At 58.5% G+C, this 44,134-nt stretch carries 41 protein-coding genes (1 of these 41 running past the window's edge); 11 read left to right on the top strand and 30 right to left on the bottom strand.

What is annotated here, in order from left to right; genetic code table 11:
* Positions 1-301 precede the first annotated feature (301 nt).
* Positions 302-865, bottom strand: coding sequence for a D-glycero-beta-D-manno-heptose 1,7-bisphosphate 7-phosphatase (gmhB, locus tag FOT55_RS07405; protein WP_025304009.1), 564 nt, complete (start codon positions 863-865; stop codon positions 302-304).
* A 188-nt stretch (positions 866-1,053) separates the two neighbouring features.
* Between gmhB and metN the strand changes: the two genes are divergently transcribed.
* The 6 genes from metN to proS all read left to right on the top strand — a co-directional run bounded on the left by metN (position 1,054) and on the right by proS (position 6,640).
* On the top strand, positions 1,054-2,085 hold the full coding sequence (gene metN / locus FOT55_RS07400) for a methionine ABC transporter ATP-binding protein MetN (protein WP_049203287.1): 1,032 nt from the start codon (positions 1,054-1,056) through the stop codon (positions 2,083-2,085).
* Complete coding sequence (locus FOT55_RS07395) at positions 2,078-2,731, top strand: methionine ABC transporter permease MetI (protein WP_004932010.1); 654 nt, start codon at positions 2,078-2,080, stop codon at positions 2,729-2,731. The genes metN and FOT55_RS07395 overlap by 8 nt, the downstream gene beginning before the upstream one ends.
* 39 nt (positions 2,732-2,770) lie before the next feature.
* Positions 2,771-3,586 (top strand): MetQ/NlpA family lipoprotein, encoded by an 816-nt coding sequence (locus FOT55_RS07390; protein ID WP_025304010.1) that lies wholly within the window; start codon positions 2,771-2,773, stop codon positions 3,584-3,586.
* A gap of 114 nt (positions 3,587-3,700) precedes the next feature.
* Positions 3,701-4,105, top strand: coding sequence for an Rcs stress response system protein RcsF (gene rcsF, locus FOT55_RS07385; RefSeq protein WP_025304011.1), 405 nt, complete (start codon positions 3,701-3,703; stop codon positions 4,103-4,105).
* Positions 4,102-4,809, top strand: a complete 708-nt coding sequence (gene tsaA, locus FOT55_RS07380) for a tRNA (N6-threonylcarbamoyladenosine(37)-N6)-methyltransferase TrmO (protein ID WP_147823299.1) — start codon at positions 4,102-4,104, stop codon at positions 4,807-4,809. The genes rcsF and tsaA overlap by 4 nt, the downstream gene beginning before the upstream one ends.
* 112 nt (positions 4,810-4,921) lie before the next feature.
* Entirely contained in the window at positions 4,922-6,640 is a 1,719-nt protein-coding gene (gene proS, locus FOT55_RS07375; RefSeq protein ID WP_089196204.1) for a proline--tRNA ligase, read from the top strand.
* Between the two features lie 60 nt (positions 6,641-6,700).
* Here the strand turns inward: proS and nlpE are convergent, their stop codons facing one another.
* The 3 genes from nlpE to FOT55_RS07360 are packed head-to-tail and all read right to left on the bottom strand — an operon-like array spanning position 6,701 to position 8,379.
* Positions 6,701-7,384 carry an envelope stress response activation lipoprotein NlpE gene (nlpE, locus tag FOT55_RS07370; protein ID WP_016929868.1) on the bottom strand — a complete coding sequence of 228 codons (684 nt, stop codon included), beginning with the start codon at positions 7,382-7,384 and terminating at the stop codon, positions 6,701-6,703.
* Between the two features lie 29 nt (positions 7,385-7,413).
* Positions 7,414-7,827 carry an alternative ribosome rescue aminoacyl-tRNA hydrolase ArfB gene (arfB, locus tag FOT55_RS07365; protein WP_004931997.1) on the bottom strand — a complete coding sequence of 138 codons (414 nt, stop codon included), beginning with the start codon at positions 7,825-7,827 and terminating at the stop codon, positions 7,414-7,416.
* Between the two features lie 3 nt (positions 7,828-7,830).
* Positions 7,831-8,379, bottom strand: a complete 549-nt coding sequence (locus tag FOT55_RS07360) for a YaeQ family protein (RefSeq protein ID WP_025304016.1) — start codon at positions 8,377-8,379, stop codon at positions 7,831-7,833.
* Between the two features lie 213 nt (positions 8,380-8,592).
* Here FOT55_RS07360 and FOT55_RS07355 point away from each other — a divergent pair, with 213 nt between their 5' ends.
* Both FOT55_RS07355 and rof read left to right on the top strand, forming a co-directional pair.
* The gene (locus FOT55_RS07355; protein WP_004931993.1) at positions 8,593-8,793 is read left to right on the top strand and encodes a YaeP family protein; all 201 of its coding nucleotides are present in this window, start codon (positions 8,593-8,595) and stop codon (positions 8,791-8,793) included.
* Complete coding sequence (rof, locus tag FOT55_RS07350; protein ID WP_004931991.1) at positions 8,780-9,043, top strand: Rho-binding antiterminator; 264 nt, start codon at positions 8,780-8,782, stop codon at positions 9,041-9,043. The genes FOT55_RS07355 and rof overlap by 14 nt, the downstream gene beginning before the upstream one ends.
* A 50-nt stretch (positions 9,044-9,093) precedes the next feature.
* Here rof and FOT55_RS07345 read toward each other — a convergent pair whose 3' ends face one another.
* The 8 genes from FOT55_RS07345 to FOT55_RS07310 all read right to left on the bottom strand — a co-directional run bounded on the left by FOT55_RS07345 (position 9,094) and on the right by FOT55_RS07310 (position 18,636).
* The gene (locus tag FOT55_RS07345) at positions 9,094-9,408 is read right to left on the bottom strand and encodes a c-type cytochrome (RefSeq protein ID WP_025304017.1); all 315 of its coding nucleotides are present in this window, start codon (positions 9,406-9,408) and stop codon (positions 9,094-9,096) included.
* Positions 9,408-10,739, bottom strand: a complete 1,332-nt coding sequence (gene tilS, locus FOT55_RS07340; RefSeq protein WP_147823298.1) for a tRNA lysidine(34) synthetase TilS — start codon at positions 10,737-10,739, stop codon at positions 9,408-9,410. Before tilS ends, FOT55_RS07345 begins: the two co-directional genes overlap by 1 nt.
* A gap of 56 nt (positions 10,740-10,795) precedes the next feature.
* Positions 10,796-12,241: a dipeptide permease DtpD gene (gene dtpD, locus FOT55_RS07335; protein ID WP_147823297.1), complete on the bottom strand. Its 1,446-nt coding sequence runs from the start codon at positions 12,239-12,241 to the stop codon at positions 10,796-10,798.
* Positions 12,242-12,309: 68 nt separating this feature from the next.
* Positions 12,310-14,448, bottom strand: a complete 2,139-nt coding sequence (gene cadA, locus FOT55_RS07330; RefSeq protein ID WP_147823296.1) for a lysine decarboxylase CadA — start codon at positions 14,446-14,448, stop codon at positions 12,310-12,312.
* A gap of 95 nt (positions 14,449-14,543) precedes the next feature.
* Positions 14,544-15,887 (bottom strand): cadaverine/lysine antiporter, encoded by a 1,344-nt coding sequence (cadB, locus tag FOT55_RS07325; protein ID WP_025304021.1) that lies wholly within the window; start codon positions 15,885-15,887, stop codon positions 14,544-14,546.
* A gap of 369 nt (positions 15,888-16,256) precedes the next feature.
* A complete protein-coding gene (gene cadC / locus FOT55_RS07320; protein WP_089181232.1) occupies positions 16,257-17,813 on the bottom strand; it encodes a lysine decarboxylation/transport transcriptional activator CadC in 1,557 nt (518 codons plus the stop codon).
* Between the two features lie 89 nt (positions 17,814-17,902).
* Positions 17,903-18,292, bottom strand: a complete 390-nt coding sequence (locus tag FOT55_RS07315) for a VOC family protein (protein ID WP_025304023.1) — start codon at positions 18,290-18,292, stop codon at positions 17,903-17,905.
* A 110-nt stretch (positions 18,293-18,402) separates the two neighbouring features.
* Complete coding sequence (locus FOT55_RS07310) at positions 18,403-18,636, bottom strand: glutaredoxin domain-containing protein (RefSeq protein ID WP_060435087.1); 234 nt, start codon at positions 18,634-18,636, stop codon at positions 18,403-18,405.
* A gap of 147 nt (positions 18,637-18,783) precedes the next feature.
* Here FOT55_RS07310 and FOT55_RS07305 point away from each other — a divergent pair, with 147 nt between their 5' ends.
* On the top strand, positions 18,784-19,329 hold the full coding sequence (locus FOT55_RS07305) for a MarR family winged helix-turn-helix transcriptional regulator (RefSeq protein ID WP_025304025.1): 546 nt from the start codon (positions 18,784-18,786) through the stop codon (positions 19,327-19,329).
* Between the two features lie 4 nt (positions 19,330-19,333).
* On the opposite strand, the gene FOT55_RS07300 is transcribed toward FOT55_RS07305, so the two are convergent.
* From FOT55_RS07300 to rpsB, 18 genes are all read right to left on the bottom strand, one after another.
* Positions 19,334-21,475 carry a lysine decarboxylase LdcC gene (locus FOT55_RS07300; protein ID WP_025304026.1) on the bottom strand — a complete coding sequence of 714 codons (2,142 nt, stop codon included), beginning with the start codon at positions 21,473-21,475 and terminating at the stop codon, positions 19,334-19,336.
* A gap of 111 nt (positions 21,476-21,586) precedes the next feature.
* Entirely contained in the window at positions 21,587-22,546 is a 960-nt protein-coding gene (gene accA, locus FOT55_RS07295) for an acetyl-CoA carboxylase carboxyl transferase subunit alpha (protein ID WP_019455765.1), read from the bottom strand.
* 12 nt (positions 22,547-22,558) lie between these two features.
* Positions 22,559-26,047, bottom strand: a complete 3,489-nt coding sequence (gene dnaE, locus FOT55_RS07290) for a DNA polymerase III subunit alpha (protein WP_147823295.1) — start codon at positions 26,045-26,047, stop codon at positions 22,559-22,561.
* Positions 26,048-26,125: 78 nt separating this feature from the next.
* Positions 26,126-26,719 carry a ribonuclease HII gene (gene rnhB / locus FOT55_RS07285; protein ID WP_025304028.1) on the bottom strand — a complete coding sequence of 198 codons (594 nt, stop codon included), beginning with the start codon at positions 26,717-26,719 and terminating at the stop codon, positions 26,126-26,128.
* Complete coding sequence (lpxB, locus tag FOT55_RS07280) at positions 26,716-27,864, bottom strand: lipid-A-disaccharide synthase (protein WP_004931967.1); 1,149 nt, start codon at positions 27,862-27,864, stop codon at positions 26,716-26,718. The genes rnhB and lpxB overlap by 4 nt, the downstream gene beginning before the upstream one ends.
* A gap of 3 nt (positions 27,865-27,867) precedes the next feature.
* Positions 27,868-28,656, bottom strand: a complete 789-nt coding sequence (lpxA, locus tag FOT55_RS07275) for an acyl-ACP--UDP-N-acetylglucosamine O-acyltransferase (protein WP_004931964.1) — start codon at positions 28,654-28,656, stop codon at positions 27,868-27,870.
* Positions 28,657-28,659: 3 nt separating this feature from the next.
* Positions 28,660-29,115, bottom strand: coding sequence for a 3-hydroxyacyl-ACP dehydratase FabZ (gene fabZ / locus FOT55_RS07270; protein WP_004931962.1), 456 nt, complete (start codon positions 29,113-29,115; stop codon positions 28,660-28,662).
* Between the two features lie 161 nt (positions 29,116-29,276).
* Complete coding sequence (lpxD, locus tag FOT55_RS07265) at positions 29,277-30,299, bottom strand: UDP-3-O-(3-hydroxymyristoyl)glucosamine N-acyltransferase (RefSeq protein ID WP_025304030.1); 1,023 nt, start codon at positions 30,297-30,299, stop codon at positions 29,277-29,279.
* Positions 30,300-30,302: 3 nt separating this feature from the next.
* A complete protein-coding gene (gene skp / locus FOT55_RS07260) occupies positions 30,303-30,800 on the bottom strand; it encodes a molecular chaperone Skp (protein WP_025304031.1) in 498 nt (165 codons plus the stop codon).
* 156 nt (positions 30,801-30,956) lie between these two features.
* The gene (gene bamA, locus FOT55_RS07255; protein ID WP_033639522.1) at positions 30,957-33,383 is read right to left on the bottom strand and encodes an outer membrane protein assembly factor BamA; all 2,427 of its coding nucleotides are present in this window, start codon (positions 33,381-33,383) and stop codon (positions 30,957-30,959) included.
* Between the two features lie 35 nt (positions 33,384-33,418).
* A complete protein-coding gene (gene rseP, locus FOT55_RS07250) occupies positions 33,419-34,774 on the bottom strand; it encodes a sigma E protease regulator RseP (RefSeq protein ID WP_025304033.1) in 1,356 nt (451 codons plus the stop codon).
* Between the two features lie 27 nt (positions 34,775-34,801).
* Positions 34,802-35,644 (bottom strand): phosphatidate cytidylyltransferase, encoded by an 843-nt coding sequence (gene cdsA / locus FOT55_RS07245; protein ID WP_043139905.1) that lies wholly within the window; start codon positions 35,642-35,644, stop codon positions 34,802-34,804.
* Positions 35,645-35,653: 9 nt separating this feature from the next.
* On the bottom strand, positions 35,654-36,412 hold the full coding sequence (gene ispU, locus FOT55_RS07240; RefSeq protein WP_025304035.1) for a (2E,6E)-farnesyl-diphosphate-specific ditrans,polycis-undecaprenyl-diphosphate synthase: 759 nt from the start codon (positions 36,410-36,412) through the stop codon (positions 35,654-35,656).
* A gap of 277 nt (positions 36,413-36,689) precedes the next feature.
* A complete protein-coding gene (gene ispC / locus FOT55_RS07235; RefSeq protein WP_049206171.1) occupies positions 36,690-37,886 on the bottom strand; it encodes a 1-deoxy-D-xylulose-5-phosphate reductoisomerase in 1,197 nt (398 codons plus the stop codon).
* 157 nt (positions 37,887-38,043) lie between these two features.
* Positions 38,044-38,601, bottom strand: coding sequence for a ribosome recycling factor (frr, locus tag FOT55_RS07230; RefSeq protein ID WP_004931943.1), 558 nt, complete (start codon positions 38,599-38,601; stop codon positions 38,044-38,046).
* Positions 38,602-38,720: 119 nt separating this feature from the next.
* The gene (pyrH, locus tag FOT55_RS07225) at positions 38,721-39,446 is read right to left on the bottom strand and encodes a UMP kinase (protein ID WP_004931940.1); all 726 of its coding nucleotides are present in this window, start codon (positions 39,444-39,446) and stop codon (positions 38,721-38,723) included.
* Between the two features lie 148 nt (positions 39,447-39,594).
* Positions 39,595-40,446: a translation elongation factor Ts gene (tsf, locus tag FOT55_RS07220; protein WP_025304037.1), complete on the bottom strand. Its 852-nt coding sequence runs from the start codon at positions 40,444-40,446 to the stop codon at positions 39,595-39,597.
* A 129-nt stretch (positions 40,447-40,575) separates the two neighbouring features.
* Positions 40,576-41,301 carry a 30S ribosomal protein S2 gene (gene rpsB, locus FOT55_RS07215; RefSeq protein WP_016929891.1) on the bottom strand — a complete coding sequence of 242 codons (726 nt, stop codon included), beginning with the start codon at positions 41,299-41,301 and terminating at the stop codon, positions 40,576-40,578.
* A 345-nt stretch (positions 41,302-41,646) separates the two neighbouring features.
* Between rpsB and map the strand changes: the two genes are divergently transcribed.
* A complete protein-coding gene (map, locus tag FOT55_RS07210; RefSeq protein WP_004931936.1) occupies positions 41,647-42,441 on the top strand; it encodes a type I methionyl aminopeptidase in 795 nt (264 codons plus the stop codon).
* A 73-nt stretch (positions 42,442-42,514) separates the two neighbouring features.
* A protein-coding gene (glnD, locus tag FOT55_RS07205; protein WP_147823294.1) for a bifunctional uridylyltransferase/uridylyl-removing protein GlnD crosses the window boundary here: on the top strand, positions 42,515-44,134 show its 5' portion. Its footprint extends 1,044 nt past the window's final position; the window shows 1,620 of its 2,664 coding nt (coding positions 1-1,620); the start codon lies at positions 42,515-42,517; its stop codon lies beyond the right edge, outside the window.

Below are 44,134 nucleotides of genomic sequence, written 5' to 3'. Positions count from 1 at the left end.
TTTTGCATCCGAAGATGCTGGATATCGTCTTGTGGAGTGCCCACACAGATTGTCTGATAAATTGTTAAAGAGCAGTGAGTTAGGCGCTTTCGCTTGCTAACTCGAGGTGGCGTATATTACGCTTTCCTCTTTCAGAGTCAACCCTAATTTTCAGGATTTTTTCTCTGCGACCCCCGGATACTCTGTGAAGTTGTTCACATGTTCCGTGTCGATGGAGGCGCATTATAGGGAGCCGGTTCAGAATGACAAGCGTTAATATGCATTTTTTATCTGACCGCTCACTATTCATTCGTAACGCCTATTAAACCCGCTTTTTGATGGCTGCAGGCAGGTCCGCCAGGCTATTTAGCACCCAATCGGCCAGCTTTTCGCCCTGCTCCGTCACCGGCTTGCCGGTACGCACCAGCACCTTGGTGCCGACGCCGGCCGCGATCGCCGCCTGCATGTCTTCCGGTTTATCCCCCACCATATAAGAAGCGGCCATATCGATGTTCAATTCCTGCTGCGCTTGCAACAGCATGCCCGGCTGCGGTTTACGGCAGTCGCACACCTGACGATACTCCTCTACTGCCGCCTCCGGATGATGCGGGCAGAAATAGATGCCGTCGAAGTCGACATCGCGATCGGCCAGCGACCAGTCCATCCACTCGGTCAGGTACATAAACTGGTCTTCGCTGAACTTGCCGCGCGCAATGCCGGACTGGTTGGTCACCATCACCAACGCGAAGCCCATCTTTTTAAGTTCGCGACAGGCGTCAATCACGCCGTCAATAAAGTGGAAATTGTCGATTTCATGGACATAACCATGGTCAACATTAATCGTACCGTCACGATCGAGAAAAATTGCTGGAACGCTTTGTGTCACCGCTTTGCTCCTGAGGGGCTGAATACGCTGACAGTATCGCATGTTTTACCCCGCACTGAGAACGCCGGAGAACGTCGCTGGCCGTTGACTTAGACGTCTAGACGCCTTAACATCTGAGCCATACCTTGGTTCCACGCCGAGGTTTACTTTTATCTAGCCACGGGCAACCACGCTAAAATAAGAAGAATATGATTAAACTTTCTAACATCACTAAAGTGTTCCAGCAGGGTTCGCGCACCATTACCGCGCTCTCTGACGTGACCCTTCACGTCCCTGCAGGGCAAATCTATGGCGTTATCGGGTCTTCCGGCGCCGGTAAAAGCACGCTGATTCGCTGCGCCAACATGCTTGAGCGCCCTACGTCCGGCCAGGTGCTGGTCGATGGTCAGGATCTGACCTCGCTTTCGGAAAGCGAACTGACGCGCGCGCGCCGCCAAATCGGCATGATCTTCCAGCACTTCAACCTGCTTTCGTCCCGCACGGTGTTCGGCAACGTGGCGCTGCCGCTGGAACTGGATAATACGCCGCGCACCGAGATCAAAAAGCGCGTGACCGAACTGCTGGAGCTGGTCGGCCTGGCGGACAAGCACGACGCCTACCCGGCCAATCTGTCCGGCGGCCAGAAACAGCGCGTGGCGATCGCGCGCGCGCTGGCCAGTAACCCCAAAGTGCTGCTGTGCGACGAAGCCACCAGCGCGCTGGATCCGGCCACCACCCGTTCCATCCTGGAACTGCTGAAAGACATCAACCGCCGTCTGGGCCTGACCATTCTGCTCATCACCCATGAAATGGACGTGGTGAAACGCATCTGCGACCAGGTCGCGGTCATCAGCCAGGGGCAACTGATCGAAAAAGACAGCGTCAGCGAAGTGTTCTCACACCCGAAAACCCCGCTGGCCCAACAGTTCATTCAGTCCACGCTGCATCTGGATATTCCGGACGACTACGCCGCGCGCCTGTCGCCGGAGCGCCAGGGCGACCGTCAGCCGCTGCTGCGCCTGGAATTCACCGGCCAGTCGGTCGATGCGCCGCTGCTGTCTGAAGCCGCTCGCCGCTTCAACGTGAACAACAACATTATCAGCGCCCAGATGGATTATGCCGGCGGCGTGAAATTCGGCGTGATGCTGGCGGAGCTGCACGGCAGCGACGAAGACGCGCTGGCGACGATTAAGTTCCTGCAAGAAAATCAGGTAAAAGTAGAGGTTCTGGGTTATGTCTGAGGCAATGATGTGGTTGATGGCGCGTGGCGTGTGGGAAACCGTCATGATGACCTTTGTCTCCGGCTTCTTCGGTTTCGTGCTCGGCCTGCCGGTAGGCGTGCTGCTGTATGTGACCCGCCCGGGGCAGATCATCGCCAACAATTCGCTGTATAAGATCCTGTCCGGGCTGGTGAACATCTTCCGTTCCATCCCGTTCATTATCCTGTTGGTTTGGATGATTCCTTTTACCCGCATGATCGTCGGTACCTCGATCGGTCTTCAGGCGGCCATCGTGCCGTTGACCGTGGGCGCCGCGCCGTTCATCGCGCGCATGGTGGAAAACGCCCTGCTGGAGATCCCGTCCGGTCTGGTGGAAGCGGCGCGCGCCATGGGCGCCACGCCGATGCAGATCATTAAGAAAGTGTTGCTGCCGGAAGCCCTACCGGGCCTGGTCAACGCCGCGACCATCACCCTAATCACCCTGGTGGGTTACTCCGCCATGGGCGGCGCGGTCGGTGCCGGCGGTCTGGGCCAAATCGGTTACCAATACGGTTATATCGGTTATAACGCCACAGTTATGAATACCGTATTAGTATTACTGGTAGTTTTGGTTTATCTGATCCAATTCTGCGGCGATCGCATCGTCAAAGCCGTTACCCATAAATAGTTTCACAGCATATTAATGCGAGTCTAATGAGGAAGGGATATGTCGTTAACATTTAAATCCATCGCGACAATTGGCGCACTGATCGGCACTCTGGCTCTGGCGGGTTGCGGCCAGGATGAAAAGAATCCAAACCACATCAAGGTCGGCGTGATCGTCGGCGCAGAGCAGCAAGTGGCTGAAGTGGCGCAGAAAGTGGCGAAAGAGAAATACGGTCTGGACGTCGAGCTGGTCACCTTCAACGATTACGTGCTGCCAAACGAAGCGCTGAGCAAAGGCGATATCGACCTGAACGCCTTCCAGCACAAGCCTTATCTGGATCAGCAGATCAAAGATCGCGGCTACAAGCTGGTGCCGGTCGGCAGCACCTTTGTTTACCCGATCGCCGGTTACTCCAAGAAAATCAAATCGCTGGACGAACTGAAAGAGGGTTCTCAGATCGCACTGCCGAACGATCCGACCAACCTGGGCCGCTCGCTGCTGCTGCTGCAGAAAGTCGGCCTGATCAAACTGAAAGACGGCGTTGGCCTGCTGCCGACCGTGCTGGACGTGACCGAGAACCCGAAAAACCTGAAGCTGGTTGAGCTGGAAGCGCCTCAGCTGCCACGTTCTCTGGACGATCAGCAGATCGCGCTGGCGGTGATCAATACCACCTACGCCAGCCAGATCGGCCTGACGCCGGCGAAAGACGGTCTGTTCGTGGAAGATAAAGACTCGCCTTACGTCAACCTGCTGGTTGCGCGCGAAGATAACAAAGATGCGGAAAACGTGAAGAAATTCGTGCAGGCCTATCAGTCTGACGAAGTTGACGCCGCCGCCAACAAAATCTTCAACGGCGGTGCGGTGAAAGGCTGGTAAGCGCTTATTCACCAATTTTATTCCTATAATTGCAAGACGGGCCAAGGCCCGTCTTGTTATTTCCGCCATAGATTGCTTCAATAGCGCCACTTTCATTAAGGCAGAGGAATCTCAATGCGTGTTTTACCTCTCTGTTTGTTAGCGCTCGCGCTGGCCGGATGTTCATCGCAACGTATCGCGCCATCCTCAACAAACAGCACCAGCAAGCCGACCACGACCGCCCCGGCCAAGACCACGCCGGCCGCCCGCCCCGCTCCGGTAAAACTGTATAAAAGTGCAGAAGAACTCGTGGGTAAACCGTTCCGCGATCTGGGTGAAGTGTCCGGCGAATCGTGCCAAACCACCGTACAAGACTCCCCACCGAATCTGGCTACCGCCCGTAAACGCATGCAAATCCGCGCGTCTTACATGAAGGCCAACGCCGTGCTGCTGCACGACTGCCAGATTGTCAGCGGCGTCGCCGGTTGTTATCAGCAGGCCGTCTGCCAGGGCTCGGCGCTTAACGTCTCGTCCAAATGACCGAATTCGTTTTCGAGCAGATCGGCGTGATCCGCTCGCCGTATAAAGAGAAATTCGCCGTGCCCCGCCAACCTGGGCTGGTCGAAGACGGTGGCGGCGAACTGCTGTTGCTACCGCCCTACAACCAGGCGGAAGCGGTTCGCGGTCTCCGCGATTTCAGCCATCTGTGGGTGATGTTCATTTTCCATCAAACCATGGAAGGCGGCTGGCGCCCGACGGTACGCCCACCGCGTTTAGGCGGCAATGCCCGCATGGGCGTGTTCGCCACCCGCTCCACCTTCCGCCCCAACCCGCTCGGCATGTCGCTCATTGAGCTCAAAGGCGTACGGGTGAAAAACGGGGAAGTGGCGCTGGAACTGGGCAGCCTCGATCTGGTCGACGGTACCCCGGTGGTGGACATCAAGCCTTATCTGCCGTTCGCCGAGAGCCAACCGCAGGCCCGCGCCGGCTTTGCCCAGGCCGCGCCCGCCGGCGATATGCCGGTGCGTTTCGCGCCGCAGGCGGAACAGCAGCTGCAGCAACATCAGGCGCGCTACCCGCAATTAAGGCGTTTTATCAGCCAGGTGCTGGCACAGGACCCCCGTCCCGCCTATCGTAAAGGAGAGGACGTCGAACGGGATTACGCCGTCTGGCTGCTGGATTTCAACGTGCGCTGGCGCGTCGTGGACGGCCACACCGAAGTGCTGTCGCTCGACCCGCGTTAAAATTCCGCCGCCTCTCTTTTGGCGACCCGCTCGCGCTGGTAAACTAAATCACTTTTTGGCCGCCACTCTGGCAGCCCGATGCAATTTGCAGTTCTAACGGAACCAAAACACCATGCGTACTAGCCAATATCTGCTCTCCACTCTGAAGGAGACACCTGCCGACGCCGAAGTGATCAGCCACCAGCTGATGCTGCGCGCCGGGATGATCCGCAAGCTGGCCTCCGGTCTTTACACCTGGCTGCCGACCGGCCTGCGCGTTCTGAAGAAGGTTGAAAACATCGTTCGCGAAGAAATGAACAATGCTAATGCGATCGAAGTGTCCATGCCGGTGGTTCAGCCTGCCGACCTGTGGCAGGAAAGCGGCCGTTGGGAGCAATACGGCCCCGAGCTGCTGCGCTTCGTCGACCGCGGTGACCGTCCTTTCGTGCTGGGCCCGACGCATGAAGAAGTGATTACCGATCTGATCCGCAACGAGATCAGCTCGTACAAGCAGCTGCCGCTGAACTTCTTCCAGATCCAGACCAAGTTCCGTGATGAAGTGCGCCCACGTTTCGGCGTGATGCGTTCCCGTGAGTTCCTGATGAAGGATGCCTACTCCTTCCATACCTCGCAGGAGTCTCTGCAGGAGACTTACGACGCGATGTACGAAGCGTACAGCAAAATCTTCAGCCGCATGGGCCTGGATTTCCGCCCGGTGCAGGCCGATACCGGCTCGATCGGCGGCAGTGCGTCGCACGAATTCCAGGTGCTGGCAGACAGCGGTGAAGACGATATCGTGTTCTCCACCGGTTCCGACTTCGCCGCCAACATCGAGCTGGCGGAAGCGGTCGCGCCGGCGGCTCCGCGCGCGGCGGCCAGCGAAGCGCTGCGCCTGGTAGATACCCCGAACGCAAAAACCATCGCCGAGCTGGTCGAGCAATTCGCGCTGCCAGTGGAAAAAACCGTGAAGACGCTGATGGTACGCGCCACCGAAGAGAGCGGCCACAAGCTGGTCGCTCTGCTGGTGCGCGGCGATCACGAGCTGAACGAAGTCAAGGCAGAGAAGCTGGCGCTGGTTGCCACGCCGCTGACCTTCGCCACCGAAGAAGAAATTCGCGCCATCGTCGGTGCCGGCCCGGGTTCACTCGGCCCGGTCAACCTGCCGATGCCGGTGGTAGCTGACCGCAGCGTGGCGGCGATGAGCGACTTTGGCGCCGGCGCCAACGTTGACGGCAAACACTACTTTGGCATCAACTGGGAGCGCGATCTGCCGCTGCCGCAGGTGGCCGATATCCGGAACGTGGTGGAAGGCGACGCCAGCCCGGACGGTCAGGGTACGCTGCTGATCAAACGTGGCATCGAAGTGGGCCATATCTTCCAGCTCGGCACCAAGTATTCGGAAGCGATGAAAGCGACCGTGCAAGGCGAAGATGGCCGTAACCAGGTACTGACCATGGGTTGCTACGGCATCGGGGTCACGCGCGTTGTGGCCGCCGCCATCGAGCAGAACCACGACGAACGCGGCATCATCTGGCCGGACGCTATCGCGCCGTTCCAGGTCGCTATTCTGCCGATGAACATGCACAAGTCGTTCCGCGTGCAGGCGCTCGCCGAAGAGCTGTACAACACCCTGCGCTCCCATGGCATCGACGTGATCCTCGATGACCGCAAAGAGCGTCCGGGCGTGATGTTCGCGGATATGGAACTGATCGGCGTGCCGCACTCTATCGTTATCGGTGACCGTAACCTCGACAACGAAGAGATCGAGTACAAGAACCGCCGCGTCGGCGAGAAGCAAATGATCAAAACCGGCGAAATCGTTGATTTCCTGCTGGGCCAGATCAAACGCTGAGCGACGAACGCCAGAAAATAAAAAACCCGCCTAGGCGGGTTTTTTTATATCCGAAAACGCTTACTTGCTGCTGCAGTTTTTGCTGCGGTCGAACGCGATTTTGCCGTCCGGTACCACCGCCTTCTCTATCTGCCCTTCTTCCATCGATGGCTGCACGCTGAAATGCGCATTGAAGGTCAGGAACACCGGCTCGCCGGCATTTTTGTTGGCTTTGGCGTAACCTTGCTCCAGCGCGATGTTGTTATCCACCGGGAACGTGATGCCGGTAGCGCAGTCCTTGAAAACTGCCGCATCCGCCATATAGGTGTAACTGCCTTTCATCACCATCGGCGTTTTAGGCAACGGTTTTTCAATCGGCTCCAGGCGATAGTTCAGCTTGGAGGCGATCGGCGCGCCGCTGCGATCCAGCATCTCCAGGCTCTTGCCCACCGGACGGAAGTAACGTTTTTCACCGGTGCTGTCGGTCAGCACCAGCTTATCCGCAGTGCGCGCCCATTTGCCGTAGTCGGCAAAGGTCTGATCGCCGTCTTTGGTGCCGCGATAGGTTTCCTGCAGCACAAAGGTGCCGTCCTCATCCAGGAACAGCGCCGTATCCAGCCCGCCGCAATCGGCGCAAGGCAACAATCCTTGATAACTCTGCGGCATCGCCTGCAGCGGTTGTTCCTTCGGCTGATAATGATTGTTGCATCCCAACAACGAGAGTGCGCCTGCCGCCAAGAACAGGGCTACCGTAATTTTCTTCACAGTTATTCTCCTACTGTGTTCATGTATTCCTAAGTGCGAACCTTGCCACGCAGCGCCTTGGTGGCGCCTTTACGCGTCTTGCCTTCCAGGCGACGCAGTTTCGCCCCTTTCGTCGGCTTGGTCGCCTTGCGCGTTTTTTCCACCACCATCGCCTGCTGAATCAGCGCGACCAACCTGGCCAACGCCGCTTCGCGATTCAATTCCTGACTGCGATACTCTTGCGCCTTGATAATCACTACGCCATCAGCGGTAATGAGATGATGATTCAGCGCCAGCAGCCTTTCCTTATAATACTCTGGCAGGCTGGATGCCCGGATGTCAAAGCGCAAATGGATCGCCGTTGAGGTTTTGTTCACGTGCTGGCCGCCCGCGCCCTGTGCGCGGATCGCCGTCAATTCCAGTTCATTATCCGGTATGGCTACGTTTCTTGACAGTTCCAGCACCGGTTACACCTGTGCCTGCTGCCACTCGGCAAACTGGATTTCCAGACTATTCTGAGCATCGGACAGCCAAATAGTTCCCTCCTGCAGCGTTGCCTGCAGCGTCATGGTGCGGCTGGCCAATGCCGTCAGGCGCGCCAACTGCTCGTCGTCAAGGAAACGCACGCTCAGGTTCTTGTAGCCGGCCACCTTACCCTGCATTCCCTGCCACCACACGTGCGCAGCGCGCTCGCCGTAAGCGTACAACACCACGCGCGGCGACTGGTTGCAGGCCTTGCGGATGCGTTTTTCGTCGGGTAATCCCATCTCGATCCACATTTCCAGCCCGTTGTGGTCGTTGCGCTGCCAGATCTCCGGCTCGTCGTCGGCGCTCAGCCCTTTGGTGAACACCAACCGCTCGTCGGCATGACAGATCCAGGCCAACAGGCGCAGCATCATGCGCTGCTCATTTTCGGACGGGTGTTGCGCCAGCGTCAGCGTGGCGTCGTGGTAGAAGTGACGATCCATATCAGCAATATTGACCGCGGCTTTATAAATGGTTGCTTTCAGCGCCATGGGTGACCTCGTTATTATCCGGCGACAGTGTACTTGATCAGGGCCAAACCCCGCCAGCGCGGCCAGGCCACGGCAGTGCGAAAGGCGTGCCGGGGTGCTGATAACTCCATAACAGCTGTGCTATAGTCGTCTAGGATAGGATAAAACTCCGAGAGCCTGCGCCTCATCGCGATAGTAGTCTTGATGATGCAGAGGTTCTTAAGGGAGGAAACTGTGCAACAATACTGTGAGTTAGTACGCCGTACTTACGCCGAGATTGGCAGTGGAGATCTTGGCTACGTGCCTGATGCGCTGGCTTGTGCGTTAAAGGCATTGGACGATGTCGCAGCGAACGATGCGCTACCGTCCTCCGTTAGGGAACAGGCGGCCTTTGCCGCCGCTAACTTATTGGTGAGCGACTATGTTGATGAATGATGAGTACCAACCCATCAATTGCGATGACTACGACAACCTGGAACTCGCCTGTCAGCATAAACTTATTCTGAAGCTGGAGTTACGCGACGGAGAAGTGATCGAGGCCAAGGCGATCGACCTGCTGCAAAAGAAACGCGTTGAGTATCTGACCATCGAACAGAACGGCCAGCAGCGCGACCTGCGTCTGGACCATATCAGCAGTTTCAGTCATCCGGAAATCGGTACCGTGGTCGTCAGCCTGTCGGACTGAGCAGCGGTAACCCCATCCCAACAGGGCAGCCCAACGGCTGCCCTCGTCATTTAGGGCTTCAGGCTGGCGTAATAGGCCGCCAGATCGGCGATATCGTCATCCGACAGCCCCGACACGTAGGCCTTCATCACCTCGGCCTGGCCGCCGTTGCGTTCCCCTTTCTTGTACGCCTGCAATGCGTGCTGCAGGTACATGGCATTCTGCCCGGCCAGATTCGGGTACATCGGCACCGTCACCTTGCCCTGCGCGCCGTGGCAGGCCGCACAGGCGGCGGCTTTGGCCTGGCCGGCCGCCGCATCTCCCGCCGCCAACGCCGGCAGGCTGAACAGGCCGGCAGCCAACAGCGCGATTTCCACAAACTTCATCATTGCTCCTCACGATTATGATTTTTTTCCCAGCGCAGCCGCCACGGGCGTTCGCCTTCCGGCACCTGCCCCGCCTCACAGACGAATACGCCCAGCGCGGCGATCAGCTGCTCATCATAATAAATCAACGGGATGCGTTCACGCTGCCAGGGAGGAATACCCAGCTCCTGCCACAGTTTTTTTATCGGCCGCGAATGGACGCGCCCCACGATGCGCACCGCACCCTGCACGCCGCCGAACCGAACGCTGACCTGTTGCGATGGCTGCGGTGCGCGCAGCACCAGCTCGCCCTCACCGGCAATCAACTGCCCCAGCCCGTCCGGCAACGTCAGCGGCTGGTCAGGCTGCCAGGGCAGATGCACATCGAGCAGCGCCGCCAGCGGCGGCAACAGGTGCAATCGGCCGCGGAAACGGCGGATCTGATAGGCGCCGAGCTGCAGCTGCGGTTCGGCATCCTCCCGGCTGAGCGCCACCTCATCCCACAGGCGCTGAAGCTGCTCACGCGCCGGCATGGTGACGTTAAACAATGCGATCCAGCGCCGCAGCAAGGCGAAGCGCCGCACCGGCGAACAGTCGGTCAGGCCGTCAATCGCCAATGAGCGATCCGCCGCCAACAGGCTTTGCAGCGGTTCTGCCAACAGTTCGTCCAGCAGTTGCTCCTGCTCGGCGCACAGGCCGGCGCTGCGCGCTACCGCCGAGGCGAAGTGCGGCCAGCGCTGGTTGAGCTGCGGCAACACCTGCAACCGCAGGAAATTGCGATCGAAGCGCGTGTCCTGATTGCTGTCGTCATCTATCCAGGTTAAGGCGTGACGTTGCGCGTAGCTTTCCAGCGTCTGACGCGAACAGCCCAACAGCGGCCGCAACAGCAGGTGCTCGCCCAGCGTGGCGCGCGCCGCCATCGCCGACAACCCCGCCGGCCCGCTGCCGCGCTTGAGCGCCAACAGGAAGGTTTCGCTTTGATCGTCAAGGTGTTGGGCGGTGAGCAGCGCTTCGCCCTCCGCCAATGCTGCGCTGAAGGCGGCATAGCGCGCCGCACGCGCCGCCGCTTCGATGCCGCCCTGGCGGGCATCTACCTGCACGTGCGTCACCGTCAGCGGGATCTGCCAGTCGGCACACCGGCTGCGGCAATGCTCAACCCAACGGTCGGCAAAGGCGCTCAGGCCATGATGCACGTGCAGCGCACGCAGCTGCAGCGCCGGACGTTGGCGGCGCAACGCCGCCAGCAGATGCAGCAGCACGCTGGAATCCAGGCCGCCGCTGAACGCCACCAGCAGCCGCTGCTGCGCGCCCAGCTGGTCCGCCACCTGCGTCGTTAATTGATCAGTATCCATCGGTAGGCTTTGTCACTTCTACATAGCTGCACGTTAACCCCGCCTACCGCCATCAATCAAGCATTAACCGTCCGGGCCTGGCGTCGCGTCAGCAGCCACCAGCCGCCCAGCACCGCGATCACCGCCAGCGCACATCCGGCCGCTCCCCAGCCGATCTGGGCGAAAATGCGGCCATACGCCTGCATCGCCGCCCCTTCGATGTGGTCTTCGGCGGTCTGATTGGCGATGATGCCCGCCAGGTAGTTGGCGATCGAACCGGTCGCCAGCATATAGATACCGGTCAACACGCCGGTGGCGCCGGGGATATTCAGCCGGGTGATCTGCGCCATCGCCACCGGATCGATAAACAGTTCGGCAAAGCCCATCACCGCCAAACCGGCGATCATCAGCCCCATCGATCCCGGCCCGTGCAGCCGGGTATTAAGCGCCATCAGCGTAAAGCCGACGCCGATCAACAGCAGACCGAAGGCGAACTTGCACCAGATGCGCAGCGTGCGGTCGCCATCGCCACTCGCCAGCCAGGCCAGCGCCACGCCGCCCAGCATCACCGCACAGGCGTTAACCGACTGGAACAAGGCGGTCGGCACCGTCCAGCCGAACCAGCGCCGGTCAACGAAATGATCGATAAACAGGCTGATGGAGCTGCCGCCCTGCTGGGCAAAGGCCCAGAACAGCGTGCCTAGCAGCATCAGCACAACGATCTGCCACAGCCCCCGGCGCTGGCCGGTGTCCGCGCGCAGCATAATGCGCGCCACCAGCACCACCGCCGCCACGCACACCAACCCGAGCAAATAGCCGGCCCAGCCACGTTCAAACAGCAGCGTGAAGAACAGCGGCGACGCCAGCAGCGCCGCCAGCAGCCAACCCCAGTGCGGCAGGCCCAGACTCCTGGCGCGCATCAGCGGTGCATTCACGCCACGCGTGTGGCGGAAGTGGCGCCCGCCGAGCAGGAAAATCACCAGGCCGGCGAACATGCCGATCCCGGCCAATGCAAAGCCGACGTGCCAGCCATAGCGCTCAGCCGCCAACCCGCAGGCGATCGGCGCCAGAATAGACCCGACGTTGCCGGCGGCGTACAGCAGCGAGAAGCCCCCTTCGCGGCGCGAGTCCTGCGCCGGATACAGCTCGCCCAGCAGGCAGCTGATATTGGATTTGAACAGGCCGTAGCCGCAGATGATGATGGCTAACGCCAGATAGAGCGACTGGGCGGAAACCGCGCTCAGGCCGAGCACGATATGCCCCAGGGTCATCAGCGCCGCACCGGCGATCACCGCGACGCGATTGCCCAGCAGGCGGTCGGCGAGCCAGCCGCCAAGAATAGGAGTGACGTAAACTAACGAAGCGTAAGCGCTGTAGAGATCGATGGCGTGGCTGTCGGTATAGCCGAGTTGGTGGGTCAGATAGAGGATCAGTAACGCACGCATGCCGTAAAAGCTGAAATATTCCCAAATTTGTATGGCTACGACATAGTAGATTGCGCGCGGCTGTGAGGGTGTTTTCATGGAGGTCTCCCATCAGTCGGTGAACGGCAAAGGGGAAGCGCGAGCGCCTCCCCTCTTATTGGCTGCGGTTATTTCGCCTTCAGCACTTTCACCCGATAACGTCCGTCCGCCTGACGATAGGCGCCGTGAATGTCGGTTTCAAAGCCCGGATAATGCGCGCCGATTTCGCACAGCATCTGCAGGAACTCCAGCACCGGCCGGCTCTCTTCGGTCAGCATTTCGCCCGGCATCACCAGCGGCACGCCCGGTGGGTATGGGAGGATCATATTGGCGTTGACCTTGCCGACCATTTCTTCCAGATAGACCTCTTCCACTTCGCCGTGCAGCTCTTTCTGGAACGCCTGGTACGGATTCATCACCATGGTTGGCAGCACTTCGAACGCGCGGTACATCAGGTCCGGCAGGTTGTGCTGCTCCACTAGGCGGTGAATGTTCTGCGCCAGATCCTGAATGCGCATGTTTTCATAGAAATCAGGCGCTTCGTGATACAGCGAAGGCAGCATGTTTTTCACCCGCAGGTTCAGATCGAACGAGCGTTTGAAGTCGGTCATCGCGCGCAGCAGGCTGAGCGCCTTGGTTTTGTCGATGCCAATGCTGAACAGGAACAGCAGGTTGTACGGCCCGGTTTTCTCGACGATGATGCCGCGTTCGTCGAGGTATTTCGCCACGATGCTGGCCGGGATACCGAACGGCTGCATCTCGCCTTCCTTGCTCATCCCCGGCGTCAGAATGGTGACCTTGATCGGGTCCAGATACATGTGTTCGTTGTCGATGTTCTTGAAACCGTGCCAGGCGCTGTCGGAGCGCAGCGGCCAGCATTCCGGCTCATCGATATGCTCCGGCTGCCAGACGTCGAAGAACCAGCCGTCGGACTCGACTTTCAGGCGTTTGATCTCTTTGCGGAACTTGATCGCGCGTTCGATAGAACCGTGGATCAGGCGCTTGCCGGCGTTGCCTTTCATCATCGCCGCGGCGGTTTCGGTCGACGCCACGATGCCGTAGTGCGGCGAGGTGGTGGTGTGCATCATGTAGGCTTCGTTGAAGGTTTCTTCGTTGATGTCACCCTTCACATGAATCATCGAAGCCTGCGAGAAGGCCGCCAGCAGTTTGTGGGTGGACTGGGTTTCGTAGATCACCTTGCCCTCCACGCGGCCGCCGCTCATGCCGCACTTGCCTTTATAGATCGGGTGGAAGTTGGTGTAAGGCACCCAGGCGGAATCGAAGTGGATCGACTTCACGTCCAGGGTGTTCGTGATAAAGTCGGTGTTGTACAGCAGCCCGTCATAGGTGGAGTTGGTGATCACCGCGTGCACCGGCCAGGTGGCGTTCGGGGTCTCCTTCACGCGCTTGGCGATGGTGGCGCGCTGGAACTCGCTCTGCGGAATGCCGCCGAGGATGCCGTAGGCGTTGCGGGTCGGGCGGAAGTAGATCGGCGTGATGTCGCTCATCATCATCAGGTGAGTCAGCGACTTGTGGCAGTTACGGTCAATCAGCACCGTGCTGCCCGCCGGTGCCGAATACATGCCGACGATCTTGTTGGCGGTGGAGGTGCCGTTGGTGACCATGTAGCTGCGTTCGGCGTTGAACACGCGGGAAATGTACTCCTCCGCCTCTTTGTGCGGGCCGGAGTGATCCAGCAGCGACCCCAGTTCGGACACCGAAATCGAAATATCCGACTTCATGGTGTTCGGGCCGAAGAAATCGTAGAACAGGCTGCCCACCGGGCTCTTCTGGAACGCGGTGCCGCCCATGTGGCCCGGCGTACAGAAAGTGTATTTGCCTTCGCGCACGTATTTAAACAGCGCCTTGGTCAACGGCGGCAGGATGGTGTCGATATATTCGTCGGTATTCTGTTTGATCTTGGCGGCGATGTCGGTTGCCGCGCCAAGCGCATACTCGAAGAAGCGCACCTGCATGCGCAGATCGTTCAGGCTGACGTCCAGCGTGGAATAGGTGTTGGCGAACGCGTACAGCGGCATGTATTCGTTCAGCTGACTGATCTCTTCGCACAGCTCCAGGTTGTATTTGTCCCAGTCGAAGATCACCCCGCACAGGCGGGCGTTGTTCTCGATCAGTTTCAGCAGGTCTTCGCGATCGTTAGGGTAAACGATGCGGAAATCCAGACTTTCCAGCGCCTGATGCAGTTCACGGATAGGCTCTTCTTTGAAGTAGACACCCATGTGATTCATGATGGCGATAACGTTCATATGCATTTCTCCTGGCAAAGCAAGCCCCTTCCCGTCGCGGCTGACAGGTCGGAAAGAAAGGGGCTGGGTAAATTCAGTCGGTCAGCGGACGCGAATCAGTGCGCTTTGGCCGTGGTGTTTTCATCGACCGCCGCTGCGTTGGCAGCCTGGCGGGTATTCATTTTCCGGGCGTAGAACATCAGGATAATCAGGCTGATGATAAAGGTGCCGGACAGTTCGAATGAGTTGGCGCCCATCAGCGCGATGAAGCAGAAGCCGCAGCCGCACACCGAAGCGATCAGGCTCAGCAGGTTGCGCACGTTGACCCCTTCGAAGCGGATCAGATCTACACAGGAATAGAAGTAAGGCAGCATGGTCAGCAGCACCGCGATGCCGGTCAGCTCGCCGAACAGGTCGGAAGCCTTGCCGCCGGCGGAGCTCATCAGGGTGATCAGCACCATCAGCGCGGTCATTTTGCAGCCGGCCAGCAGCAGGCCTTTTTTCGGAATGCCGTTTTTATCCAGCTCGCCGTACACTTTCGGGAAGTTGCCGTCGTTGGCGGCGCGCACCCCGGCCTGGCCGACCAGCATCATCCATGACCCGAGCGAGGTCAGGCAGGCGAAGGCGGTGAACGCGGAAACCATCGGTGCCGCCCAGTTGCCCATAATCGCCGAGGCGCTGATGGCGAACGGCGCGCCGCTGGCGGCCATTTCAGACGCCGGGAACATGCCGCTGATCACCTGGGTGGCGGCGATGTAGATGATGCCCGCCAGGCCGGTGCCGAGCATGGTCGCCAGCGGCACGGTGCGTTTCGGGTTTTTCACCATGCCGGTGCTGACCGCCGCGGATTCCACGCCAATGAACGCCCACAGGCACAGCAGAATACTTTTGATGACCGCATGGCTGTCGGTGGTGCCGGAGGTATTCCAGTTAGCCTGGTAGGTGGCGGCGTCAAACCAGTGCCAGCCGAGGGTGGCGGTCACGATCACCGGGATCAACACCAATACCAGGCCCAGGGTAGTCAAACGGCTGACCCAGGTTCCGCCCAGCATGTTGACGAAGGTGAAGACCCACACGATGGCGATACAGGCGATACCGGCAGGTATCGGGTTGTTCAGCGCCGGGAAGAAGGTGGAGAGATAAGAAACGGCGGTAATGCCGATGGCCAGGTTACCGATCCAGTTGGCATGGTAATAAAGCACGCCGGTCTGGAAACCGAAGGCCGGGGAAATTTCACCGGCGTAGGCGATAGGGCCGCCCTGCTGCGGGTTTTTGGTGGCGAGACGGGCATACACATAGGCCAGCGACATCGCCCCGATAATCGAGATCACCCACCCCCAAATGGCGATGGATCCGAGACTCGCCAGGTTGGCAGGCAATAAGGCAATCCCGCTCCCCATCATATTGCCGGCGACGACGCCGGTGCAGGCAATAAGCCCTATTTTCTTGGGTGAAGCCATGGTCAGTTTCTCCTGATTTACGTTTCTTATAAGCCACACCCATAAATAAAAGATTTTAATGAGCCGGCTTGATAGTCAGGATGCTAACCATCGGGGGGAATAAAGTCCTAAAGATAAAGTGAGATTACGCTCATGATCATACAAATGATAACCTGAGGTTTTTGATTAACACATCAAGATAAAATGGTTTGCTAAAGAAAAGATAAACATCGTTTAAAAACAGAATGATGCCCAGGTTAATAATGAATAACAAACGACAGAAAAGGAACAATATTACGCAGCAAAATAACACAATGGCGCAACATGTCTTCACCAATAAATAACGCCGACAGCATTCCCGGAGAATAATGGCGGCGTAGTATCGGTTAATTATTGGTGCTGGTAGTTATTTAAATAAGGCACCACGTTGGTCAATGACGTCTGGAATACGCCATTGGTGATCCAATGCAAGGTATCCTCACCGGGGCGCAAATTGAACGCGGTAATATAAGAATCCGCCGCCAAATGATTCTGCCCCTGCATTTCATACACTTTGCCCAGCAACACATAATTCAGCCACGACATTTGCAACTCAATCCCCAGATCGATCGCCCGGTGCGCCTCGTCAATGCGCCCCTGCGCCAACGCATCGACCGCCAGAACTTGCTGCATGATCGGCGTGTTTTTCAATTCGGGGATCGTCGTCAGATGGCTGATATCGGCGCGCAATTGTGCCAAGGCCTGGCTGTCGAACGGTTGGTAAGAATTGCGTAGCACATCCACCAGCGCCTTTTCCGCCAGCAGGTAGTGGAAATTCGGCGCGCTTTTAATCAGCTCGCTCAGCTGAGCGCTGGCGCGAGTCAACGAATCGGCATCACCGTGGATCAACAATTGATGTGCCTGGTAGAAGCGCTGCAGCAGCGGCCCGTTGTCGGGCAGCAGCTGCGCCAGACGCTGCTCCAACTGCGGCGGCCAGGGCTGCTTCAGCGCCGTGGACAGGCTGGCGAGGAAATCGCTTTGGATCTTCAGCTGGTTATCGGCGGTAATGAAGTAACGCTTGTCCAACATGATTGAGCTGTCGGCGTTATCCACCAGCCGCACGGACAGGAAACACTGCTGGGCGCGGTAGTGGCGCTGATTGACGAACTCGATATACAGCGACTTGCCCGAGTTGCTGGGGCCGGAATAGTTGTAATTGGTTTGGTCGTGCACCAGGAAGGTCGAGTAGGTGTTGAGCGAATCGGTGATCAGCTCGCTGACGCCCACCACATAAGAGAGCTGCGGCATCCAGTTGCTGCAGCTCTCGCCGCCCTGGATGCGGATATCGATATCGCGCGGGTTGAGCAGCACCGGCATGGTCGAAACCGGCACGCGCTGCGACAGCGTGGCGATGCCGACAAACGCCACGCAGACGCTGAGCGCCGCCAGAAACGCCAGCCACACCCAGAACGTCGAGCGGAGATAAAAGCGCGGCTTCTTTTCGCCAGGCGCGGCGACCGGCGTTCGGGGCCGGCTCGGCGGCACGTACGGCGTCTCGTCGTCGTCATCGCTGCCGTCTTCCGGCTCATGCATGATCACCGCGATCTGCGGCGCCTGTGCGGGAGCAGGTTGCGTCTCGCCCTCTTCACACCATATCACCGACGTCGCCAGCTTATACCCGCGCTTGGGCACGGTGATAATGTATTCCGGGCTGTCGCTGTCGCCGTCTTTCAGGTATTTGCGCAGCTCTGAAATACATTGGGTCACCACGTGGTTGGTGACGATATTGCGCTTCCAGACGTTGTCGATCAGCTCGTCGCGGCTCAGCACCACATCGGGGTGCCGGGCGAAATAGCACAGCATGTCGATCAGGCGCGGTTCCAGCGTTTTCTGGCGGCCGTCTCGGCTGATGGTGTTGTCGGCAGGGGTAACCAGCCACTCCCCGACGCGAAAAGCAGGCTCTTGCATGGCGGAAATAACTCTGTAGGCATGTAGGGCAAGGGCGCGATCATAGCATAACCGCCCCCGGCTGTGGCCGCCGGGAGGCGATTAAGCCGTTAACTCTCGTATAATTCTAACGGTAAACCATCAGGATCGCTGAAAAAGGTAAAGCGGGATTGGGTGTAGGGATCGACGCGCACCGGTTCGCAGGCAACGCCGGCCGCCTGCAGATGGGCGATGGCCCGATCGATGTCGTCAACGCTGAACGCCAGATGGCGCAGGCCGCAGGCCTCCGGGCGGCTGACGCGGGCCGGCGGCGAAGGGAAAGAAAACAGTTCGATAGTGTATTGTCCGTTGAGCGCGAGATCCGCTTTCCAGGAGTCGCGCTCCTCGCGGTAAACTTCACTCAGCAGGGTAAAACCGAGAATATCGCAATAGAAATGCTTACTGGCAGCGTAGTTCGCGCCAATGATCGCAATGTGATGCACCTGACGTAATCCCAGCATAGAAACCCTCTCCTGTTCATTCTGATGGGGCACGGTATCCGGCGGCGGCGATGACGTCAACGGCAAAAACCCCGCGGATTGCCGCGGGGCATGATTCAGCACACGGCGTCTCAGGCCTTCAGATCCACCAACGCCGCGCCGAAGTTGATGTGCAGCACCTGCCCATCGACCACCAGCGCCGGTACACTCTGCACGCCGAGGCGCTCAGCTTCCGCCACGCGCGTTGGGCGTTCCCCCAGGTGCACCACTTCCACCTGCACGTTATCGCTCAACAGTCCCAACAGCTGCTGTTCGGCACTCACGCATACCGGGCAGCCGGCATGATAAAACACGGCCTTAGTCATCCTCATTCTCCTTGGTATTGACGGTTTCGGGCACGTTTACTTACCCATATTGTTTCGAATCGAAACAATGTGAACAGTATGCCAGCACCAATGACTTGTCAATATAGTTTTTAATCGATACTATTTACGCAGCCTGATGAGGATACGATGCTAAAACTGTTTGATCTGCTTGAACGCCTGAATAGCCTGCAACGCAGCTGGCTGCGCAGCCACGAAGAATTGGAAAGCCTGCCGCCGGTGCAGCTGAGCGCGCTCTACTATCTGGCACGCTGTAATCATTACTCCAACACGCCGATGGCCGTGGCGGAATACCTTGGCCTGACCAAGGGAACGGTGTCCCAATCGCTGAAAAAGCTGGAGCTGAACGGCATGATCGCCCGCACGGCGGACGCAAAGGATCGCCGCAGCGTGCGGCTGCGGCTGACAGAAAAATCGCGAAGTTTAATGGAGACTCTGTTTCCTCCTGCCTATCTGCAGCAGGCGCAAGACGCCATGCAGCAGGACGGCGAACAGTTGCAGGCGCTGTTAACCCAGCTGCTGCGCCAACTGCAGCGGCAGGAAAATGCGGCGCTGTTCGGCGAATGCCACCGCTGCCGCTATCACCAGCAGCGCAATGGCCAACCGTTTTGCGGCCTGACACAGGAACCGCTGCCGCTCGACAGCGTGAACCTGATCTGCCGAGAATTCGCCTAAACGACTATGCTGGCGCTTTCAACACCTTTACCAGATAGCGCCCGTCCTCCGTCAGTTTGGCGCCGTGGATGTCGGTTTCAAAACCAGGATAGCGCTCACCGATAGAGCACAGCATCAGCAGGAAATCGAGCACCGCCCGGCTCTCTTCGGTGATCATTTCTCCCGGCATCACCAGCGGCACGCCCGGCGGATAAGGCAGGATCATATTGGCCGCCACCTTGCCCACCAACTGATCCAGCTCGCAGGTTTCCACATTGCCGCGCACCTGCTCCTGGAACATCTGGTGCGGCGTCAGCTTCATTTCAGGCAGCACGTCGAACGCCCGCTGCATCAGGCGCGGCAGATCGTGTTGGCGGATCAGCCGATGAATGCCGGCGGCCAGATCCTGGATACGCATATGGCGATAAAAATCCGGATCCTCGGCGTACAGATCCGGCAGCATGTTCTTCACCCGCAGGTTGAGATCGTAGGCGCGCTTGAAATCAGTCAGGCCGCGCAACAGGCTCATCGCCTTGGTTTTGTCGATGCCGATGCTGAACAGGAACAGCAGGTTGTACGGCCCGGTCTTCTCCACCACGATGCCGCGCTCGTCGAGATACTTCGCCACCAGCGCCGCCGGGATCCCCTCTTCCTCCAGCGCCCCCAGCTCATTCATGCCCGGCGTCAGGATCGTCACCTTGATCGGATCGAGGTACATATGATCGCGATCGGTCTGGCCGAAGCCGTGCCAGTTATCGTCAGGATCCAATGGCCAACACTGCGCCTCATCGATCTCCTCCGGCTGCCAAATGTCAAAGAACCAACTGTCGCTCTCCTCGCGCAGCCGCTGCACTTCACGGCGAAAATGCAGCGCGCGCTCCACCGATCGATTGATCAAGCGGCGCCCCGGGTTGCCGCGCAGCATGGCGGCGGCGGTCTCCATCGATGCCACAATGCCATAGTGCGGCGAGGTGGTGGTGTGCATCATGTAGGCTTCGTTGAAGGTGCTCTCGTCGTAGTCGCCCTTGATATGAATCATCGAGGCCTGGGAGAAGGCCGCCAGCAGCTTGTGGGTGGACTGGGTTTCGTAGATGACCTTACCGGGCACCCGATCGCCGCTCATGCCGCTCTTGCCGTCGTAAATCGGATGGAAGTTGGTGTAAGGCACCCAGGCGGAGTCAAAGTGGATCGACGGCACTGCCAGCGTCTGCTTGATGTAGTCGGTGTTATACAGCAGGCCATCATAGGTGGAATTGGTGATCACCGCATGCACCGGCCAGGTGGCGTTCGGGGTCTCCTGCACCCGAGCGGCGATGCTGGCGCGGGTGAACTCACGCTGCGGAATGCCGCCAAGGATGCCGTAGGCGTTGCGCAGCGGGCGCAGATAGATCGGAACGATATCGCTCATCATCAGCAAGTGGCACAGCGATTTGTGGCAGTTGCGGTCGATCAGCACCGTGCTGCCCGCCGGCGCCGAATACATGCCGACGATCTTGTTGGCGGTGGAGGTGCCGTTGGTAACCAGATAGCTCTGCTCGGCGTTGAAAGTACGCGCAATATACTCTTCGGCCTCGAGGTGCGGCCCGGTGTGATCCAACAGCGAGCCGAGCTCGGTGACCGAAATCGAAATGTCGGCCTTCAGGGTATTGGCGCCGAAAAAGTCATAGAACAGGCAGCCCACCGGGCTTTTTTGGAACGCGGTACCGGCCATGTGGCCCGGCGTGCAGAAGGTGTACTTCCCTTCACGCACGTAGTTGAACAGCGCCTTGGTCAGCGGCGGCGTAATGGTATCAATATATTCTGCGGTGTACTGCTGGATGCGCTGCGCGATATCGTCCGCCGCATTCAGGCCATACTCGAAGAAATAGAGCACCATGCGCATTTCATGCAGGCTGACGTCGAAGGTGGAGTGGGTATTGATAAAGGCGTACAGCGGTAGGTATTCGTTCAGCTCGTTGATCTCGCTGCACAGCTCCAGGCTGTAGTCGTCCCAGTCGAAGATCACCCCACAGATGCGGGCATTGGCTTCGATCAGCTTCAGCAGGTCACCGCTGTTTTTGGGGTACACCAGTTGGAATCCCATGGTGGCCAGCGCAGCGTGGAGCTCGCGGATCGGCTCATCTTTGTAGTAGACGCCCGTCGGGCCCATGATGGCGATGATATTCATCGGCAGCTCCTGTCAGTTAACGGCCAAGTCTCTATAACACCACGAAAATTCGGCGGTGTGTAGCCAAAAAAAAACCGCCCGGAGGCGGTTTCTTGCAGCGAAGAACAGAACTCAGCAGTAGCCGTAGTTCATCAGACGCTGGTAGCGACGGTTGAGCAACTCTTCGTCGTTTAGACCATCCAGATCTTTCAGATCGGCCAGCAGCTGCGCTTTCAGCGCGGCAGCCATCGCCGGCACGTCGCGGTGCGCGGAACCCAGCGGCTCCGGGATCACCGAATCGATCAGCTTCAACTCTTTCAGACGCGGTGCGGTAATGCCCATCGCTTCTGCGGCCAGCGGCGCCTTGTCGGCACTCTTCCACAGGATGGAGGCACAGCCTTCCGGCGAAATCACCGAGTAGGTGCTGTACTGCAGCATGTTCACCTTATCGCCCACGCCGATCGCCAGCGCGCCGCCGGAGCCACCTTCGCCGATGACGGTGCAGATGACCGGGATGTTCAGACGCGACATCTCACGCAGGTTGCGCGCGATGGCTTCTGACTGGCCGCGTTCTTCCGCACCCACGCCCGGATAAGCGCCCGGAGTATCGATAAAGGTGATGAGCGGCATCTTGAAGCGTGCGGCCATTTCCATCAGGCGCAGCGCCTTACGGTAACCTTCCGGCGCCGGCATGCCGAAGTTGCGGCGGATCTTCTCTTTGGTTTCACGGCCTTTCTGGTGCCCGATGATCATCACCGGGCGGCCATCCAGGCGCGCAATGCCACCGACGATCGCTTTGTCGTCAGCGTAAGCGCGATCGCCCGCCAACTCTTCGAAGTCGGTAAAGATGTGTTTGATATAATCCAGGGTATAAGGACGGCGCGGGTGGCGTGCCAATTGGGCAATTTGCCAAGCCCCAAGATCGGCAAAAATCTTGCGCGTCAGCTCAACGCTCTTTTCACGCAGGCGCTGAACCTCTTCGTCCAGATTAATATCTAATTTTTCGTCTTGACGGCTGACTGCAGTCAGCGAGTCAATTTTCGCTTCCAGCTCTGCAATCGGCTGTTCAAAATCAAGAAAATTCAGACTCATAGCATTCCTATTTTAGTCAAATTCCAAGTCCACCTGCTCATTGCCTACCAACGTCCGCAAGTCGATCAACAAGCGGTCGGTGGGCGTCACGCGCCAGGTTGCGCCAAAACGCAGCTTGGCTCGTGCATCTTCCCGTTGATAGTAGAGATGCACTGGAATCGTCCCCGAGCGATGGGGTTCCAACGACTGACGGAGACGGTTCAAAAGCTGGTCATCAATTTGCCTGTCAGTCAGCGAGATAGCAAGCCCGCGAGCGTATTTTTCCCGGGCTTCACTGATGTCCATTACCTCGCGGGCCATCATTTTAAGCCCGCCGCTAAAGTCATCAAAGCTGACCTGTCCACTGGCGATAAGGATACGGTCTTTTTCCAACAAATGCTGGTATTTTTCTAGCGCTTCGGTGAATAGCATCACTTCCAGACGGCCCGAACGGTCATCCAGCGTGCAGATGCCGATACGGTTGCCGCGCTTGGTCACCATGACCCGCGCGGCGACCACCAACCCGACGGCGGTAGTCATTTTGCCCCGATCCGTCGGGTGCATGTCTTTCAAACGCTGGCCACCGGCGTAACGTTCGATTTCCTTCAGGTACTGGGTGATCGGGTGACCAGTCAGGTACAGCCCCAGCGTCTCCCGTTCACCGTCCAGCACCACCTGCTCCGGCCAGGGCGCGATATTGGCGTAGGATTGCTCCACCTGCTCCGGCGCTTCCGCCAGCACGCCAAACATATCCACCTGGCCAATAGCTTCGGCTTTCGCATGCTGATCCGCCGCTTTCAACGCGTCGCCGAGCGAATTCATCAGCGCAGCGCGGTGCGGCCCAAGGCGATCGAACGCCCCGGACATGATCAGTTTTTCCAGAATGCGGCGGTTCAGTTTCTTGATGTCAGAGCGCGCGCACAGGTCGAACAGGTCTTTGAAGTAACCTTGTTCGCCGCCGTTGCGCGCCTCGATAATGGCCTCGATCGGCCCTTCCCCCACGCCCTTGATCGCGCCGATGCCATAAACGATCTCGCCGTCGTCGTTGACGTGGAAGTGATACAGGCCACTGTTGATGTCCGGCGGCAGGATCTTCAGCCCCATGCGCCAACATTCGTCCACCAGCCCCACCACTTTGTCGGTGTTGTCCATATCGGCGGTCATGACCGCCGCCATAAACTCGGCCGGATAGTGCGCCTTCAGCCACAACGTCTGATACGACACCAGCGCATAGGCGGCGGAGTGCGATTTGTTGAAGCCGTAACCGGCGAATTTCTCCACCAGGTCGAAGATTTTCACCGACAGTTCACCGTCGATGCCGCGCGATTTCGCGCCGTCTTCAAAGCCGCCGCGCTGCTTGGCCATTTCGACCGGGTTCTTTTTACCCATCGCACGACGCAGCATATCCGCGCCACCCAAGGTGTAGCCGGCCAACACCTGGGCAATCTGCATCACCTGTTCCTGATACAGGATGATGCCGTAGGTCGGTTCCAGCACCGGCTTGAGCGACTCGTGCTGCCACTGAATGTCCGGGTAGGAGATCTCTTCGCGGCCATGCTTGCGGTCGATGAAGTTATCCACCATCCCTGACTGCAGCGGCCCCGGACGGAACAGCGCCACCAGTGCGATCATGTCTTCGAAGCAGTCGGGCTTCAGGCGTTTGATCAAATCTTTCATGCCGCGCGATTCAAGCTGGAACACCGCCGTGGTTTCCGAGCGCTGCAGCATGTCGAAGCTTTTCTTGTCGTCGAGCGGAATGGCGGCGATGTCGATCGGTTCCAGCCCGGTCTTGGCGCGCCGGGCGTTGATCATTTCCAGCGCCCAGTCGATGATGGTCAGGGTGCGCAGGCCGAGGAAGTCGAACTTCACCAGCCCGGCATATTCCACGTCGTTCTTGTCGAACTGGGTCACCGGATGGTGCCCTTCGGCGTCGCAGTACAGCGGCGCGAAGTCGGTGATCTTGGTCGGCGCGATCACCACGCCCCCGGCGTGTTTACCGGCGTTGCGCGTTACCCCTTCCAGCTTGCGCGCCATGTCGATCAGCGCCTTGACCTCTTCATCGGCCTCGTAAATCTCCGGCAGCTGCGGTTCGGCGGCAAAGGCTTTCTCCAGCGTCATGCCCGGATCCGGCGGCACCAGTTTGGAGATGCGATCGACGAAGCCGTACGGGTGCCCCAGCACCCGGCCTACGTCGCGGATAACCGCTTTCGCCGCCATGGTCCCGAAGGTGATGATCTGCGATACCGCTTCGCGGCCGTACATCTCCGCCACGTGCTCGATCACCTGGTCGCGCTTCTCCATGCAGAAGTCGACGTCGAAGTCGGGCATCGAAACACGTTCCGGGTTCAGGAAGCGTTCGAACAGCAGGTCGAATTCCAGCGGATCGAGGTCGGTGATTTTCAACGCATAGGCCACCAGAGAACCGGCGCCGGAGCCGCGCCCTGGGCCCACCGGCACGTTGTTGTCCTTCGACCACTGGATAAACTCCATCACGATCAGGAAGTAGCCGGGGAACCCCATCTGGTTGATCACCTTCAGCTCGACGTCCAGACGCTCGTCGTATTCCGGGCGGCGCTGCGCGCGCACTTCAGGATCGGGGAACAGGAACTCGAGACGCTCTTCCAGCCCTTCTTTAGATTTGAGCACCAGGAAGTCCTCGGTGCTCATATCGCCGGTTGGGAACTGCGGCAGGAAGTATTCGCCGAGGCGAATGGTGACGTTACAGCGCTTGGCGATCTCGACGCTGTTCAGCAGCGCTTCCGGGATGTCGGCGAACAGCTCGCACATCTCGTCTTCGCTGCGCATGTATTGCTGCGGGCTGTAGTTGCGTGGCCGCTTGGGATCGTCCAGCGTAAAACCGTCGTGAATGGCGACGCGAATTTCATGAGCGTCAAAATCGTCTTCCACCAGGAAGCGCACGTCGTTGGTGGCCACCACCGGCAAACCGCGCTCGGTGGCCAGCGCCACCGCCGCATGCAGATAGTTCTCTTCGTCCGGGCGGCCGGTGCGGATCAGTTCCAGGTAGTAACAGTCCGGGAAATACTGTTGGTAGAAGTCCAGGCATTGATCCACCTGCGCCTGGTTACCGCGCAGCAGGAACTTGCCGACGTCGCCCTGACGCGCGCCGGAAAGCAGGATCAGCCCTTCGCGATGTTCAATCAGCCAGTCGCGATCAATGGTCGGGCCGGCGGCGCCGTAGCCACGCTGATAGGCGCGGGAAATCAGCAGCGTCAGGTTCTGGTAGCCTTCGTTGTTGCTGGCCAGCACCGTCAGCTGAGCCTGTTCGTCGCCCAGCTCATCGCTTTGCACATGGAAATCCGCGCCGATGATCGGTTTGATCCCGGCGCCGTGCGCGCTGCCGTAGAACTTCACCAGCCCGCACAGGTTGGTGAAATCAGTGATTGCCAGAGCAGGCATGGCTAACGCGGCGGCTCTTTTCACCAGCGGCGCCGTCTTGGCCAATCCATCAATCATGGAGTAGTCACTGTGGACGCGCAGGTGAATAAAACGAGGTTCGGCCATCTCCAGATACCTGATTGAAGGGGCTCAGCAGGCTGAGCCCGGGTTAATGCTATCGTCGAGCCCGGTCAGGCCCGCAGACTACAGCGCCAGCGCTCTTTTCACCGGCGCGAAGCTGCGGCGATGATGCTCGGTGGCGCCCAACGCAGCCAGCCGCTCCAGGTGGAGGGCGGTCGGGTAGCCTTTATGCTGCGCGAAACCGTAGTCCGGGAACTCGCTGTCCAGCTCGGCCATTTCGCGATCGCGCGTGACCTTCGCCAGAATGGACGCCGCGCTGATCTCCGCCACACGGCTGTCGCCCTTCACCACCGCCTGCGAACGCATCGGCAGGTTCGGGCAACGGTTACCGTCGATTAAAACCATGTCCGGCGCGATATGCAACCCGGCCACCGCGCGCTGCATCGCCAACATGGTGGCGTGCAAAATATTCAGCTGGTCGATTTCCGCCGGTTCGGCGCGCCCCAGGCTCCAGGAGAGCGCCTTGGCGACGATTTCGTCATACAGCGCCAGGCGGCGTTTTTCACTGAGTTTCTTGGAGTCCGCCAGACCGACGATCGGCTGCGCCGGATCGAGGATCACGGCAGCGGTGACCACCGCGCCGACCAACGGGCCGCGGCCCACTTCGTCCACACCGGCAATCAGCGTGGCAGCGGGATAGATAAAGGGTTCAATCATGCTTTCGCCAGCTCCAACACAGCCTGAGCGGCCTGTTCGTCCGCACCGCAACGAATGCTTTGGTGCAAGGTAAGGAAAGTTTGTTTCAGTGCGTCGGTTTCCGGGCTCTCTTCCAGCAACGGCATCACGGCGGCGGCCAGTTTGTCCGGGACGCAGTCATGCTGCAGCAGTTCGGTGACGATCTCCCGCCCCGCCAGCAGATTCGGCAGCGAGACATAAGGCGTTTTCACCAGCTTCTGCGCCAACCAGAAAGTGAACGGCTTCATGCGATAGCCCACCACCATCGGGCACTTGGCCAGCATGCACTCCAGCGCCGCGGTGCCGGACGCCAGCAGCGCCGCGTCGCTGGCGATCATCGCCTCGCGCCCCTGGCCGTTCAGCAGATGTACCGTCAGATCCGGCGCAACCTCGGCCTTGATGCGCTCAAACTGCTCGCGCCGTTTGGCGTTAACCAGCGGCACCACCACTTCCAGCTCGGGATAACGCGTGCGCAGCAGCTGCGCGGTTTTGAGGAAGTCGGCGCTCAGCATCTCGACTTCGGCGCCGCGGCTGCCCGGCAGCAAGGCCAAACAGCGCGCCTGCGGAGCGATGCCAAGCTGAGCGCGCGCCGCCAACCGATCGGGCTGCAGCGGCATGGCGTCCGCCATGGTGTGGCCGATAAACCGGCAAGGGACGTTGAAACGATCGTAAAATGCTTTTTCGAAAGGGAGAAAGGCCAGCACCAAATCGGTGGCTTTGCCAATTTTGAAAACGCGCTTTTGCCGCCAGGCCCACACGGAAGGGCTGACGTAGTGAATGGTGCGGATGCCGCGCTGCTTGAGGCGACCTTCCAGCGTGATGTTGAAGTCCGGTGCGTCGATGCCGACAAACACGTCCGGCCGCAGTTCGCCGAAGCGGCGGGTGAGATCCTTGCGGATCTTCAACAGGCGTGGCAAGCGTTCGAGCACTTCCACCACGCCCATGACCGCCAGCTCTTCCATTTCGTACCAGGCTTCGCAGCCTTCGGCCTGCATCAGCGGGCCGGCGACGCCAACGAAACGCGCGTCGGGGATCTGCGCCTTGAGCGCGCGGATCAAACCGGCGCCGAGAATGTCACCGGAGGTTTCTCCGGCGACCAGTCCGATAGTCAATGGACGATTCGACATAGCTCAGCGAATGATGCCGCGGGTGGAACGGGTGAAGAAATCGAGGTACTGCTGCACCACCGGCTGCTCTTTGGCCAGGGCTTCGATTTCCGCCTTCGCTTCATCCAGCGTTTTTTCACTGCGATACAGGATTTTGTAGGCGTTGCGGATCGCCTGCATTTCATCCTTATCAAAACCGCGGCGCTTCAGGCCGACCGCGTTGACGCCAAATGGCGTCGCGTGGTTGCCCTGAGCGATGACGAATGGAGGCACGTCCTGAGCGACGCCGGAACAACCGCCTACCATCACATGCGCACCGATAATGCAGAACTGGTGGATCGCCGTCATGCCGCCGATAATGGCGTGATCGTCGATTTCCACGTGCCCTGCGAGCGTAGCATTGTTGGCCAGCACGCAAGCGTTGCCGACCACGCAGTCGTGGGCAACGTGCACGTTGACCATCAGCAGGTTGTCGTTGCCCACTTTGGTCAGGCCGGTGCCCTGCGCGGTGCCGCGGTGAATGGTGACGCTTTCGCGGATGCGGTTGCGATCGCCCACTTCAACGCGCGTCGGTTCGCCTGCGTATTTCAGATCCTGGTTCACTTCACCGATGGAAGCGAACTGATAAATCTGGTTATCGCAGCCAATCTTGGTAATACCGTTCACCACCACGTGGGATTTCAGCACCGTGCCGGCGCCGATTTCCACCTGGGAGCCGACGTAGCAGAAAGGGCCGATATGCACGTTGGCGCCGATCACGGCGCCCTCTTCGACTATCGCGCTAGGATGGATAAAGGCGGTTTGGTCAATCACGGATTAAGCCTCCCGGCTGCGGGCACACATCATGGTTGCTTCGCAGACAATTTTACCGTCAACGGTCGCTACGCCTTTGAAGCGAGTCAGACCGCGGCGAGTTTTCTCGAAGGTGACTTCCATGACCATCTGATCGCCTGGCACCACAGGGCGCTTGAAGCGTGCTTCGTCGATACCGGCGAAGTAATACAGCTCGCCCGGCTCCAGTTTACCGACGCTTTTAAACGCCAGGATACCGGTGGCCTGCGCCATGGCTTCCAGGATCAATACGCCTGGGAAAATCGGTTTGCCAGGGAAGTGGCCCTGGAAAAACGGTTCGTTCACCGATACGTTCTTCACCGCACGCAGATATTTGTGCTCTTCAAACTCGAGGACGCGGTCGACCAGCAAGAACGGGTAACGGTGAGGAAGCAGATCCAAAATTTCTGCAATATCCAGAGTATGAGTGTCAGTAGTCAAAATACTCTTCCTGTCTCTAAAAACTGATGGCATCAACAACACGGCCTGCGCTGACCCCAAAAGGAGATCATCATGCAGGCCGCAAATTAACATCTCTTTGCGCTTTTGGTCTCACGACCAACGCGTTTCGTTTTGTACCCGCTAGGGGCGGGCGGCAATGATTAGTCTTTTCCGACTTTACGTTCGACAGCTTTCAAGCGTTTGCTGATCTCATCGATATTCATCACCAACGCAGCGGTTTTACGCCAAACCTTGTTAGGCTGCAACGGAATGCCCGAAGAGTATACCCCAGGTTCGGTGATTGGTCGCATAACCATTCCCATTCCGGTGACAACCACCTTGTCGGCAATTTCCATGTGACCGTTGATCACGCTGGCACCGCCAATCTGGCAGTAGCGGCCGATTTTCAGGCTGCCGGCCATGATCACACCGCCGGCGACGGCGGTATTGTCGCCAATCACGACGTTATGTGCAATCTGGCATTGGTTGTCGATGATAACACCATTCCCGATTTGGGTGTTATCCAAAGCGCCGCGGTCAATGGTGGTGCAAGCGCCGATTTCGACGCGATCGCCGATAATCACCGTGCCCAACTGAGGGATTTTGATCCACTCGCCGCGCTCATTCGCATAGCCGAAACCGTCTGCGCCGATCACGGTGCCCGACTGGATCAGGCAACGCTGGCCGATTTCGACCGCATGATAAATCGTGACGTTCGCCCACAGACGCGTTCCCGCGCCGATGCGTGCATGTTTGCCGATGAAGCAGCCCGGGCCGATAACCACGTTATCGCCAAGCACCGCACCCGACTCGATCACCGCGTTCGCCCCAATGGCGACGTTCTGCCCCAGCTGCGCTTCAGGTGAGATCACCGCGCTTGGCGCGATATCCTGGGCCGGCGACGGCGTAGTGTCCATCAGCTGCGCCATGCGCGCATAGGTCAGGTAAGGGTTCTTAACCACCAGCGCCGCAGCACGGCAGTGTGGTAAATCCGCTTCGGTAAGCACCACGGCGCTTGCCTGGCAGGAAGACAGCTGCTCTTGATAGCGGCTGTTTGACAAAAACGTGATTTGGCCAGGCTGTGCCGAATGCATAGAAGCAATGCCGGTGATGACGAGATCGCCATCACCGTGCAATTGTGCATCCAACTGCTGCGCTAAATCAGCCAGTCGAATTGAAAGCATGTGTTATTTAACCTGTTTCAGCACGTCAGCAGTGATATCTTTGGAAGAGTCTGCATAGGCAACGGCGTTGGCGTCGATCACCACGTCATAACCGCCTTTGCTGGCGACAGATTTCACCGCGTCCTGAATGCGGCTCAGGATCTTGTTACGCTCTTCCATCTGGCGACGACGGTTGTCCTGCTCGAAAGCCTGCGCTTTCTGAGAGAACTGCTCGCGCTGCGCCATCACGTCTTTTTCCAACTTGCTGCGATCGCTGGCTTTCATGGTAGCGCCGTCACGCTGCAGACGCTGCATTTTGGTCTGCAGGCTACGTTCCATGTTCTGGAGTTCGCTTGCACGGCCTTTAAACTCGTTTTCCAGCTGTTTAGCGACCGTTTCGCGGGCCGGCAGCTGTTGGAAAATGCTGGAGACGTTAACGACAGCGATCTTATCTGCTGCCTGAACGCCAGCTGAAGCAGCCATTGCTAAACCGAGGCCTGCGGCACACAACCACTTTTTCACTATAAACTCCTTACCATCACCCATTTGTGTCATATGACACTGAAGTACACAATTTGCCAGACTTGTCCCACCAAACAATGAGAATCATCTCCCTCTGCCGGCGGGCGCCTGGCCATTGCGATTCTTAATAACTGTTATGCCCAGAGGCGAGACCCGTTACCAGGTCTTACCGATGTTAAACTGGAACTGTTCGGACTTGTCGCCTTCGTATTTCTTGATCGGGTTGGCGTAAGAGAACACCAACGGCCCCAGTGGCGACATCCACTGCAGCGCGATACCGGCGGAAGAACGAATATTACTGGCTTTACTGTAGTCCGGCACGCCGTACATCAGCGTTTCGTTGGTATTCTTCCACTTGGTGTCCCACACGGTACCGGCATCGATGAACAGCGACGTCCGCACCGAGTTGGCGTATTTCTCGCTGATGAACGGCGTCGGGGTGATCAGCTCCAGGCTGGCGACCGCCATGGCGTTACCGCCTACCGCGTCATCCGAGCTACAGATGCTCTGACGATCGGTCGTGCTGCCGGCGTTGAACTGACACTGGTACGAGTTGGAATTGTAGTACACCGCCTTCGGACCAATGGTGTTGGACTGGAAGCCGCGCACGGTGCTCGAACCACCGGCATAGAAGTTCTCATAGAACGGCATTTCCTTGCCGCCCAGCCCATCCGCGTAACCCAGACGACCGCGACCCAACAGCACCCAGGTGCGGTCGTCGTTGATCGGCACGTACTGTACGCTGTCCAGCGTCACCTTGTAGTATTCGTTGTCCGAGCCCGGAATGGTGACCTTGCCGTTCAACGTGGTGCGGTTACCCGAGGTCGGGAAGTAGCCGCGGTCCAGGTTGTTATAGGTCCAGCCCAGGTTCAGCGTAAAGTCGTCCGTCGAGTAGCTGGCGCGGTCGGTCTTGTTCGCATCCACGCCCATCGAGTCGAGGTAACGCCACATGGCGATCTGCGGCTGCATGTTCGACAGACCGTTGTGGACGTAGCCCAGGCCGGTGCGCAACGAGTTGTTTTCGTTGATCGGGAAGCCCAGCGTGCCGTCGATACCGTAACTCTTGTTGGTATAGTCCGACAGATCCGCGTCATCCGCCTTAAAGTCGTTGTAGAAGATGCGGCCGCCCAGGCTCACACCGTCAACGGTGAAGTACGGGTTGGTGACCGACAGTTCGGTATAGGTCTGGTAGTCGTTCTTGGTGCCGCTGATGCCGACCGAGTAGCCGGTACCCAACCAGTTATCCTGCTGCACGCCGGCCTGGAAGCTGACGCCGCTCTCGGTGCCGTAACCGACGCCGAAGTTAAAGGTACCGGTGTTGCGTTCTTTTACCTTATAGGTTACGTCGACCTGATCGGCGGTGCCCGGCACGCGCTGGGTTTCCACGTCAACCGTTTCGAAATAGCCCAGACGGTTCAGACGCTCTTTACCCTGCTCGACCTGCTCGTTGCCGAGCCAGGCGCCTTCCATCTGGCGCATTTCGCGACGCAGTACGGAATCCTTGCTGGTGTCGTTACCTTCGAACTTGATGCGACGCACGTAGAAGCGGTTGCCCGCGTCAACGTTGACGTGCAGCTTGACGGTTTTATCCGCGTCGTTGATCTCAGGCTGAGTGCCGACGCGCGGGTAGGCGTAACCATAACGGCCCAACATCGTTTTGATGTTGTCTTCCATTTTGGTCACCTTGCTGCCGTTGTACAGCTCGCCTGGCTCAATTTTGGTGATCTGAGCGACTTCCGCCGAGTGGCCGGCCAGGTTGCCATTCACGACAACATCGGAAAGCTTGTACTGCTCGCCTTCGGTGATGTTGATGGTGATGTAGATGCCTTTTTTATCCGGCGTCAGGCTCACCTGGGTAGAATCGATGTTGAAGCGGGCATAGCCGCGATCCAGATAGAAGCTGCGCAGGGTTTCGAGATCGCCCGCCAGTTTCTGCTTCTGGTATTTGCGGTCGCCGACCAGGTTCCACCACGGCACTTCGTCACGCAGTTGGAAGCGTGAGATCAGTTCGTCGTTGGTGAAAGCATGGTTGCCGACGATGTTGATTTGTTGAATCTTGGCGGAGACCCCTTCCGTGAACACCAGTTTCAGGTCGACACGGTTGCGCGGCAACGGCGTGACTACGGCTTTCACCGAGGCGCTGTATTTACCGACGCTGTAGTAGAAGTCTTCCAGCCCTTTTTCAATGCTGGAGATCGTGGTGCGGTCGAGCGCCTCGCCCACCCGGACGCCGGAGGCTTCCAGGTTCTGCTTGAGCATGTCATCTTTCACCGACTTGTTGCCGGAGAAAGTGATGCTGGCGATGGTAGGACGTTCCTTCACCTGCACGATCAAGGTATTACCATCGCGCAGTACGCGCACGTCCTCGAAGTTGCCGGTGGCAAACAAGGCACGAATGGTATTACTGATGTCATCGTCAGTGACGGTATCGCCGACGCGAACCGGCATGTTGAGTAACGCCGCACCGACGGCAACTCGCTGCAGGCCTTCGAAATGAATGTCTTTCACTACGAACCCGTCTGCACCGTATACGGTGGCGCTGCCAAACAGCAGCGACGCTATGAGCAACTTTTTCATCGCCATCGTTGTTATGCGTTCTTCCTAACCTATCCCCGCCCCTAGAGGCGGGAAAAATCATTGAAAAGTGCAAGACCCATCAACAACACCAGCACGATCGAACCTATGCGGTAGCTGTAGTCCTGTACTCGCTCGGAAACCGGCCCACCCTTCAGCTTTTCTATCGCCAGGAAGAGGAGATGCCCACCATCTAACACCGGTAATGGGAACAGGTTGATGATCCCCAGGTTGACGCTAATCAACGCCAGGAACATCAGATAATACACGAATCCGACTCCGGCTGACGCCCCAGCTCCCTGTGCAATCGAGATCGGGCCACTCAGGTTGTTCAGCTTTACATCACCGGTTATTAATTTGCCCAGCATGTTGACCGTCAGCCGCATCAGCTGCCAGGTCTTGTCGCCGGCCTGATACAGCGCCGGGAACGGTCCATACTGGCGAATCGTCTTATACTCTTCAGGCAGCGGCAGCACCTTTGGAATGATGCCTGCAAACCCCACCGATTTGTCTTTTCCCACCGGCTTTGTATCCGGTATCAGCGTCAAAGACAAGGGGGCGCCGTTTCTTTCAATCTCCAAAGCCAGCGGCTGCCCCGGGCCATCGTGGATACGCTTCACCAGCGTCTGCCAACGACCCAACGGCTGACCATCGACTTTAACGATCCTGTCCCCCGCTTGTAAACCCGCCTTTTGCGCCGCCGAGTTAGGCTGCACTTCCGCCAACACGGATTCGATCTGCGGGCCGCGCGGCATAATGCCCAGCGCGACAACGGGATCCTGCTTGTCCGGTTCAAAGTTCCACTGGCGCAAATCCAGGGTTTTGGTCACCACCTGCGAAGAGCCGAACGGCGCGACGCCGACTTCGGTTTGCGCATCGCCAATCTTCGCCACCAGCGCCAGACGAACTGATTCCCAATCAGGCGTTTCGATGCCGTCAACCGACTTTAGTTCCATGCCAGACGAAATTTCGGCCTTGGCGGCGATGGATTGCGGCGCGATTTCGCCGATCACCGGGCGGAAACTCGGCACGCCGATGATGAACACCAGCCAATAGGCAAGGATAGCAAACAGGAAGTTGGCGATGGGGCCAGCGCTGATGATGGCCGCGCGCTGCCAGACGGTTTTGTTGTTAAAGGCCTGATGGCGCATTTCCGGCGCCACCGACTCCACGCGCTCGTCCAGCATCTTCACGTAACCGCCAAGCGGGATCAAGGCGATGACGTACTCGGTGCCCTGGCGATCGGTACGGCGCCACAGCGCCCGGCCGAAGCCGATGGAAAAGCGTTCAACGCGCACGCCGCAACGACGGGCAACCCAAAAGTGTCCGAACTCATGCACGGTAATCAAGATACCGAGCGCAATCAGAAACGCCACCAGGTTCCAAAGCACGCTGACCATCATCCCTCACTTTCCGTCATCGACGGATTAAAACACCAACAGCATCAGGCAGGCAAACACCGGCACCGCCGCGGTCAGGCTGTCGATACGATCCAGTATGCCGCCATGACCGGGAATCAAATGCCCGCTGTCCTTGATGCCCGCTTCGCGTTTGAACATGCTTTCGGTCAAATCGCCCAGCACCGAAGCCAGCGCGGCGAGCACCGAACAGGCCAACAGCGTGGTCGGCACCACGTTCAGTGGCGCGTAGCGGCCGAACAGCCAGGAAATGACCGCCGACGTCAGCAGCCCGCCGATCAACCCTTCCCAGGTTTTACCCGGCGAGACCTTCGGCGCCAGTTTATGCTTGCCGAACAGCTTGCCGAACATGTAGGCGCCGGAATCCGCGCCCCACACCAGCAGCATCACGTACAGCAGCCACCAGGCGCCGGTAAACGGATTTTGCTCGTAGCCGAACTGGCGCAGCGCCAGCATGCCCCAAAAGAACGGCACGATGGTCAGCAAGCCGAACAGCAGGCGCAGCGGGCGCGAATTGCGCCAGATAGAGGCCGAGCCGGGATAGAACAACACCAGCAGCAACGCCGCCAGCCACCAGGCCAGCGACAGCCACAGCGAGCCGCTTATCTGCGGCACGGATTGATGGTAAGCGGGGACGCTGAGCATCATCAACGCCAGCAGAAAACCGCACAGTATCGCCAACCAGATGCGCTGCGAACGGGAGGTAAAACCGGCCAATTGGCCCCACTCCCAGGCTGCTAACATGCACACGACGAGCGTTACCAGAGCAAAGGCCAGCGGCGGCAACAGGAACAGCGCCGCGATAACGATCGGGATTAAAATCAGAGCAGTTATGAGGCGATACTTCAGCAAAAGTTCTCCCTAGGACGCATCGGCGCCGATAGGTGTTGTTCCCCCGAAGCGGCGCTCACGTTGTGCAAATGCATTCAGCGCACCTTCAAAGACAAGTTCATCGAAATCAGGCCAGAGCACATCAGTAAAGTAAAGTTCAGCATAGGCGATTTGCCACAGCAGGAAGTTACTGATGCGATGCTCGCCACCGGTGCGGATAACCAGATCCACCGGCGCCAGGTCGCTCATGCAAACCCGCTCGCTCAATAATTCCTCGCTGATCTGATCCGGGTGCAACTCCCCTACCCGTACCTGTTCGGCCAGTTCCCTTACTCCCTGAATGATATCCCAACGGCCACCGTAGTTGGCAGCGATATTGAGCGTCAGGCCATCGTTATTTTCCGTCAGTGCTTCAGAGCGGCGGATCCGCTCCTGCAAACGCGCGCTGAATCGGCTGATATCGCCGATCACCCGCAGCCTGACGTTATGTTTATGCAGGCTTTTTACTTCACTATCCAGAGCGCGGACAAAAAGCTCCATCAGGGCGGAGACTTCCTGCACCGGACGGTTCCAGTTTTCGCTGCTGAAGGCATAAAGCGTGAGTGCATCTAAATGGTGGCTGGCGGCAAAACTGACCGCGCGGCGAACCGATTTCACCCCTGCTTTATGACCGAAGACACGTAACTTGCCCTGACGTTTGGCCCAGCGTCCGTTACCGTCCATGATAATGGCGACATGGCGCGGCCCCTGGGAAGATGGATTAGCCTCTTGTTGGTTTGCGGACGACATAACTCGTACTTATTTCCTCAGTAGAAATATAACTGCCTTTCCGGAACATCAGGCCCTTACGCGCAAAAAAAGCCGTGTGCCCGACACGGCTTTCAGCCTGCCCTCGCGATACCCGGCACAGCCGGGCCGCCATTGGCGCACAGAGCGCCAATCGGGCCATAATTCAACGGTATAACCGCTGACAGGTGGCGCAGACTATACCACCTCAGCGGGGCATGAACAAACGGCCCCGCTGCGGCACGCGCGAATTACGAGCAAAATCGGATAATCGCCGTGATCAGCCGCACAACGCGCGAACGCGCTCCTCGGCAGCGGCGCGCGCCTGACGGTCAATGTCTAAGACCGCGTCGATGCAGGTCGGTTCCTGCAGCGCGAGACGTTCCACCACCTGGCGGTTGACCGCGGCAATGTCGGTAAAGCGGATCTGCTGCTGCAAAAATGCCGCCACGGCGATTTCGTTGGCCGCGTTCAGCGCGGTGGTCGCCGCCTGACCGGCCTCGAACGCCTCGATCGCCAAGTACAGGCAAGGATAACGTTCGCGTTCCGGTTCGGCGAAGGTCAGCGAACCGATGCGGCAGAAGTCCAGCGCTTCCACGCCGGAGTTCACGCGCTGCGGATACGCCATCGCGTGGGCGATCGGCGTGCGCATATCCGGCGTCCCCAACTGCGCCAGCACGCTGCCGTCGGCATAGCGCACCATCGAGTGAATCACCGACTGCGGGTGCAGGATCACTTCCATTTGCTCGGCCGAGGCGTTAAACAGCCAGCGGGCCTCAATGTATTCCAGACCTTTGTTCATCATGGTGGCGGAATCCACCGAGATCTTGCGGCCCATCGACCAGTTCGGGTGGGCGCAGGCTTGATCCGGCGTCATCGCGGCGAACTGTTCCAACGGCGTGGTGCGGAACGGGCCGCCGGAACCGGTAAGCACGATGCGCGAAACACCATGACTGTCCAGTGAAGAGTATCCCAACTGACGCTGAATGTTCTCAGGCAAACTCTGAAAAATTGCGTTGTGCTCGCTGTCGAGCGGCAGCAGTTGCGCCTGGCTTTGCCGCACCGCGTCCATAAACAGACGGCCGCAGGTGACCAGCGATTCTTTGTTGGCCAGCAGTACCTGTTTGCCGGCGCGGATCGCCGCCAGCGTCGGCAACAGCCCCGCAGCGCCGACGATGGCCGCCGTCACTTGATCGACGTCATCCAACGCTGCCAGCTCGCAGGCCGCTTGTTCTCCGGCCAAGACTTCGGTAACGACACCGTTTTCCGCCAGGACAGCGCGCAGCTCGCGCGCAGCGTTTTCATCCGCCATCGCGGCGAAGGCGGGCCGGAATTCCATGCATTGCTGCGCCATGACCGCGACGTTACGGCCGGCCACCAGCGCTTTGATCGCAAAACGGTCGGGATTCGCCCTGACCACGGCCAGGGTACTGGTCCCTACCGAGCCGGTCGAGCCAAGAATGGTCAGTTGCTTCATGAGTTCACTCTGAATAACTGTCTGATGAGATCGGAGGTGTTCCAGTGTGGAACCTTGGACACCGCTTGTCCATGATCTTTCAGTACGATGAAACGGGATCTGCGCCACAAAAAACAAAGCGCCGCCCAGGCGACGCTTTCTTTCTGCGCGATGCTGATTAGAAATCCATCAGCTCTTTTTCTTTCTCCGCCAGCGCGGCGTCGACCAGCTTGATGTAAGCGTCGGTCATTTTCTGAATCTCGTCTTGTGAGCGACGTTCTTCGTCTTCGCTGATCTCTTTGTCTTTCAGCAGCGCCTTGACCTTGTCGTTGGCGTCACGACGCACGTTACGCACCGCTACGCGGCCCTGCTCGGCTTCGCCGCGCACGATCTTGATCAGATCCTTACGACGCTCTTCGGTCAGCGGAGGCAGCGGAACGCGAATGTCAGAACCGGCGGAAGACGGGTTGAGGCCCAGATCGGAGCTCATGATCGCTTTCTCAACGGCCTGGCTCAGGCTGCGGTCGAACACGTTGATTTTCAGCGTGCGGGAGTCTTCTACGGTTACGTTGGCCAGCTGACGCAGCGGCGTAGCGGCGCCGTAGTATTCCACCATGATGCCGTCCAGAATGCTTGGAGAAGCGCGGCCGGTGCGGATCTTGCTGATTTGGTTTTTGAATGCTTCTACGCTTTTTTCCATGCGTGAATCAGCATCTTTTCTGATTTCATTAGTCACGTTGCAAACCCTTGGAAGCTGGTTACTTGGCAGGCGATACTCAAGTATAGCCCGTAATCGTACTCGAAGAGCGCGCGGCGCCTGGCGTCACGCGCTCCGAAAAAGGGGTGCGAACAGCCTTACTTGCTGATCAGCGTACCTTCGTTCTCACCCATCACCACGCGGCGCAGTGCGCCAGGCTTGTTCATGTTGAACACGCGGATCGGCAGACCGTGATCGCGGGCCAGCGTAAACGCCGCCAGATCCATCACTTTCAGCTCGCGCTCCAGCACGTCCTGATAGGTTAATTGTTCATACAGCGTCGCATCCGGGTTTTTCACCGGATCGGCGGAGTATACGCCATCCACTTTGGTGGCTTTCAGCACCACGTCCGCTTCGATCTCGATACCGCGCAGGCAAGCGGCGGAATCGGTGGTGAAGAACGGGTTGCCGGTACCGGCGGAGAAGATCACCACGCGGTTGTTGCGCAGCAGGCTGATCGCCTCTGCCCAGCTGTAATTATCACACACGCCGTTCAGCGGGATCGCCGACATCAGGCGGGCGTTCACATAGGCACGGTGCAGTGCATCACGCATAGCCAGGCCGTTCATCACGGTAGCCAGCATTCCCATGTGGTCGCCCACTACGCGGTTCATGCCGGCTTGCGCCAGGCCCGCGCCGCGGAACAAGTTCCCGCCGCCAATAACTACACCGACCTGAATTCCCAGTTCGACCAGCTCTTTCACTTCCTGAGCCATGCGATCCAAAACGCTGGCGTCGATACCAAAACCTTCTGCACCTTGCAGGGCTTCGCCACTCAGTTTAAGCAGAATACGCTGATATACGGGTTTTGCATTGGTTGCCATGGTGTTCTGTCCTAAGAAGCAGTATTAGTATTGGGGATTTCAGCCGATGAAACGCGCCTGAGGTGAGTATCACGCTGCAGGGCCTGCCACCGGTGTAATTCTGGCTGGATAGTATGGAACCGCCAGACGGCGGTTCCATCGACAGTCATTAAGACTGTTTGCTCATCGCGGCAACTTCAGCAGCGAAGTCGGTTTCGACTTTCTCGATGCCTTCGCCCACTTCGAAGCGAATGAAGTTGGTCACGTCAGCGTTGTGCTCTTTCAGCACCTGAGCAACAGATTTGCTCGGATCCATAACGAAAGGCTGACCGGTCAGAGAAACTTCACCGGTGAATTTCTTCATGCGGCCTTCAACCATTTTCTCTGCGATTTCTTTCGGCTTGCCTGACTGCATGGCGATGTCCAGCTGAACCTGGTACTCTTTTTCTACCACTTCAGCAGACACGTCTTCTGGCTTCACGAACTCTGGCTTGCTCGCCGCAATGTGCATTGCGATTTGCTTGACCAGCTCGTCGTCAGCGCCTTTAGCCGCAACCAGAACGCCGATACGCGCGCCGTGCAGGTAGCTGCCCAGCACGTCGCCTTCCAGGGAAGCAACGCGGCGAATGTTGATGTTTTCACCGATTTTTGCCACCAGCGCTACGCGCTCTTCTTCGAACTGTGCTTTCAGCACGTCAACGTCAGTGATTTTGCCGGCCATAGCGGCATCCAGCACTTTGTCGGCGAACGCCTGGAAACCGGCGTCTTTCGCGACGAAGTCAGTCTGGCAGTTAACTTCCAGAATGATGCCGTAGTTGCCTTCGATCTTGGTTTTGATCACGCCGTCAGCAGCTACGTTGCCTGCTTTTTTAGCGGCTTTGATCGCACCGGACTTACGCATGTTTTCGATTGCCAGTTCGATGTCGCCGTTGGATTCAACCAGCGCCTTCTTGCAATCCATCATGCCAGCGCCGGTACGCTCGCGCAGTTCTTTTACCAGGGCAGCGGTAATATCAGCCATTTATTTTTCCTCGGTTATCTCGCGTGGAGACAGTTCTCATTCAGATAAGCAAAGGGGGCCTTTACAGGCCCCCCTAACCAACATATGTCAATACCTGGTTAATAAGGGCTCAGTGACGAGCTTGCCTTATTATTCAGCTTCTACGAAGCCTTCTTCCGCCTGAACGGCCAGATCTTGAGAACGACCTTCACGCACAGCGGCAGCAACAGCAGTCAGGTACAGGTTTACTGCACGGATTGCGTCGTCGTTACCAGGGATGATGAAGTCAACGCCGTCTGGGTTGGAGTTGGTATCAACGATAGAGAATACCGGGATACCCAGGTTGTTGGCTTCTTTGATCGCGATGTGCTCGTGATCGGCATCGATAACGAACAGTGCGTCTGGCAGACCGCCCATATCCTTGATACCGCCCAGGGAGTTTTCCAGCTTGGCCAGTTCACGAGTGCGCATCAGCGCTTCTTTCTTGGTCAGCTTGTCCAGGGTGCCGTCTTGAGACTGGATTTCCAGATCTTTCAAACGTTTGATGGACTGACGAACGGTTTTCCAGTTAGTCAGCATGCCACCCAACCAGCGGTGGTTCACGAAGAACTGGTCACAGCTGTTCGCAGCGTCTTTTACCGCTTCGCTTGCTGCGCGTTTGGTACCAACGAACAGGATCTTGCCTTTGCGGGAAGAGATCTTGCTCAGTTCAGCCAGAGCGGCGTTGAACATTGGTACGGTCTGCTCCAGGTTGATGATGTGAACCTTGTTACGAGCGCCGAAGATGAAAGGCTTCATTTTCGGGTTCCAGTAACGGGTCTGGTGACCAAAGTGAACACCAGCCTTGAGCATGTCGCGCATGGAAACAGTTGCCATGATTAAACCTCTATAGATTAATTGGGGTTATGCCTCCACGTATCCCATAACGCCGACCCTGGCGGCGACAAGTCACCTCAGGGCACCCCGGCGGATGTGCCGATACGTGTGTGTTATTTACACAAAATGAGTGCAGTTAAAGTATTTTCGGCCAATTCCTGCCAGGTCACAAGAACCAAGTCGCGGATCGCCGGCGCGCTTTATACCATAAACCCGCTGCCGACACCAACTTTTGTTGCTTTTCGCCGGGCGTCGGGAAATGAAATTTGGCAGCCTCCGGCCGGGCTGATACCATAAGTCACTGCTTCTTATTGTCGACGATAACGACACCTGCGGACAAATTTCATGGCAATCTCAATTAAAACACCTGATGACATCCAAAAAATGCGCGTGGCCGGCCGCCTGGCCGCCGAAGTGCTGGAGATCATCGAGCCGCACGTCAAACCTGGCGTGACCACCGGCGAGCTGGACCGTATCTGTCACGAGTACATCACCAACGAGCAGCAGGCCATTTCCGCCTGCCTCGGCTATCACGGCTTCCCGAAATCCGTGTGTATATCGGTGAACGAAGTGGTGTGCCACGGCATCCCGAGCGACGACAAAACGCTGAAAGACGGCGACATCGTCAATATCGACGTGACCGTGATTAAAGACGGTTTCCATGGCGACACCTCTAAGATGTTCATCGTCGGCAAACCGACCATTCTGGGCGAGCGCCTGTGCCGCGTCACTCAGGAAAGCCTGTATCTGGCGCTGAAGATGGTCAAACCGGGCATCCGTCTGCGCACCCTGGGCAAGGCTATTCAGCAATTCGTCGAAGCCGAGAAGTTCTCCGTGGTGCGCGAGTACTGCGGCCACGGCATCGGCGAAGTGTTCCACGAAGAACCGCAGGTGCTGCACTATGACGCGGACGACGGCGGCGTGGTGCTGCAGGCAGGCATGGCGTTCACCATCGAACCGATGGTCAACGCCGGCGACTACCGCATCCGCACCATGAAAGACGGCTGGACGGTAAAAACCAAAGATCGCAGCTTGTCGGCGCAGTATGAGCATACTATTGTGGTCACTGATAACGGCTGCGAGATAATGACGTTGCGCAAGGATGACACCATCCCCAACATCATTACGCACGAGATGTAAGCACCGCGGCGAACGCCGCGTGCAGAATATCACCAGGCCGGCTTATGCCGGCCTTTTTTATGGGCTGCGCACTATGTCTGACAATCTTCTTCAACAGGCGGCCCCGGCCGTGCCGATGCCGCCCGTCTCTCCCAGCGCTTACGGCGACGACGAGCTCACCTGTCCGGAACTGAAACAGCGGCTGGAACAGTTCCAGCTGTGGCTGGCGGCGGCGTTCGACGCCGGCTCCAGCGCCGAAAGCCTGGTGGCGGCGCGCAGCGACTTCATCGATCGCCTGCTGCGCCGGCTGTGGACCTTCTACGGTTTCGAGGATATCCCGGAAACCGCGCTGGTGGCGGTCGGCGGCTATGGCCGCGGCGAGCTGCATCCGCTGTCGGACATCGACGTATTGGTGCTCAGCCAACGCCGGCTGACGGAACAGCAATCGCAGCGAGTCGGCGAATTCATCACCCTGCTGTGGGATCTCAAGCTGGAGGTGGGCCACAGCGTGCGCACCCTGGAAGAGTGCCTGCTGGAAGGCCTGGCGGATCTGACCGTGGCCACCAACCTGATCGAATCGCGCATGATCTGCGGCGACGTCGCGCTGTTCCTGCAGATGCAAAAGCACATCTTCAGCGACGGCTTTTGGCCTTCGCCGCAGTTTTTCCACGCCAAGATCAACGAGCAGCAGGAACGCCACCAGCGCTACCACGGCACCAGCTATAACCTGGAGCCGGATATCAAAAGCAGCCCCGGCGGCCTGCGCGATATCCACACGCTGCTGTGGGTGGCGCGCCGCCACTTCGGTGCCACCTCGCTGGACGAAATGGTCGGTTTCGGTTTCCTCACCCAGGCCGAGCGCAACGAACTGAACGAATGTCAGAGCTTCCTGTGGCGCATCCGCTTTGCGCTGCATCTGGTGCTGCCGCGTTACGACAACCGTCTGCTGTTCGATCGTCAGCTCAACGTGGCGCAGCTGCTGCGCTATGAAGGTGAAGGCAACGAGCCGGTCGAGCGCATGATGAAAGACTTCTACCGCATGACGCGGCGCGTCAGCGAGCTGAACCACATGCTGCTGCAGCTGTTCGACGAGGCCATCCTGGCGCTGGACGCCACCGAGAAACCGCGTCCGCTGAACGACGATTTCCAGCTGCGCGGCGATCTGATCGATCTGCGTGACGAAACGCTGTTCATCCGCGAGCCGCAAGCCATCATGCGCATGTTCTACCTGATGGTGCGCAACCGCGAGATCAAAGGCATTTACTCCACCACCGTGCGCCAGCTGCGCCACGCGCGCCGTCACCTGAAACAGCCGCTGTGCACCATCCCGGAAGCGCGCGATCTGTTTATGGCCATCCTGCGCCACCCCGGCGCGGTGTCGCGCGCGCTGGTGCCGATGCACCGTCACAGCGTGCTGTGGGCTTATATGCCGCAGTGGGGCAAGATCGTCGGGCAGATGCAGTTCGATCTGTTCCACGCCTATACCGTCGACGAGCACACTATCCGGGTGCTGCAGAAGCTGGAGAGCTTCGCCGATGCGCAAACCCGGCCGCGCCATCCGCTGTGCGTGGAGCTGTATCCGCGCCTGCCGCACCCGGAACTGCTGCTGCTGGCGGCCTTGTTCCACGATATCGCCAAAGGGCGCGGCGGCGATCACTCGATCCTCGGCGCGGAGGACGTGGTCGAGTTCGCCGAGCTGCACGGTCTCAACTCG

This window comes from Serratia bockelmannii, from assembly GCF_008011855.1.
GTDB classification, from domain to species: domain Bacteria; phylum Pseudomonadota; class Gammaproteobacteria; order Enterobacterales; family Enterobacteriaceae; genus Serratia; species Serratia bockelmannii.
The sequence above is the reverse complement of the archived record's forward strand: the minus strand, read 5'-3'. Positions and strand labels throughout refer to the sequence as shown.

Bases quoted from the DNA above. Each gene is read 5' to 3' on its own strand.
- lpxD (WP_025304030.1), bottom strand. From the start codon at position 30,299: ATGCTTTCAATTCGACTGGCTGATTTAGCGCAGCAGTTGGATGCACAA.
- dnaE (WP_147823295.1), bottom strand. From the start codon at position 26,047: ATGGCCGAACCTCGTTTTATTCACCTGCGCGTCCACAGTGACTACTCC.
- ispC (WP_049206171.1), bottom strand. From the start codon at position 37,886: ATGAAGCAACTGACCATTCTTGGCTCGACCGGCTCGGTAGGGACCAGT.
- rpsB (WP_016929891.1), bottom strand. From the start codon at position 41,301: ATGGCAACTGTTTCCATGCGCGACATGCTCAAGGCTGGTGTTCACTTT.
- cadA (WP_147823296.1), bottom strand. From the start codon at position 14,448: ATGAACGTTATCGCCATCATGAATCACATGGGTGTCTACTTCAAAGAA.
- tsaA (WP_147823299.1), top strand. From the start codon at position 4,102: ATGACCGAATTCGTTTTCGAGCAGATCGGCGTGATCCGCTCGCCGTAT.
- proS (WP_089196204.1), top strand. From the start codon at position 4,922: ATGCGTACTAGCCAATATCTGCTCTCCACTCTGAAGGAGACACCTGCC.
- FOT55_RS07305 (WP_025304025.1), top strand. From the start codon at position 18,784: ATGCTAAAACTGTTTGATCTGCTTGAACGCCTGAATAGCCTGCAACGC.
- rseP (WP_025304033.1), bottom strand. From the start codon at position 34,774: ATGGTCAGCGTGCTTTGGAACCTGGTGGCGTTTCTGATTGCGCTCGGT.
- tilS (WP_147823298.1), bottom strand. From the start codon at position 10,739: ATGGATACTGATCAATTAACGACGCAGGTGGCGGACCAGCTGGGCGCG.
- accA (WP_019455765.1), bottom strand. From the start codon at position 22,546: ATGAGTCTGAATTTTCTTGATTTTGAACAGCCGATTGCAGAGCTGGAA.
- FOT55_RS07310 (WP_060435087.1), bottom strand. From the start codon at position 18,636: ATGACTAAGGCCGTGTTTTATCATGCCGGCTGCCCGGTATGCGTGAGT.
- FOT55_RS07390 (WP_025304010.1), top strand. From the start codon at position 2,771: ATGTCGTTAACATTTAAATCCATCGCGACAATTGGCGCACTGATCGGC.
- bamA (WP_033639522.1), bottom strand. From the start codon at position 33,383: ATGGCGATGAAAAAGTTGCTCATAGCGTCGCTGCTGTTTGGCAGCGCC.
- metN (WP_049203287.1), top strand. From the start codon at position 1,054: ATGATTAAACTTTCTAACATCACTAAAGTGTTCCAGCAGGGTTCGCGC.
- dtpD (WP_147823297.1), bottom strand. From the start codon at position 12,241: ATGAAAACACCCTCACAGCCGCGCGCAATCTACTATGTCGTAGCCATA.
- FOT55_RS07360 (WP_025304016.1), bottom strand. From the start codon at position 8,379: ATGGCGCTGAAAGCAACCATTTATAAAGCCGCGGTCAATATTGCTGAT.
- FOT55_RS07395 (WP_004932010.1), top strand. From the start codon at position 2,078: ATGTCTGAGGCAATGATGTGGTTGATGGCGCGTGGCGTGTGGGAAACC.
- lpxB (WP_004931967.1), bottom strand. From the start codon at position 27,864: ATGTCGAATCGTCCATTGACTATCGGACTGGTCGCCGGAGAAACCTCC.
- FOT55_RS07315 (WP_025304023.1), bottom strand. From the start codon at position 18,292: ATGCTGGGATTACGTCAGGTGCATCACATTGCGATCATTGGCGCGAAC.
- FOT55_RS07345 (WP_025304017.1), bottom strand. From the start codon at position 9,408: ATGAAGTTTGTGGAAATCGCGCTGTTGGCTGCCGGCCTGTTCAGCCTG.
- ispU (WP_025304035.1), bottom strand. From the start codon at position 36,412: ATGTCGTCCGCAAACCAACAAGAGGCTAATCCATCTTCCCAGGGGCCG.
- FOT55_RS07300 (WP_025304026.1), bottom strand. From the start codon at position 21,475: ATGAATATCATCGCCATCATGGGCCCGACGGGCGTCTACTACAAAGAT.
- tsf (WP_025304037.1), bottom strand. From the start codon at position 40,446: ATGGCTGATATTACCGCTGCCCTGGTAAAAGAACTGCGCGAGCGTACC.
- cadC (WP_089181232.1), bottom strand. From the start codon at position 17,813: ATGCAAGAGCCTGCTTTTCGCGTCGGGGAGTGGCTGGTTACCCCTGCC.
- cadB (WP_025304021.1), bottom strand. From the start codon at position 15,887: ATGGCTTCACCCAAGAAAATAGGGCTTATTGCCTGCACCGGCGTCGTC.
- rnhB (WP_025304028.1), bottom strand. From the start codon at position 26,719: ATGATTGAACCCTTTATCTATCCCGCTGCCACGCTGATTGCCGGTGTG.
- rcsF (WP_025304011.1), top strand. From the start codon at position 3,701: ATGCGTGTTTTACCTCTCTGTTTGTTAGCGCTCGCGCTGGCCGGATGT.
- map (WP_004931936.1), top strand. From the start codon at position 41,647: ATGGCAATCTCAATTAAAACACCTGATGACATCCAAAAAATGCGCGTG.
- pyrH (WP_004931940.1), bottom strand. From the start codon at position 39,446: ATGGCAACCAATGCAAAACCCGTATATCAGCGTATTCTGCTTAAACTG.
- rof (WP_004931991.1), top strand. From the start codon at position 8,780: ATGTTGATGAATGATGAGTACCAACCCATCAATTGCGATGACTACGAC.